Source organism: Burkholderia lata (assembly GCF_902499335.1).
Taxonomy (GTDB): Bacteria; Pseudomonadota; Gammaproteobacteria; order Burkholderiales; family Burkholderiaceae; genus Burkholderia; species Burkholderia lata_B.
The window spans coordinates 336173-393391 of sequence record NZ_CABVQK010000001.1 but is presented as its reverse complement, the minus strand read 5'-3'; the positions used below and the strand labels follow the sequence as shown (position 1 = coordinate 393391).

Genomic DNA, 57219 nt, shown 5'->3' with positions numbered 1-57219 from the left:
GGCTGAAACCGCGCGCGGATTCGGCGGCGGCCGGTTCATATGAAAGTGCCAATATTCTGGCGATTTTTTGACGAAATAGCTGAAATATTGGCTCTTTTGACCGAGCCTCACGTCTGTCGCTCCCGGATCGGCGTGCGTCGTTGCCTGCGTCCCGCTCACCCTCCCAGCTCACCTGCCAGAAAATCGACGAACGCCCGAATCCGCGTGGACATCTGGTGACGCTGCGCATACACCGCATAGATGTCGGCGCTCGGCGTTTCGTGGTCGGGCAGCACGACGACCAGGCGGCCGTCGGCGAGATAGTCGCGCAGATCCCATTCCGCGCGCATCAGGATCCCGTGCCCGTCGAGCGCCCACTTCACGGCGATCTCGCCGTCGTTCGTCGTCAGGTTGCCGTTGATCCGCACGGCTTCCGTGTGGCGTGCCGCGCCGCGCCCGCTCGTCAGGCGCCAGACGCCGTAACCCTCGTCCCCCTGCCGGATGCCGATGCAGTTGTGCCGCGTCAGGTCGTGCGGTGTGCCGGGCGTGCCGTGCCGCGCGAGATACGCAGGCGCCGCGCACAGCAGCCTGCGATTCGGCGCGAGCCGCCGCGCGACGACACGCGTATCGGGCGGCTCGCCGAAGCGGATGCACACGTCGAACGCATCGTCGGTGAGCGGAGGCGGCATCACCGACAACTGCAGTTGCACCGACACTTCCGGGTAGCGCGCGACGAAGCGCGAGATCGCGGGGCCGACTTGATTGCGCCCGAAACCGAGCGTCGCGTTCACGCGCAGCAGCCCTTTCGGGCGTTGCTTCGCGCTGCCGAGAAGTTCGCCGAGTTCGTCCATCTGGTCGAGGATCCGGCGTGCGTAGTCGAGATACACGTCACCTTCGGGCGTCAGCATCATCCGCCGCGTCGTGCGGTTCACGAGCGTCACGCCCGCACGCCGCTCCATCTGCGTGAGGCGCTTGCTGACGGCCGCCGCGGTCAGCCCGAGTTCGCGCGCGGCCGCGCTCAGGCTGCCGGACGCGGCCAGCGTCGAGAAGAAGCCGAGATCGGCAGGCTGGACGGTATCCGCCATGACGGGATTCGTGAATTGAAGTTAAAGATGCTTTGAGTCTAGCACCGGTTACCGCACTTCTGGTTCGGTAAAGTGCATCCACGCTGACGATCAATCGAGGATGTGCGCATGAAGACCTACCGTATCGCAACGATTCCCGGCGACGGGATCGGCAAGGAAGTGGTGCCGGCCGGCAAGCAGGTGCTGGAAGCGCTGGCCCGCGGCAGCGACCGCTTTGCGTTCGAGTTCGAGGATTTCGACTGGGGCGCCGACTACTACCGCCAGCACGGCGCGATGATGCCGGCCGACGGCCTCGACGCATTGCGCGGCAAGGACGCGATCCTGTTCGGCTCGGCGGGCGACCCCGACGTGCCCGATCACGTGACGTTGTGGGGCCTGCGCCTGAAGATCTGCCAGGGCTTCGACCAGTACGCGAACGTGCGGCCGACGCGCATCCTGCCCGGCATCGACGCGCCGCTGAAGCGCTGCGGGCCCGACGACCTGAACTGGGTGATCGTCCGCGAGAACTCCGAAGGCGAATATGCGGGCGTCGGCGGCCGCGTGCACCAGGGCCATCCGATCGAGGCCGCGACCGACGTGTCGATCCTCACGCGCGCCGGCGTCGAACGCATCATGCGCTTTGCGTTCCGGCTCGCGCAGTCGCGCCCGCGCAAGCTGCTGACCGTGATCACGAAGAGCAACGCGCAGCGGCATGCGATGGTGATGTGGGACGAGATCGCGAAGCAGGTCGCGCAGGAGTTTCCCGACGTGACGTGGGACAAGGAACTCGTCGACGCGGCGACCGCGCGCATGGTCAACCGGCCGGCGTCGCTCGACACGATCGTCGCGACCAACCTGCACGCGGACATCCTCAGCGATCTCGCGGCCGCGCTCGCCGGTAGCCTCGGCATCGCGCCGACCGGCAACATCGATCCCGAGCGCCGCTATCCGTCGATGTTCGAGCCGATCCACGGCTCCGCGTTCGACATCATGGGCAAGGGGCTCGCGAATCCGGTCGGCACGTTCTGGTCGGTCGTGATGCTGCTCGAGCACCTCGGCGAAACGGCCGCCGCCGCGCGCGTGATGCAGGCGATCGAGGCGGTGACGGCCGACCCGTCGCTGCATACGCGCGACCTCGGCGGCAGCGCGACGACCGCGCAGGTGACGGAGGCTGTTTGCGAGCGCGTCGCGAACGCGGCGGTCGCGGCCTGACGGCAACGGTGGCGATGCTCAGGCAGGCCGCGACGTAGCGGCTGGCGGCGGCGCGTGTGCGCGACCGGTAACCGGCTGTTGCCCGTTCATCGTCACACGGATTTTCTTGCCCGAGACTCGCGCATCCGACGCGAGCCGGGCGCCGGCCCGCCCGCTTCGCGGCGGTGCCGGCGAGCATTCATACACCGAGCACGACTCGACGGCTCGACCTCGAAGGAGGAGACACATGCAAGCGGATCTGGAAACCCGCGTCGCGCGGAAACTGATGTGGCGCATCATTCCGTTCGTGATGCTGCTTTACTTCGTCAGCTTTCTCGATCGCGTCAACGTCGGCTTTGCCGCGATGACGATGAACAAGGCGATCGGCCTGTCGCCGACCGCGTTCGGGTTCGGCGGCGGCCTGTTCTTCATCGGCTACTTCCTGTTCGAGGTGCCGTCCAACCTGATTCTCCACCGCGTCGGCGCACGCATCTGGATCGCGCGCGTGATGATCACGTGGGGGATCGTGTCGGCCGTGTCCGCCTTCGCGGCCGGGCCGACGAGCTTCTACGTGCTGCGCTTCCTGCTCGGCATGGCCGAAGCCGGATTCTTCCCCGGCATCATCCTGTACCTGAGCCTGTGGTTTCCCGCGAAGCAGCGCGCGGTGGCCGCCGCGTGGTTCATGGCGGCCGCGCCGATCTCGACCGCGATCGGTTCACCGCTGTCGGGCGCGATCATGCAGATGCCGCCGATGTTCGGGCTCGCCGACTGGCAGATGCTGTACGTCATCGAGGCGCTGCCGGCGGTCATGCTCGGCTTCGTCGTGCTCAGGTGCCTGACCGATTCGCCGTCGAAGGCCGCGTGGCTGCACGCGGACGAGCGCGACTGGCTGGTCGCGAAGCTGAAAGCCGAAGCCGATGCGCGCCACACGCATGCCGGGCATACGGCCGGTGCGTGGCAGGCACTGCGCGATCCGCGCGTGCTGGCGCTCGCGCTGATCTACTTCGGCACGTCGGCGGGGCTCTATACGCTCGGCCTGTGGGCGCCGCTGATGGTCAAGCAGTTCGGCTTCACCGCGCTGCAGACGGGCCTGCTCACCGGGATCCCGAGCATCGCCGCCGTCGTCGCGATGATCGCTTGGGCCCGGCATTCGGATCGCAGCGGCGAGCGCACGTGGCACGTCGTGATTCCGTGCGTGCTCGCATGCATCGGCTTCGTGTTCGCGGGGCAGGCGAGCACCGCGCTGCTGACCGTGCTCGCGCTGGTCGTCGTCAACATCGGGATCAGTGCCGCGAAGGCGCCGCTGTGGGCGATGCCGAGCGCGTTCCTGTCCGGTGCCGGCGCGGCGGCCGGCATCGCGATGATCAACTCGATCGGCAATCTCGGCGGGTTCGTCGGACCGTTCGCGATCGGCTGGCTGAAGCATGTGACGGGCGGGTATGCAGCAGGGCTCTATGTGGTGGCGGGCACGCTCGCGGTGTCGGCGGTCGTCACGCTGATGCTGAGCCGCAAGGGTGCAAAGGAAGCTGTCGTGCCGGGCGTGCGGCATCACTCGTAGGCGCGACGCTTGCATCGAACCGCCGGACGGTCGCGCATGACGTGCGCCCGTCCGGCTTCGTGCGTCATGCCGCTCGATCAACTGTGCGTGAGCGTCAGCGCATAGAACTTCACGACGGTGCCGGGCGTCGTCAGCGGCGTGCCGGATACGGCCGTCTGGTCGTAGTCGCCGGCCTTGAAGTAGAAGCTCTCGCCGTCGAAGCTCGAATCCATCGTGAAGGTCTTGGTGGTGCCGTTCGCCGTGACGGTGATCGTCGTCCCGCTCAGGCTCAGCGCGTAGCTGAACTGCTTGCCGACACCGACCGTGGTGATCGGCGTGGTCGTCGACTTGCCGCCCTGGTTGGTGCTTTCGAGCAGCAACTGCACGACGCCGCCCGACGTGAACTGCAGCTCGCACAGCGGTTTGCTCGGGCCGGTGCCCTGGAAGATCTGGCCGATCGTCGTGTGATCGGGCACCTGCGTGACGGCCACCGTCGCATTCAGCCGGTTCGTGCCGGAGGTCGGCCAGATCGCGTTCTCGCGCAGCTCCGTGCGCGGATGCAGCGAGCCGGATGTCGTCCAGCCCTGCGTCGGGTCCATCATCACCATCGATCCGTCGCTGCCGTCCGTGTAGAAATACGTCGGGTTCACGTAGCCGCCCGCGAGCGACGAGCCGCTCACCGTGTCGACCTTGCCGGACGAGCCGGTCGGCAACTGCAGCGTGAACGGCGCAAGGTTGAAGTTGGAGCCGGGCGGGTTCGACGGGCTGAGCGCCATCGCGGTGGCTTGCTGGCGGGCGGCGGCCGGGCTGGCCGGATCGTCGCCACCGCACGCGGACAGGCACGCAACGGACAGAACGGCGACGACGCACGGGATGATCCTGTTCTTCATGGTGTCTCTCTCTGATGGTCCGTGGCTGGGCGCCACGTTGTGGATAACGTTTTCCTAATTTGGCACACGATCATCGAATCGAGATCGGTTGCCCGTAGAAAGCACTCCAAAATACAGAAAGCAGGTGTGGCTCGACGGCGGATAAGGAGATACGGAAAAGCGGGGGAATACTGGAGCTTTCGATCGGCTTTCCAGGTGTCTGGGGCGGCCGGTCGGAAACGATGCTAGCAAGAAGCCTCAGAAGAGTAAACGTTTTCCTGTGTGGGGTGATGTGGCTGCGGGCCGCCGGGTCGTGGCAAGCGCGATGGGTGCGACGACGTGAGGTTTGCGAGCGGGCGTAGTCGCAGGCGTCACGACTCCGTCGCTACGACGTGCTGCGCGATACGCGCGGCACAAGCATCGGGCGTCGCATCGGACGTATCGAGCACCATCTGGCTGAATGGCCGCGACGCATAGCCTTCGCGATACATCTCGGCGATCCGGTTCCGCTCCCAGTCCGTCAGCGCGCGCGAGCCGCGATTCGACGAGGCGACCGCTTCCGGCGGCGCGAGCGTCACGACGAACAACCGCGCACCGCGCGCATCGCAGGCGGCGCGCAGCCGCTCGAATTCCGGTTCGCCGATTGGATAGGCAATGACCAGATGACGCTCACGCGCAGTCGTGATCTGCGTGACGAGACGTTCGAGCGCGATCGCCCACTGCACGTCGAACGGTGCATCTTCGGGCGCATCGTGATCGTCGCCGTCGATGAAGCGCGCGTCGGGCAGCACGCGTGCGAGCGCGAGACCGATCGTCGTCTTGCCGCTGTTGATCGGGCCGTTCAGGTGGATGACGGTGAGAGGTGGTAGGGCGATGAGGGGCATGGGGCGTTGCACGGGGGCTCGTGATTGTCGTAGAGGGGCGGGAAACGGCTTCGATCCGGCGAGATCGATCAAACTGCATTCGCAATATTTCGTTGGCGAATTCGAAATGAAAATTTATTAGGGATATACCGTAAAGAAAGCTGGCATGCGTGCCGTTAGTTTGCCTCGGTAACCCACAAAAGCATTACGGAAGCACTACGTCCGTACAACTACACGACCAGATTAACCGAGGGGCGCGCGGCCAGGGAAGCTGTGGGAGTGATTCGGGGCGCAGGGCGCCAATGCTGATCAAGCGTCAGGGATGATGAACGCTGCCGCTCCTTATGTCGGAGGGGGGCTCGGCGGTGCTGGGTGGGGGGGGCTGTTCGGTCCGGGAATCGCCGCTGGAGTTGTAGCAAATGCCGTCCTTTGTGCAAACGAACTGACTACCCTCGCGGCGGAGGTCTATGCCGGTCTGAACGGTATGCCTGTAGGGACGGGCGCCTCGGTCCTGACAGGTGTATCGTCGCCAGCCGTAAATGCACTGGGATCTGCTGTCAGTGTCGAGGCGCGAGCCGTAGGCGAGGCTCGGTTGCTCATCGCGGAGGGAAGCAAAAATCCTGCAGTCTCGGTAGGGTGACCTGCCGCACCTGGCATTCAAACTCCCCCGTTCAGCAACATTCTTGCGAAGGTGCTGATGTTTCCGGGAGTCAAGATGTCTGCAGATGGCGATACGTTTGTGATTGTCGATCAGGGTAGATTTGTGGATGCGGTTGCTCGCGCGTATGGCAATTCCGGCCGGAAGCTTAATGGCGAGACAGTTCGGCAGATCGAGGGCTATATTTCGAGTCGCGACTCGTTTCCGACCATAGCAGGGATACCTGGCTTGCACACGGAGGTTCAGTCTTTGAACTACATCTACAACGCAGTGCCGAATCAGGCTACGATGAACTTGGCCGATATTAGTATTGCGACCATAAAGCCGAGGCGGAGCAGTGAGGCCGGAACTCTCGCGGCATGTCGGAATCGTAGTGGGATCATTCCACCCAAGGTTAATGTCATTGACGAGAGGCAATAGAGTTGAACCGGGTAAATATCGAGTTGATGAGGCGGAAAGATGGGCGATATTTTCTTTCCGGAAAGGAGTTTTCTGGAATTGCCTTCGAAATTGGGCAAGATCAAAGGGTGCGCGCGATAGAACTGGTGGATGGTGTCGAAGTGGGGCGCTACCGCCCAATTTGCGCGAGCCCTGGTGATGGATTCAATCAGGTTGATCTAACCGGAATGTTGTCTGATTATGAGGTGCCGTTGTACCTGGGGCAGCCATTCACCGGAATCGGATATGAATTCGATGGCGACGCCTGCACGCGGGAAGTCTTTCTGCGGAACGGCATCGTGTATTCAGAGGCTCGCTGGACCGAGGCCGGAGGGATGGTTTATTTTGACGTTCCGAATGATGAATTTGGTGAGGTTTACGAGTGGAATTCGTCTGGCGGGTTGAAGAGTGCAGATATAACGACCAATACCGAGTTTTATGGAGGGATGCGTTTTTCTGAGGACGGGCGGCTCATAATCTTGAGTGCGTGCAACGGCTTTATTGAAGCCATTCCGCGAATAGTAAGGATGGCTCGATTTTTTCCAATTTCTACGGTTCGCGATATCGAGAAGCTCGAGATATCAGATGATCTGAATCTATTTGGGGGAGATGTTGGAGATGATTTCTTCCGATATTTGAGCGAATACGGGATCTTGAGGAATGTTGCAGTGCTTAAATTGACAAATGTTGGCGTGAAATTCTTGAGCTTGACGGATCTTCCGCATTTGGGTGAATTGCACGTCGACGGATTCGAGTTAACGGGAATCAAGCACGGAAGTGGCGAGTACCTTGATCTTGATTCATTTGTCAAGAGAGGCGGCTCCTCTGTTAAGGTTTTTGTGGGCGGGCGTGAGGTAACGTGATTTTAATCGTCGACGTGTCCTACTCCGATGACAGCGCGCTCGCCGCAGGAATAGTGATTGAATCTTGGAAAAGAAACGTAGTGGTCGAGAGACTGACGGCCAAAGTCGATGGTCTGGCGAGCTACATCCCCGGAAAATTCTATTTGCGAGAATTGCCGTGCATCATCGAGTTGCTGAAGCATGTCGAACATCCGCTTGAATGCATCGTCGTCGATGGCTATGTGACGCTTGGTGCTGACGAGTGTCCGGGCCTCGGTATGCGGTTGTGGCAACACCTTGATGGCAAGGTTCCGGTAGTTGGCGTTGCAAAGACAAAATTCCTGGGAACACCAAAAAGCACAGAAATTCTGCGCCGAGGCAGTTCGAGGCCGCTGTTTGTTACTGCTGCCGGGATCGAGTTGGCGTTGGCAAAGAGCAATATTGTGAAAATGGTCGGAGAATTCAGAATTCCGGACCTGATCAAAGCCACTGACAGACTCTCTCGAGATTCGGGCGACTCGTGATGGCGAGGCTTGACAGTGCCGACCTGTTGCACCAAGTGCCGGCATGCATGGCGTCCTCGATGGCGGGCGCGAGCGCGAAGGCAAGCTCGAGATAGGGCTTACCCCATCCTAGATAAATTTTCAAAAGAAAAGTAATGAGTAATTCCAAGCCATTCGACTTCGCATCGTTTGTCTCTGCTAATCAGCACACCAACGTTTCCGGGCTTGACTATGTTCACGTTGCCTACAAGGACCATGGTCTGATCTATGATTTTCTTTTCCACTTTGGAAAATTGTTTTTACCGGATTTCAAGGTCGTGGGCGGGGCGATATTTGTCTCTGAATTGTTCAGTGACGAAGAGTACAAAAGGCTGCTGAGTGACGGAAAGGCTTGTCACGAAATTCAATTCTGGATAAATCTGCTTGAAATAACGGGGATGTTTGATGACATTGATACCGACCAGGCTGCCGAGCTCGCAAAATTGATCGTCGATGGCTGGAATGCGAAACTGCAGAGGGAGTTTGGCGATGTGCCAGTGCCGGCGCGGGTCTTATGTGACGAGGAACTCGGAGAAGTATTTGTAACGATCGGATATCTGGGCCAAAGGGCAGGCAAGTGATTGCCTGCACGTACGGCGGCCGAGAAATTCAGCGACGAGTGTCTGCAAGAACTTGCAGGTTGAACGCCGGCGACCAACAGCGACGTTGCTCGACGACGTGAAGGAAGCCAGCTGGCACTTCACTGAGGAAGGGAGATGGTGCGACACAGCCGGGCGGCAGACCCACCGCCCGGCCTCAATCAACAGCGCGACTTACTTCTCGTCGCCCTTGATCTGCGGCAGCGCCGACGTCTCACCCGGCGTCAGCAGGCCGACTTGCGAATACACGCGCAGCTTGTCGCGCGTATCGGTGATGTCGAGGTTGCGCATCGTCAGCTGGCCGATCCGGTCGCGCGGCGAGAACGTCGATGCAACCTTCTCCATCGACAGGCGTTCCGGCTGGTACGTGAGGTTCGGCGACTTCGTGCTCAGGATCGAGTAGTCGTTGCCGCGGCGCAGTTCGATCTTCACTTCGCCGGTGATCGCGCGCGCGACCCAGCGTTGCGCGGTTTCGCGCAGCATGATCGCCTGCGGGTCGAACCAGCGGCCCTGGTACAGCAGGCGGCCGAGGCGGCGGCCGTTCTCGCGGTACTGCTCGATCGTGTCTTCGTTGTGGATGCCGGTGACGAGACGCTCGTACGCGATGTACAGCAGCGCGAGGCCCGGGGCTTCATAGATGCCGCGGCTCTTCGCCTCGATGATCCGGTTCTCGATCTGGTCGCTCATGCCGAGGCCGTGGCGGCCGCCGATGCGGTTCGCTTCCAGCAGCAGTTCGACCGGGTCGGTGAACTCGACGCCGTTCAGCGCGACCGGCTGGCCGGCTTCGAAGCGCACCGTCACTTCTTCCGCGGCGATCTTCACGTCGTCGCGCCAGAACGCGACGCCCATGATCGGGTTCACGATCTTGATGCCGCTTTCGAGGCTTTCGAGATCCTTCGCTTCGTGCGTCGCGCCGAGCAGGTTCGAATCGGTCGAGTAGGCCTTCTCGGCCGACATCTTGTACGCGAAACCGGCCTGGTTCATGAATTCGGACATTTCGGCACGGCCGCCGAGCTCGTCGATGAACGTCTGGTCGAGCCACGGCTTGTAGATCTTCAGATCCGGGTTCACGAGCAGGCCGTAGCGGTAGAAGCGCTCGATGTCGTTGCCCTTGTACGTGCTGCCGTCACCCCAGATGTTGACGCCGTCTTCCTTCATCGCTGCGACGAGCATCGTGCCCGTCACTGCGCGGCCGATCGGCGTGGTGTTGAAGTACGTGACGCCTGCGGTCGTGATGTGGAACGCGCCGCTTTGCAGCGCAGCGATGCCTTCGGCGACGAGCTGCGCGCGGCAGTCGATCAGGCGGGCGCCGGCTGCGCCGTATTCGATCGCGCGTTTCGGGATCGCGTCGTAATCGTCTTCGTCGGGCTGGCCGAGGTTCGCCGTGTATGCGTACGGGACGGCGCCCTTGAGTTTCATCCAGTGCAGTGCAGCGCTGGTGTCCAGGCCGCCGGAAAAGGCGATACCGACCTTCAGGCCGGTCGGGAGGCTTTCGAGAATCGTGCTCATAGGAATTACCGTGGATTGAAGCCGGTGGGATCGTATTTCGCGGAATATGCGAGTATCGGCTGTCCGGGAGGTTGGGGCAAGGGCTGATTTTCGTGCGGAACCGTCGTCCGGCCTGTCGCGGCGGGCCTGGCGGGCGGTTAACCGGGTGGAGAACGCCACGCAATCCGGTGCGAAATCGCAGTAAAAACAGGCACCGGCGAGCCCGGCCGCGGGCCCTGTTTCCGGGGCCGGATCGGCAGAATGGCGGGGCTTCCGCCATCAGGATGTCAGCGCGCCACTACGAAAGGTAATTGAAAGAAATCTGGGCGAAGCCCGGATGCCCGCGAACGTCAGATGTTCCACGACTGCGCGGTGTCGAGCAGCTTCTCGCGCAACTGGTCGACTTCCCCGGCCAGCTTGGCCGTGATCGACACATAGCCGGACAACTGCGGCGGCGGCGCATCGTGCGGCGGGTCGGCCGGCCGGCGGCGCGGCGAGAGCCGGCTCGGCGTGCCGAATTTGAGCGCGCGGCTCGCGCCGACCAGCGTATCGCGGATGCGCCGGTTCACGGCCTTCATGTCGACGCGCATGTATTCGCGGGCCGCGACGTCGTCGCGGGCCGGCACCGCGCTCGACAGGATCTCCAGATAGCCGATGCACAGGCGCAGGCTGCGCTGGATCGCCTCGAGCTGCGTCATCGACGTCTCGCATTCCTTCGACACCGACGGCATCAGCGAGCGCAACTGCACGAGCAGCGTGCTCAATGCGGCCATTTCCTTCAGGTGCGCGTCGTCGCTGATCTGGCGGTCGCCCGCGAGCCGCGCATGCACGGCCGCGCACGCGCGCAGCGCGTCGGCGAGCTTGTAGCGCCACGAGTAGGTCGCATAGAGCGGCAGCGCGAACGAGAACGCCAGCGCGATCGCGATGCCGGTCAGCACGTTCACCGCGCGCCACAGGCCGTCGACGATCTCGTTGTCGCCGTGCCCGGCGACGATCACCATCGTGATCGCCGACAGCAGCGCGATATAGCCGGCCTTGCCGATCGCGTGATACGCGCAGAAGCCGCACGCGAGCGCCATCAGCAGGTAGATCGCGAGCGGCGCGTGCACGAACGAATACAGCAGGATCAGCCCGAGCCCCGCGAGCGCGCCGATCGACGTGCCGAGCGCGCGCTCGGCCGCTTTCTTGCGGATATTGCCGTGGTGCTGCAGCCCGCCGACGACGATCAGCACGGTGATCGTCGACCACTCGCCGTGCGGCACGTTCAGGCCGGTGGACAGTGCGATCGACACGAGAATCGCGAGCGAGACGCGCGCCGCATGGATCAGCTTCGCGTGCCGGTAGCGGCGATACGGGTCGAGCAGCGGGCGGAGCGCGTTGCGCAGGAGCGGCGGCAGCCGGGTAGGGAGCGGGGTGGTCATGGCGGAGCTGGAGTGGCCGGAACGCGCACGGCGGCCTGCGCGGGCCGGCGCCGCGCCGCATGCGCAGCAGATGTAACGCTAGCCGAACACGGCAGGACTGTCCACGGCGCGGTCATCCGGCCTGGCCGGTTGCCGCGCGACTTGAGGTCACGTCATCGCGATGTCACGCGTCCGCGGTGCTCGACTGCGCCTCCAGCACGCGGTTGCGTCCGCCGGACTTCGCGCGATACAGCGCCTCGTCGGCACGCCGCAGCAGCGTCGCGGCGTTCAGGCGGCCGTCGGCAGCGGTCGCCGTGCCGATGCTCGCCGTGACACACCCGTACGGGCTTTTCACGTGCTCGATGCCGAGCGCCGCGATCGCGCGCCGGATGCCCTCGGCGACGGTCAACGCGCCTTGCGCATCGGTGTCGGGCAGCGTGACGACGAATTCCTCGCCGCCGTAGCGCGCGACGTGATCGCTGTCGCGCCGCAGGCAGCGCGACGCGGTTTGCGCGACGCGTCGCAGCACGTCGTCGCCGGCCGGGTGGCCGTAGTAGTCGTTGAACGCCTTGAAGTGATCGACGTCGACGAACAGCACCGACAGCGGGCGGCCGCTGCGCGATGCGCGCTGCGCCTCCTTCGCGAGTACGGTGTCGAACGTGCCGCGGTTGTCGAGGCCGGTCAGCGCATCGGTGTGTGCGAGCCGGTACAGCTTCGATTCGGCGACCTGCCGGCGCTTCAGTTCGCGCGACAGCGCCAGCGATCCCCACGCGATGAACCCGGTGAACAGGCACATCAGCACGACGGTCCAGATCGCGCGATGGTGCCACGACGCGTAGATGTCGATCTCGGCGGGCGCGACGTCGACGATCAGCGGCAAGTCGGCGAGATGCTTGTAAACATAGACGCGCCGGATGCCGTCGATCGCGCCGGTGCCGGTCAGCACGCCTTCGCGGCTGCGCAGCGCCTCGATGAACAGCGGCGAATCGTGCAGGTCGAGGCCGACCACGCGCGCGTCGTAAGGCAGGCGGCTCACGAGTATGCCGTTGAGCTCGGCGATCGCCGCGCTGCCGTGCTTGCCGACCGCGAGGCCGTCGAGCAGCGCGCGGAAGTAGTCGATGCTGAGCGTGCCGACGACGATGCCGGCGAACGTGCCGTCGGGCCGGTTGATCCGGCGGCTGAGCGCGATCGTCAGGGCGCCGCCGCGCAGCCGGGACGCATACGGCCGGCTGATGAAGAGGCCCTGCGCGAGCCCGTCGCGATGCACGACGAAATAGTCGCGGTCGGCGAAATTGCCTTGCCGGGCGGGCGACGCGCTCGAATCGATCACGATATTGCCGTGCGCGTCCATCACGAAGATCGACCCGAGAAATTCGCCGGTCGCCGCGCGGTCGAACAGCAGCCGGTGGCGCTGGCGAGGCGACAAGGTCATCAGATCCGGATCGGCAATGCCGTCGACGACGTTCTGCAGCGACAAATCGTAGAGTTCGATATTGCGCGCGATATCGCGTTCGATCAGCAACATCAGGTTGCGTGCATTTTCGACCGAGTGGTCATATGCATCGCGATGCGCCTCGATTAAAAGCGACGTGGAAAGCCCCCAGCTGAACATCAGCAGCACGATCCCCGCAACGAGTACGCCGCGGGGCGACAGAATGCGTGCCACGATCGACGCGGTTTGGCGGCGCAGCGTGGCGGGCAGCGTGAATGACTTCATCCTCGATGGGCGGCGGGCGGCGGATTTTCGCGTCGTTGGCGACTCCGTACGCTGTTTATTTTGAATCGGGGCGCATTATCTCGCGAATTCCCGACATTCGCGTGCACATGCAAAACATGCATGTGGATATGGCGATTCGAAACGATTACGCATCATTACCGCTATGTGCGCGGGTGATTTGATTTGAATCAATTGTCGATATCGGTTGTTTTGTCTGAATAATCCCCCGATTACCCGGCGATTATGTACGCCGGCGTTGGTATCTGGCGGATTGCGACAGGACGGCGGTGAAATGCCGGGCGGATCGGAAAGCCGGATAACCACCAGAGGCATGGGGTTTTTACGCCGGCCTGCGGTCACGGCCCGGTTCAACGTGGCCAACCCGTTGATTCTGCGAAATCTCCGCGGTGGCGGCGGGCGGCGGCACCTGAGCTGCCCCCGTGACGAATCAGGTAGAATCCGCGCTTCGCCGCAGGCGCCCGCCGCGCAACGCGTATCGGGGCCGCATCGAATGCATCGCAGGACGCTCACCGCGCTCCGATTCCGCATGCGCCGGCTACGGATGCCGGCCCGCTCAACGTTCGTCTCGTTTATGTCCGCAATTCCGAAATCCGACCCATCCGGTTCGCCAGCGAACCCACCCAAGCTTCATCGCGCGCTGAAGGCGCGCCACCTGACGATGATCGCCATCGGCGGCTCGATCGGCACGGGCCTGTTCGTCGCGTCCGGCGCGTCGATCTCGCAGGCCGGCCCCGGCGGCGCGATGGTCGCGTACATGGCGATCGGCCTGATGGTCTATTTCCTGATGACGAGCCTCGGCGAGATGGCCGCGTTCATGCCCGTGTCGGGCTCGTTCGCGACCTACGGCGCGAAATACGTGGACGAAGGCTTCGGCTTCGCGCTCGGCTGGAACTACTGGTACAACTGGGCCGTGACGATCGCGGTGGAGCTCGTCGCCGCGCAGCTCGTGATGCATTACTGGTTTCCGGACGTGCCGGGCGTGTGGTGGAGCGCGGCGTTCCTCGGCGTGATGTTCCTGCTCAACGCGCTGACCGTGCGCGGCTTTGGTGAAGCCGAATACTGGTTCGCGCTGATCAAGGTCGTCACCGTGGTCGCGTTCATCGGCGTCGGCCTGCTGATGATCTTCGGCATTCTGAAGGGCGCGCCGAGCAACGGCTGGGGCAACCTGACGATCGGCGACGCACCGTTCGCGGGCGGCCTGCCGGCGTTGATGGGCGTCGCGATGATCGCGGGCTTCTCGTTCCAGGGCACCGAGCTGATCGGCGTCGCGGCCGGCGAATCGGAAAACCCGCGCACGACGATCCCGCGCGCGGTGCGCCAGGTGTTCTGGCGGATCCTGCTGTTCTACGTGTTCGCGATCTTCGTGATCGGCGTGCTGATTCCCTATACCGACCCGAACCTGCTGAAGACGGACGTGACCGACATCGGCGTGAGCCCGTTCACGCTCGTGTTCCGCCACGCGGGCCTCGCGTTCGCGGCCGGCGTGATGAACGCGGTGATCCTGACGGCCGTGCTGTCGGCCGGCAACTCGGGCATGTATGCGTCCACGCGGATGCTCTACAACCTCGCGACCGAAGGCCGTGCACCGAAGATCTTCGCGAAGCTGTCGCGCGGCGGCGTGCCGCGCAACGCGCTTTACGCGACGACGGCCGTAGGCGCCTTGTGCTTCTTCACGTCGCTGTACGGCGACAAGACCGTGTACCTGTGGCTGCTGAACACGTCGGGGATGACGGGCTTCATCGCGTGGCTCGGCATCGCGGTCAGCCACTACCGCTTCCGCAAGGGCTACGTGAAGCAGGGCTACTCGCTCGACCAGTTGCCGTACCACTCGAAGTGGTTCCCGTTCGGCCCGCTGTTCGCGTTCGTGCTGTGTCTCGTGATCGCGCTCGGCCAGGACTATCAGGCGTTCCTCGCGAACCGGATCGACTGGGCGGGCGTCGCCGCGACCTATGTCGGCATTCCGCTGTTCCTCGTCGTGTGGCTTGGCTTCCGGTTCCTGAAGAAGAGCCGCTTCGTCCGCTACGAAGACATGGAAATCGCGCCGTGGATCGCCGCGAGCCGCGGCGCGCAGCGGCAGCCGGTGGCGAACCGCGAAACCGCGGGTTGACGCCGGCGCGGCACGTGGCCGCGTGACGTACGACGAAACGGGAAGCCTCGCGCTTCCCGTTTTTTTTGCCCGGCTTTTGCCTGCACGGGGTCAAAGCCGGTTATATTGCCCGACCCTACCGGGCCACGGCCCGGCCGGCGCGAGGCGCGCAGCGCGGATCGGCATCCGGCGCGCGCGACGTGCGGCGGCCGGCGAAATGCCCGGCGTTTTCATCGTTCCATCCGGGCCGATACGGCCCGCGGAGCGCGCAACCCAGAGGAATCCATGAGCGCATCACCCGCCGAGCGGAAGGCCGGACCCGTTTCCATCGTGCGACTCGAAGCCGCGATCAACGCGTGGCGCGAAGTGTACCCGCCGGCTCCGGACGGCGAGGATGGCTACGCGCTCGACGCCGGCAGCAATTGCCTCGCGGAGCTGTACGGCACGATGATCTGCTACAAACTGCCGGACGTGCCGCTCGACTCGCTGAGCGACGCGCAGCGCGACGCGCTCTACGCGACCGAGGTGTGACCGACGGCATTGCGCCGCCGTGCCGCGGCGTCGATGAAACAACGGGAAGCTCGCGGGCTTCCCGTTTTGCTTTGGGCGGCGCGGAGCCTTGCGTGGCGGTTTGCGCCGCCTGCGGTATCGTGATGACATCATCCGGCCAGGGTTGAACGCCGGATCGCTGTCCGGGAGGCATCGAACATGGAGTTGAGACACCTCCGCTACTTCGTCGCGGTAGCCGAAGAGCGGAATTTCACGCGGGCGGCCGAGCGGCTGCATATCGCGCAGCCGCCGCTGAGCCGGCAGATCCAGCAGCTCGAGGAAGCGCTCGGCGTGCCGCTGTTCGAGCGCAACGCGCGGCCGTTGAAGCTGACCGACGCGGGCCGCTTCTTCTACTCGCACGCGGTGCAGCTGCTCGCGCAGACGACCGAGCTCGAATCGATGACGAAGCGGGTCGGCAAGATCGAGCGCAGCATGTCGGTCGGCTTCGTCGGTTCGACGCTGTACGGGATGCTGCCGAAGATCATCCGGCGCTTTCGCAGCGAGTATCCGGCCGTCGAGCTGAGCCTGCACGAGATGTCGACGATGGACCAGATCAAGGCGCTGAAGGAAGGGCGCATCGACGTCGGGTTCGGGCGCATCCGCCACGAGGATCCGAGCGTGCGGCGCGTCGTGCTGCGCGAGGAGCGGATGATCGTCGCGCTGCCGGTCGGCCATGTGCTCGACAGCGCGAAGCCCGTGCTGTCGCTGCACGATCTCGTGAACGATACGCTGATCATCTTTCCGAAGGCGCCGCGCCCGAGCTATGCGGACCAGGTGCTCGCGGCCTTTCACGATCGCGCGTTGCAGCCGCGCAAGATCTACGAGACGCGCGAACTGCAGATCGCGCTCGGCCTCGTCGCGATGGGCGAGGGCGTGTCGGTCGTGCCGCACAGCGTGTACGGGCTGAAGCGCGACGACATCAGCTACAAGCCGCTCGACGATCCGAACCTCGTGTCGCCGATCATCATGAGCATGCGGATGCTCGACGAATCGGAGGACATCCGCGCGATGCAGGCGCTGATCTACCGGCTGTACGACGAGGCGCAGATGGAGTATCTGCCGCCGCAGCCCGAATGAACGCGCGGGCGGTGGGGGCTTGCTTGACGCCGTGTGCGGGCGCGGGCCAACATCGCAGGATCCGACACGGCCGCCGAGGGGCGGCCGCTTTCATGCAGACGACAGACACATGACCGATATCCTGATCGAGGAGACATCCGTCGAGACGCCGCAAGGGCGCCTCTTTGCGAAACGCTGGCGCGGTGGTCCGGCGCAACAGGCGGCGGGTGCGTCGAAACAGTACGCACCGATCGTCCTGCTGCACGATTCGCTAGGCTGCGTCGACCTGTGGCGCGACTTCCCCGCGCAACTCGCGAGCGCCACGCAGCGCGACGTGATCGCCTACGACCGCCTCGGTTTCGGCCGTTCCGATCGTCATCCGGGGGCACTCGGCACGACGTTCGTGCGCGACGAGGCCGATCACGCGTTCGCGGCACTGCTCGAACAACTGGGCGTTGATACGTTCGTCGCGTTCGGGCACAGCGTCGGCGGCGGGATGGCGGTCGGGTGTGCGGCCGCGTATCCGGCGCGTTGTCGCGCGCTCGTGACGATCGCCGCGCAGGCATTCGTCGAGGATCGCACGCTGGCCGGTATCCGCGAAGCGGGGCAGCAGTTCGACGAACCGGACCAGCTCGACCGGCTTGCGCGCTATCACGGCGACAAGGCCGAATGGGTGCTGCGCGCGTGGGTCGACACGTGGCTGTCGCCGGCATTTCGCGACTGGAATCTCGACGACGAATTGCCGCGCGTGCAATGCGCGACGCTCGCGATTCACGGCGAAGACGACGAATACGGGTCCGACGTGCATCCGAAGCGGATCGCCGCGCGCGTCGCGGGGCCGTCGTCGTATCTGTTGCTCGGCCAGTGCGGGCACATGCCGCACCGCGAGCGGACCGACGACGTGCTGGTCGCCGTGACGACGTTCCTGCGCGACGCGCTCGCCTGAGCGCTGCTGCCACCGGCGGGCGGGCGCCCGCCGGCCATCAGAACGCGAGCTGGATCACGAGATCGATCGCAAGCAATGCGATCGAGCAGCCGATCCCGAGGACTACGTTCGGCAGCCGGTGCTCGAAGTCGCGATGATCCTTGCGCATCGCGGCGCCGAGCAGGAAGATCGCCTCGACGACGATCTGCAGCCCGACGAACAGGAGCATCAGCAGATACTCGTAACCCATCTGCTTGAACGCGGCGAATTGCATCCCGTGATCGCGGATCCATTGGCCGACGCGCAGCAGTTCGTACACGAACAGCAGGGCGGGAAACAGGTAGCTGATGAAATAGGTCGGCGCGGTGGCGTGCCGTAGTTCGAGGTGGAAGTGCTGATGCGTGGTGGCCATCACGAATCCCTCCTTGCAACGCATGATTGCGGTCGCGACGGCGGCGCGACAACGTGCAAACGAAGGGATTACCCGAAGCGTCGTGCGCAGCCGTACGACATCAGCATACTGCTGCACGGGAAATTTGGCATGCGATGCGTGCGTTCGTCGTAAAAATGCATCTGCGCCGCGCGACGCATCTATCGCGCCGTATTCGCCGGATGCGTTGCACCGGCGGGTTGCGTGGTGCGCGATGCATTCGGCAGCCACCCCTCCGGATGCTGTTCCAGATCGTCGGCCAACGCGCGCAGCGCGCTTGACGCCCGCGCGAATTGCGTCAGCGTGCGGCGGATGTTCGATGTATCGGCACCTTGTTGCACGAGCATCGCCTGCGCGTCCGTGAATGATTGCCGTGCGGTGCCCAGCGCGATGCGTGCATGCGGTGCGAGTTCGGTATCGAGTTGCCTGAACAGCGCATCGGTGTTCACGAGTGCCGCATTCATATCCATGCCCATGCGATCGAGCGGCAACCGGGAAAGCGTGCCGGCGATATCGGTTATCTGCACGCGCAGCACGTCGAGCGTGCCGGGCACGGTCGGCAACACGATCGGCTCGCGATTCGTGTCGACCGATGCAGGCGGTGCATGCGGGAACATGTCGAGTGCGACATACGAGCGGTTCGCGATCGGGTTGCCGACGCGCAACTGGCCACGCAAGCCGCGCGCGACGAGCGTGCGCAGCAGCGCCTTGCCGGCTTCACTGGCGCCGTTGCCGAGCACGTCGCGATAGCGCTGCCCGAGGCGATCGGGATAGAGCGCCATCGTCACGCGCATCGTGACGTCGCCGCGTGCTGCATCGTATTCGGTACCGACGGCCGTCACGTTGCCGAGTTCGATGCCGCGAAATTCCACCGGCGCGCCGACCTCGAGGCCGCGCAGCGAACGATCGAAACGCATCACGACGGGCGCGGCCGGCGCGTTCGGCGTGCGCATCGCGTCGATTTCGTCATCGGCCACGCGAAAGCGCGCGCCGTCCGGCGCCGCGATGCCCGGTGCGTGCCCGGGCGGCGACGCGAATGCAAGCGCACCGCTGAACAATGCGGCGATCGACGGCGTGTCGAGCTTCATGCCGCCCGCACCGAGTCGCAGGCCGAGGCCGCCGACCTGCCACCAGCGCGCATCGGCGTCGACGGTTCGATCGAAGGGCGCGGCGACGAACACGTCGATCGAGACACCGTGCCCGTTGGGATCGAGCGCATAGCCGGTCACCTGGCCGACGCGTGCGCGCCGGTGATAAACGGGCGAACCGATCGCGACCGAGCCGAGCGATGTCGCGCGCAGCGTGTAGTGACGGCCGCCTTCTTCGGTGACCGGCGGCGCATCGAGTCCGGCGAACGTCGTGCGCGCTTCGCGCGAATGGCCAAGCGCGGCCGCGATGTACGAACCGGACAGCACCGTATCGAGACCGGAGAGGCCAGCGGGCCCGATGCGCGGCCGCACGATCCAGAAGCGTGTGTCCGCCACCGCCAGTGCGTGCGCGTCGGCGTCCAGCCGTACATCGATCATCACGCCCGGTTGCCCGCGCAACGCGCGAACGCGCGTGACGCGGCCGATTTCGACATTGCGCAGCCGCAGCGTCGATCGGCCGGCTGCCAGCCCGTCGGCGGTCGCGAAGGTGATCGTGATCGTCGGCCCGCGGCCGCCGAGCGACGCGATGCCCCATGCGATGCAGAGCACAGCGGCCGCGAGCGGCACGATCCAGACGAGCGCCGCCCGCGCACGGGCCGGCACGCCTCTGCGCAACACGGGCCAACGTGCGCCGGCGGGTTTCAGTCGAATTGCGCGACGAGTGCATCGGCGCCCTTGTCGATGCCTGTCTTTGCCGCGCTGAGCGCGCCGAAACTCGCACCGATGTTCATCGCGTTCGGATACTGCTTCGTCACGTACGCGTTGATCAGCTGGTTCGTCGATGCATCGCGGATCTCCACCGCGTATATGACCGAGCCCGTGAACGCGCCTTCGCGCCCACGGATCGCCTGCACGCCGTTGTACACGTTGCCCGCGAGATCGAAGTGCGCGAATGCGCCGGCAAATGTCGTCGTCGTCACGGCGCCCGTGAGCGTCAGCTTGACGCGCAGCGTGCCGGGGCCCGGCGCGCTCGTCAGTTCGAAGCGCTTGCCGAGCTTTTTCGCGAACGTGTCGCCCATGTACGTGGCGAGCGTCGACTTGTCCTGGTCGGTCAGGTTACCGAACTGATGGTCAGTGCCGCGATAGATGGCCACCGGATCGAGGATCAGCTTCCGGTAGGTGTGCCAGTCGGCCGGCAATGCGTAGCGGTAGGGCACGCGGCCGGACTTGTCCTGCGGATCGCTGCGCAGGTATGGCGACGATTCGATACCGCTGTAACGGCCGGGCTGGACGCCGGCGCATCCGGCGAGCGCGAAGCAGAGCGCGGCGTTGAGCAGGTGGCTGGACTTGAACAAAGGGTTCATCTGACGCTCCGGGTCGGGGTTCGCGCCGGTAGAGCCGGGCGAAGGGGGGTGAAACTGGGCGGCATCGCCGCTTCGGGTTAATGAAAAAAACCAACCAGACGGTTTGTTTTTGAGGCGCAGTAACTCCATGAATTTCGAATGCAACAAGCCATCGGGCAGGGCTTGCCGGCCGGACAGCCAGGCTGCAGGCGGCGGTCGCATTACGAAAAGCGGCGTGCGGTGCGCCCCCGCATCCGCCCAGGGCCGATGCGGGAGCCGATCGTAGCACCGCCATTTCTGGAAGTAAACCGACCAGGCGGTTTGTTTGTGATAGACTCCGCGCACTTCCTTCATACGATCGTGCCGGTCCGGCGCGGCCGCATTGCATGACTCCATAGCGGGGACAGTTCATGGACAACCCGACGCGTTCCGAACGAACGCGCACTGCCGCGATCCAGGCGGCGCTCGCGATTCTCGAGCGCGACGGCCCGGGCAAGCTCACGTTCGATGCGATTTCGCGCGAAAGCGGCATCAGCAAGGGCGGGCTGATGCATCAGTTCCGCACGAAAGGCGACGTGCTGAACGCGCTGATGGAACATCAGCAGGACTACTACCAGCGATTCCAGCGCGACTACCTGGCCGCACGCGATCCGGGCGAGGCCCAGCCGACGCTGTCCGCACAGATCGCGACGATGCGCGAAGTGATCGACCAGCAGCCGTCGGCGGCGCTCGCGATCATGGCGGCGCTAGTCGAGGATCCCGCGCCGCTGCAGCAGGTGCGGGATATCGACGCCGAGAACGCGAAGCGCATCGCGGCCGAATCCGGCGATCCCGATCTTGCGCTGCTGCGCTGGAAGGCGGCCTGGGGGCTCGCGCTGTCGGCGATGTTCGGGCTGTGCCCGCTGTCGGCCGACGAGCGCGCGCGGCTGTTCGACCGGCTGCTCGACGAGACGCAATGGCCGTCGGGAAGCAGCGATGCCGCGCCGGCCGCGAAATCGGCGCGGAAAAAATGAAACGCGCGTTTGTTGCATGCGGGGTGGCGGTCGTCCGCTTCGGGCGCTCGCTGCTCGCGGTCGTGCTCGGGCGCTTGTGATCCAATGAGCGCCTGACCGGCGACCGGCCACCACTCACCGGCGCCGCTCAGCTTTTCGCCTCCGCGCCTTCGACAAACAGCTTCGCGACCGCCTGGAACTCCCGTTTCAGCGACAGCCCCGGCACGGTCAGCCAGCGCAGCATCGCCGCGAGATACAGGTGATGGAACCACGTCGCGAGCTGGTCGGCGCGCAGCGCTTCGTTCAGTTCGCCGGATTGCTGCCCGGCTGCGATCAGTTGCTGCCACACGAGCGCGATATCGCTGCCGTTCTCTCCACCGCTTTCCGGTTCGACCGTGCCGATGCTCAGGAAGCGATGGCGCAAATACGCGAGCAGGTAGGCGGGATGCTGTTCGCACCACGCGGCCGACGCATCGAGCACGCAGCCGATGCGCGACGCGAAGGTCTTGCGTCGCGCGACGTCTCGCTGCAGATGCGCGAGATCGCGTGCGAGTTCACCTTCCAGCCAGTGCGCGAGCACGGCTTCCTTCGTTGCAAAGTGGTTGTACAGCGTGCGCTTCGCGACATCGGCCTGCGCGGCGATCTGTTCCATCGTGACGGCTTCATAGCCGTGCGCGTCGAACAGGCGTGCGCCGGTGGCGGCGAGATGCGCGAGCATCTGGATGCGCTTGCGTGCGCGGCGGCCCGGATCGTCGGTCGGAGTCGGCATGGAGAGAGGTTGACTGAAAGTGCACGAGTTGCATTAGTATACGACGTGCACTTTTTTGAATCCACCCATTGCCACCGTGCACGAGGAGTCACGCATGAAGCTCGTCATCGCCACCTACGGCACCGAAGGCGACACGCGCCCGCTCGCGGCGCTCGGCCGTGCGCTGATCGATGCCGGTCACGATGTCCGGCTGCTGGCCGATGCGGCGACGCTCGGCGCGGCCGCGGCGCTCGGCGTGCCGTCGGCGTCGTTGTCGGGTGATATCCGCCGGACGATTGCGCCGGATGGCGCGTTGGCGGATGCGGTGCGCGGGCGCGGCGGTTTCAACGACACGTCGAAGGCGCTCGCGGCGATCGCCAATGCGAACACGGCCGCATGGATGCGGGAGATCACGGATGCATCGGAAGGCTGCGACGCGATCCTCGTGTCGGGGCTCGCATCGTTCGTCGGCTTGTCGGTCGCCGAGTATCGCGGCGTGCCGGCGATCGGCACCGGCATGATCCCGATCACGCCCACCACGGAATTCGCGTCGCCGTTCCTGCCGCCCGGCAAACTGCCGCGCTGGCTGAACCGCGCGAGCCACCGGTTCGTGAACGCGCTGTTGTGGCAGGCGTTCAGGAAGGCGACGAATGCGGCGCGAGCGAGCGTGTGCGGGTTGCCGCCGCGCAAGCATGTGTGGACCGATCATCCGATGCTGTACGGCGTGTCGCCGGCGCTGCTGTCCGGCCCTGGCGACTGGCCGTCGAATGTGCAGGCATGCGGCCAGTGGCGGATCGATGCGCGGGCATGGGAACCGCCACCCGAACTCTCGGCTTGTCTCGAAGCGGGAGAGCCGCCCGTCTACATCGGTTTCGGCAGCATGGCCGGCTTCGATCGCGCCGCGATGGTCGATGCGCTCGTGCACGCGCTCGCCGGCCGGCGAGCGTTGTTCTATCCGGGCTGGAGCGGCATCGATGCGTCGATGCTGCCGGCGCACGTTCACGTGATCGGCGATACGCCGCACGACTGGCTGTTCCCGCGCGTATCGATGGCAATCCATCACGGCGGATCGGGCACCACGCATTCGGCTGCACGGGCCGGCATTCCGTCGGTCGTCGTGCCGTTCGCGGGCGATCAGTTCTTCTGGGCGAACCGGCTGCAAAGGCTCGGCGTGGCGGATGCGCCGGTGGCGGGGCGACGCGTTGACGCCGCTGCGCTTGCGCGGGCCATCGCGTTTGCCGAACGGGACGAAACGAAAGCGCGCGCGCTCGAACTCGGCGCGCGCATTGTGCAAGAGGAAGGTTTGAAGCGGGCCGTCAGTGCGATCGAGCGATGGGGGCAGCGGGGCGCGCGGTAAGCCCGCGCAGCAACCTCAGAAATGCCCGGTGAACCGATAGCGGCTGCCCGGGTGCCACAGATTGGCGACCGACGCGACCAACCCCTGCGACCACGTGCGCCGATGCAGCAGCAGGCACGGCTCGCGGTCGTCCATCGTCAGGTGGCGGCGCGTTTCGGCGTCGGGCATCGCGGCCTCGATCCGGTATTCGACGCGCTGCAGTGGTGCGACGCGCGTCAGGTACTGGTTCGGCGTCGTGGTCGTGAAATCCTGCAACGCGTACTCGGGCGCGCAGGCCGGATTGACCCAGCGTTCCTCGAGCTGCACGGGCGTGTCGTTCTCGAAGTGCAGCACGCGCGAATGGAAGATCGGGCTGCCCGTGTCGATCTGCAGCTCGTCGGCGAGCTTCGCATCGGCGACGGCCGCACCCACCTGCAGCACCTGCGCGCGATAGCCGTGGCCGCGCGCGGCGACTTCGTCCGAGATGCTGCGGATCGCGACGAGCGTCGATTCGTACTTCGGCGACGCGACGTACGTACCGGAGCCGCGCGTGCGCGTGAGCACCTGCTCGGCGGTCAGCTCGCGCAGCGCGCGGTTGACGGTCATCCGCGCGACGTTGAATTCGCGCGCGAGCTCGTTCTCCGACGGCACCTGGTCGCCTTCCGCCCATTCGCCGGCATGAATGCGCGCGAGGATGAAGTCCTTGATTTCCTGATAGATCGGTGTGGTCATGGGATCACGATTCGAGAGTCGGCAGCGGCCCGCCGCCGAATGCCGATCCGGCGCGCGCCCGGCGCCGAGTGTACCGGTTTCGCGGACGCGCAGGCCCGGATTCCCCGAATGATCCCTTTTTGGCCGACGCGCGTCCATGCGGGATTGCACAGAGCGGCCGGCCCTGGACAGCCGGCGTGCGGTCAGAACCGATGCCGGATGCCGACCGTCGCGACCACCTGCGTGTTGGTCGACGAAGCCGCGAGCCCCGTGACGTTCGCGAAGCCGAGCGTCGCGCCCGACGGCACGCCGAACTGGTGCTGGTAGACGGTTTCCGCGTACACGTCGGTGCGCTTGCTCAGCGCGTAATCGGCCATCAGCGTCACCTGGTGCCATTTCGGCCGGTGGCTGCCGGTTGCGTCGTCGTAGCGGCCGTTGGTGAACGTATAGGCGCCCGCGAACGAGACGGCCGGCGTCAGCGCATAGCGCGCGTTGACCTCGAAGTTGTCGAAGCGCAGCGCGTTCAGCGCGCCGGGCAGCGACGACGCGGCCGTTTCGTCGAACATCGAATGCGTCCACAGCGCGCCGACCGTCAGCCGGTCGAACGCATAGCTGCCGCCCGCGCCCATCACGCGCTGGCGCACGGCCGGAAAGTTCGGGCCGTCGTTGGTGGACAGCGCACCGCCGTCCGTCAGCCCGCCGCGGTTGAGCTGCAGGTACGCGGCGCCGAGGCTGACCGGCCCGTTCGCGTACGACACGCCCGCGCTGTACGCGCGGTTGTTCGCGAAGCCGCCGGCCGCGTTGCTGAACCCGTACAGGCCGCCGAACTGCCAGCCGGCGAGCGTCGGGCTCGTGTACTTCACCGCGTTGTCGATGTAGAACGAATCGTCGATGTTGTCGTTGTCGAACGGGTGCGATGCGAGGTTGTTGCCGTCGCCGTTGTTCGCCATCGCGAGCGGGCCGAGGTAGTCGACCACGGCGTCGTACTGCCGGCCGAGCGTCAGCGCGCCGTACTGGTCGCTCTGCAGGCCGACGTACGCGCGGCGGCCGAACATCGTGTTCTTGTAGGACTGCGTGCCGTTGTTCAGGTTGAAGCCGTTCTCGAGGCGGAACAGCGCATGCAGGCCGCCGCCGAGATCCTCGTTGCCGCTCAGGCCGAAGACCGTATTCGACAGCAGGCCGCTGCCTTGCTGCCACGCGCTCTTACCCGACTGGTTGTTCGTATAGGCGATACCGGCATCCAGCATCCCGTAGAGCGTGACGCTGCTTTGCGCATGCGCGGCGGCGCTGAGGAACGCGAGGGAGAGGGTACCGACGACTGCTTTTTTCATTGTTTGCTTCCTGGAAAGGCCCGTAGCGACGGGAACGACGATCCGTTGCGCGCACCGGCGGCGAACAGGCGCGGCTCGTGACGAACCGCGCGCGTTCGCACCGGAGACGCGCGTTCGAATCGATGAAAGGGGAGCGGGCGCGTGACGCGTGTCACGCGCGGCCGCAACGGGCGCCGGCTAGTGCTGCAGCAGGCGGATCGTGCCGAACTCGGCGGCCGGCAGCAGGCGGAGGATCGACAGGATCGCGGGCGACGCCTGCGATCGTGCGACTTCAAGCTCGATGCACGCGCGCCCGGTGCGGTTGTCGATCGCGGCCGTGTAGAAATTGAGCGCGGTGCCGACCGCCTGGTGCAGCAGGCGCCGCACGACGGCGAGGTTGTCCGATTCGACGCGGATCGACAGCAGCACGAGCTCGTCGGCAGGGCACCGGCGCCGCGAACGAACGGGCGGCAGATCGCGTGAAGCGGCGGTTTCGGTTCTGGTCGGTTTCATGCTGGCACCCCGGGTCGCATCGTGCTCCGCACCGCGGAGATTTCGTCTTGGACATGCCGCCCATTCTAGGAATCGCCGTGACGATACGGTGTATAGACTCGAACCGGCCCTGAAAAGAACGTATAAAAACGCTATCGCCACCGGCTTTCGTCTTTACAGCTTTTTTATTCCCTGTAAAGAAATTGAACACCGCTTTGATACGCGGATTTCTACACTGTCGCATCCCATTCGCCAGATGAGCATGGGGGCGTCACCGGGGCTTGCGCCGACACGGCAAGGCCCGATACGCCAACGATCGCGCAGCGTTGCCGCGCATACGAAAAAAGGGGAAAGCCATGTTGTGGATCACCGGCGCGTTGTCGCTCGCGCTCTTTATCTATCTGTTTCATGCTTTGATCAAACCCGAGCGGTATTGATCGGCGCGATTCAACAGGAATTCGAAAATATCGGTGGATGTCATGAGCGATCTGCTTTTCATTCTGTTCACGCTCGCGTTCTTTGCCTTGACGGCGGGTTTCATCACCGGCCTTGACCGGATCTGAGCGAGCGTCGACATGTTCAACAATCTTATTCAATTTGCGATCGTTCTCGCGATCATGCTGGCGCTGGTGCCCGTCGTCGGGAAATGGCTCGCGCACGCCTTTACGAGCCCGCGCCACGCGTGGGTCGAACGCCGCACCTATGCGCTGCTCGGCGTGAACCCCGACGAAGCGATGTCGTGGCAACGCTACGGGATGGTGCTGTTGCTCAGCAACGCCGGGATGATGCTGGTCGGTTACCTGCTGCTGCGCATCCAGGACGCACTCCCGTTCGATGCGCTCCAGCGCGCCGCGCAAAGCCCGGACCTCGCGTTCAACACCGCCGCGTCGTTCATCACCAACACGAACTGGCAGGCGTATGCGGGCGAGAGCAGCCTGTCGAACTTCTCGCAGATGGCTGTCATCACGTTCCTGATGGTGGTCAGCGCGGCGACCGGTGTTGCAGCCGCGGGCGGGTTCATCCGCGGGCTGAGCCGCAAGAGCGCGGCGGACCTCGGCAACTACTGGGTCGACTTCACGCGCGTGACCTATCGCGTGCTGCTGCCGCTCAGCTTCGTGATGGCGCTCGTGTACGTGTGGCAGGGCATGCCGCAGACGCTCGCGTCCGATGCGTGGGCAACCACGCTCGAAGGCGCGCGCCAGCAGATCGTGATGGGGCCCGTTGCCAGCCTCGAATCGATCAAGCATATCGGCACGAACGGCGGCGGCTTCTTCAGCATGAACGCCGCGCATCCGTTCGAGAACCCGACGCCGCTCACCAACACGCTGCACATGCTGTCGATGCTGCTGATTCCGTCCGCGCTGACTTATGCGCTCGGCACGATGATCGGCCGACGCCGCCAGGGCTGGGTGATCCTCGGTGCGTTCGTCGTGATGTTCGTCGGCTTCCTGGCCGTGATCTATTCGGCCGAGCAGCACGGCAATCCGCTCGTGGCCGGGCTTGGCGTCGACCAGCAGATGAGCGCCACGCAGCCGGGCGGCAACATGGAAGGCAAGGAGATGCGCTTCGGCATCGCGCAGACGAGCCTGTTCGCCACCGTCACGACGGCCGCGACCACCGGGTCGGTCGACGCGATGCATGACTCGCTGACACCGCTCGGCGGGCTCGTGCCGATCGCGCAGATGATGCTGAACAACGTGTTCGGCGGCGACGGCGTCGGGCTGATCAACCTGTTCACGTTCGCGATCCTCACGGTGTTCCTCGTCGGGATGATGATCGGGCGCACGCCGGAATTCCTCGGCAAGAAGATCGAGGCGCGCGAGATGAAGCTCGTGATGCTCGCGGTGCTCGCGCATCCGTTCAGCATCCTCGGCTTCACCGCCGTGGCGTCGATGCTGCACTCGACGATGGACAGCCTCGCGAACCTCGGCCCGCACGGCTTCAGCGAAGTGCTGTACGCGTACACGTCGGGCACGGCCAACAACGGCTCCGCGTTCGCGGGCCTGAACGCGAACACGCCGTTCTTCAACACGACGATCGGCTTCGCGATGTTGATCGGCCGCTACCTGACGCTGCTGCCGATGCTCGCGGTCGCGGGCAGCCTCGCCGCGAAGAAGAGCGTGCCGGAAAGCGCGGGCACGCTGTCGACGTCGACGGGCCTGTTCGCCGGCCTACTGGTCTTCGTGATCCTGGTCGTCGGCGGTCTCACGTTCCTGCCCGCGCTCGCGCTCGGCCCGGTCGTCGAGCACCTGATGATGTCGGGCGGCCAACTGTTCTGAGGAAAACACCATGATGCAAGGCAATCGCCAGGCAGCGGCCGCCGCCGCGCCGGCACCCGGTTCTTCGTTCGGCGCGGCGACGCGCGGCCTCGTGCGGCCCGTGATCGCTTCGTCGGTCCTGTTCATGCTCGTCACGGGGATCGCGTATCCGCTGGTCACCACGGGCGTCGCGAACGTGCTGTTCCCGTCGCAGTCGCGCGGCAGTCTCGTGCAGCGCAACGGCACGACGATCGGCTCGGCGGTGATCGGGCAGCAGTTCACGCGTGCCGGCTACTTCCACGGGCGGCCGAGCGCGACGGTCGGCACCGATCCGGCCGATCCGTCGAAGACGGTCGACCAGCCGTACAACGCGGCCGGCAGCGGCGCCAGCAACCAGGGCGCCACCAGCAAGAAGCTGCTCGCGGATATCGCGCAGCGTGTGCGCGTGTACCGGCAGGAGAACGCGCTCGCCGCCGGCACGCCGGTGCCGGCGGATGCGGTGACCGCATCGGCGTCGGGGCTCGATCCCGAGATCTCGGTCGCGAATGCACGGCTGCAGGCGGCACGCGTCGCGCAGGCACGCGGCGTCGATGCCGCGCAGGTCGCGGCGCTGGTCGACCGCATCGCATCGCCGCGCCAGCTCGGTGTGCTCGGCGAACCGCGCGTGCGCGTGCTCGCCTTGAACCTCGCGCTGGACCGCGCATTCGGCCAGGCGGCCGGCGCGAAGCAATAGCAGGAACCACGGAGTCACTCATGTCCCATATCGAAACCCCGATCAATCCAGCAGTGATGCCGGTCGGCGGCGTGCCGCCGATGCGCTGGACGGCCGTGCTGCGCGAGGCATTCCGCAAGCTTGCGCCGCGCGTGCAGTTGAAGAACCCCGTGATGTTCGTCGTGTATCTCGGCAGCATCGTCACGACCGTGCTGTGGCTGCAGGCGCTGACCGGCACCGGCGACGCACCGGCCGGCTTCATCTTCGCGGTCGCGTGCTGGCTGTGGTTCACCGTGCTGTTCGCGAATGCGGCCGAGGCGCTGGCCGAAGGGCGCGGCAAGGCGCAGGCCGATGCGCTGCGCGCGGCGCGCAAGCGCGTGTACGCGAAGGTGCTCGACGAGCCGAAGCAATACGACAGCACCAGCCATCGCGTGCCGAGCGACGAGCTCGCTGCCGGCAGCATCGTGCTCGTCGAGGCCGGCGACACGATTCCCGCCGACGGCGAAGTGATCGACGGCGTCGCATCGGTCGACGAATCGGCGATCACCGGCGAATCCGCGCCGGTGATCCGCGAGTCGGGCGGCGATTTCTCGTCGGTGACGGGCGGCACGCGCGTGCTGTCCGACTGGATCATCGTGAAGATCACCGCGCAACCGGGCGAGGCATTTCTCGACCGGATGATCGCGATGGTCGAAGGCGCGAAGCGCGGCAAGACGCCGAACGAAGTCGCGCTGACGATCCTGCTCGTCGCGCTGACGATCATCTTCCTGCTCGTGTGCGTGACGCTGCTGCCGTTCTCGCAGTTCAGCGTGCTGCTGAACGCGTCCGGCACGGCGGTGAGCCTGACCGTGCTGATCGCGCTGCTCGTCTGCCTGATCCCGACGACGATCGGTGCGCTGCTGTCGGCGATCGGCATCGCGGGGATGAGCCGCATGATGCGCGCGAACGTGCTCGCGACGTCGGGCCGCGCGATCGAGGCGGCCGGCGACGTCGACGTGCTGCTGCTCGACAAGACCGGCACGATCACGCTCGGCAACCGCGAGGCCGTGCAGTTCCGGCCGGCGCCGGGCGTGGACGAGCGCGCGCTGGCCGAGGCCGCTCAACTGTCGTCGCTCGCCGACGAAACGCCCGAGGGGCGCTCGATCGTCGCGCTCGCGAAGCAGCGCTTCTCGCTGAACGTGGCCGCGGCCGCCGGCAGCATCACCGTGCCGTTCAGCGCGCGCACGCGGATGAGCGGCCTCGATATCGGTGAACGCCAGGTGCGCAAGGGCGCGGCGTCGGCGATCCGCGCACACGTCGATGCGCTCGGCGGCGTGTTTCCTCAGGCGGTCGAGACGGCGGTCAACGATATCGCGCGACGCGGCGGCACGCCGCTCGTCGTGGCCGACGGCTCGCGCGTGCTCGGCGCGATCGAACTGAAGGACATCGTCAAGCACGGGATCGCCGCGCGCTTTGCCGAACTGCGCAAGGTCGGTGTGAAGACCGTGATGATCACCGGCGACAACCGGCTCACCGCGGCAGCCATCGCGGCGGAAGCCGGCGTCGACGACTACCTTGCCGAAGCGACGCCCGAGGACAAGCTGCGGCTGATCCGCGAGCACCAGGCGAAGGGCCATCTCGTCGCGATGACGGGCGACGGCACCAACGACGCGCCCGCGCTCGCGCAGGCCGACGTGGCCGTCGCGATGCACAGCGGCACGCAGGCGGCGAAGGAGGCGGCCAACATGGTCGACCTCGACAGCAACCCGACGAAGCTGATGCAGGTGGTCGAGGTCGGCAAGCAGATGATCATGACGCGCGGCGCGCTGACCACCTTCAGCGTCGCCAACGATCTCGCGAAGTATTTCGCGATCATCCCGGCCGCGTTCGTCGCGACGTATCCGGCGCTCGGTGCGCTGAACGTGATGGGGCTGCACAGCCCGACGTCGGCGATCCTGTCGGCGGTGATCTTCAATGCGCTGATCATCGTCGCGTTGATCCCGCTCGCGCTGAAGGGCGTGAAGTATCGCGCGGAGCCGGCCGAGAAGCTGCTGGGGCGCAACTTGCTGATCTATGGTGTAGGCGGGATCATCGCGCCATTCATCGGCATCAAGCTGATCGACATGTTGTTGACGCCGTTTATCTGACCGAACGCGCCGTCGCGGCCCCGCTCACGCCTTCGCGGCGTGCGCGGGGCCGTTCGGCGTTTCAATTGCCGGAAGCGATCATGGATGTGAATGTGAACGTGAGCGAAGCGAATCGACGGACAACGGGGCAGCGGGACACCGCCGCCCGCCGTAGCGAGGCCGGCGTGCGCCGCGACCGCTGGCGAACCGTGCTGCGCGTGTGCGCGGCGCTGGCCGACCGCATCGCGGGCGCGGGGCCCGACACGCGGCCGACGCTGGCCGTGCGTGAAGCGCGCCCGCGCACGCACGTGTGGGTGTCGCAGTACGCGGTGCCGCTGCTGCTCGCCACGCTCGTGTGTGCGCTGGCGACGCTCGCGGCGAGCGCGCTGCTGCGCGTGTTCGACCTGTCGAACGTCGTGATGCTGTTCCTGATGACCGTCGTGCTGATCGCGCTGCGGCTCGGCCGGCTGGCCGGCGCGTGGGCGGCGTTCGTGTGCGTCGGCTGCTTCGACTTCTTCTTCGTCGAGCCGAGGTTGTCGTTCGCGGTGTCCGATACGCAGTACGTGTTCACGTTCGCGCTGATGCTGGCCGTCGCGCTCGCGATCGGCCAGCTCGCGGCGCGCTTGCGCGCGGAGGCGCGCGCCGCGCGCGCGAACGAGAAACGCTCGGCCGCGCTTGCACGGGTCGCGCATGACTTGTCTGCCGCGATCGAGACCGAGCAGATCGCGTCGATCTGCACCGGCACGATCGCGCCGCTGCTCGGTGTGCGCGTCGCACTCGTGCTGCCGGATGCGGATGACCATCTGATGCCGGCGCAGCACGCCCGGTTCGTCGAAGCACCGATCGCCCGCTGGGTCTACGAGAATGCGCGCGGCGCCGGGTGCGGGCTGCCGCCGTTCGAGCGCGCGGCCGCGCAGTACCTGCCGCTGAAGGCGCCGATGCGCGTGCGCGGCGTGCTCGTGCTGTTCGGCGACGCGCAGCCCGTACCGACAGACCCCGACGATCGCCGCCTGATCGATGCGCTGTGCTCGTCGATCGCGATGGCGCTCGAACGCGTGCACTACGTCGGGGTCGCGCAGCACACGCTCGTCCGCATCGAAGGCGAGCGGCTGCGCAATGCGCTGCTCGCCGCGGTGTCGCACGACCTGAAGACGCCGCTGACCGCGATCCGCGGGCTCGCCGAGACGCTGGAGCGGCCCGAGCGGCTGGCCGACGGGCAGCCGGCCGCGCTCGCACACGGCATCCGCAACCAGGCCGAGGCGCTGCACGGGCTCGTCGTGAACCTGCTCGATCTCGCGCGCATGCAGAGCGAGGGCGTTCGACTGAATCGCGAGTGGCACATGCTCGACGAGATCGTCGGCAGCGCGCTCGCGCATTCGGCGGGCGTGCTGGCCGGCCGCGACGTGAGCGCCGACCTGCCGGCCGACCTGCCGCTGATCGACGTCGACGCGCTGCTGATCGAGCGCGTGCTGATGAACCTGCTTGACAACGCGTCGAAATACGCGGGCGCGGACGCGGCCGTGGCGGTGCGTGCACGGGTGTTCGGCGAAACGCTGTACGTGTTCGTCGAGGACGACGGGCCTGGCTTCGTCGCGCGCAACACCGAGCCGCTGTTCGAGCCGTTCGAGCGCGAACGCAAGGAATCGTCGATCAGCGGCGTGGGGCTCGGGCTCGCGCTGTGCCGCAGCATCGTCAACGCGCACGGCGGCTCGATCCGCGCGGTGCCGCTCGATCCGCACGGCGCGCGGTTCGAGATTCGCCTGCCACTGGGCGCGCCGCCCGATATCGAACACGAGAGCCGGACATGATCAGATCGCGCGTACTTATCGTCGAGGACGAAGCGGACATCCGCCGTTTCGTGCGGATGGCGCTGGAACAGGAGGGGCTCGACACCTGCGAGGCGTCGACGGCCCGCGAGGCCCGGATGTATGCGTCGAGCAGCAAGCCCGATCTCGTGATCGTCGATCTCGGGCTGCCGGACGACGACGGCAAGACCTTCATCCGCGAGCTGCGCGAGTGGTCGACGGTGCCGGTGATCGTGCTGTCGGCGCGGCAGCAGGAGGTGGAGAAGGTCGCGGCGCTCGATGCGGGCGCGGACGATTACCTGCCGAAGCCGTTCGGCGTGCCCGAACTGCTGGCGCGGGCACGCGCACAGTTGCGGCGCGCGGCATTCGTGTCGGCCGACGGGCAATCGTCGTCGATCGTGCGGTTCGGCGACGTGACGGTCGATCTCGGCAAGCACGAAGTCGCGCGTGGCGGTGAGCCCGTCCACCTGACGCGCCTCGAGTTCCGGCTGCTCGCCGCGCTGATTCGCGCGCGCGGCGGCGTGATTGCCGCGCGGCAATTGCTGGCGGAGGTCTGGGGCATCCACGACGCGGATCGCGCGCACTACGTGCGCGTGTACATGACGAACCTGCGGCAGAAGCTCGAACCGGTGCCGGCGCGCCCGCGGCACTTGCTGACGGAGCTGCAGTTCGGCTACCGGCTGGTCGGTCTGGAAACGGTCGGGATGGCGGACGGGCCGCGCGGTGCGGTGTAGTCAGGTCTAGACAAGTGAAAGCCGGCTCACGGCGGCGCGCGTACGTCTGGAGAAAGCTGTTGTTTAGCTTTTCGTAATTCATAATTAATTGAAATTAAAGGAAAAATGCCATTGTCGAAACAATCCGCCGACAACTAGTGATAAACACGGATTGCTGGCACACCTTCTGAAAAGGCAAAGTTGTATGTACAACTTGGGGTGTCGCCGGAGGGGCGATCCCCGGGTTGGAAGGGTTCACGGCGGCGTCGCCCGACGGGACCCCTGCCCAGTTCGCCTCTGACAGGAACGCCATGAAGAAACTCGCGCTCAGTATTGCCCTTGCCTGCATCGCGGTCGGTGCCCACGCCAAGGATTGGTCGACGATCCGGTTCGGCGTCGACGCCAGCTATCCGCCGTTCGAATCGAAGGACGCAAGCGGCAAGGTCGTCGGCTTCGACGTCGATCTCGGCAACGAGATCTGCGCCCGCCTGAAGGCGAAATGCGTGTGGATCGAGAACGACTTCGACGGGATGATTCCCGCGCTGAAGGCGAAGAAGTTCGACGGCGTGCTGTCGTCGATGTCGATGACGCCGGCGCGTGCCGAGCAGATCGCGTTCTCCGACAAGCTGTTCAACACGCCGACCCGCCTCGTCGCGAAGAAGGGCGCGAACCTGCAGCCGACGGCTGAATCGCTGAAGGGCAAGTCGGTCGGCGTCGAGCAGGGCACCATCCAGGAAACCTACGCGAAGGCGTACTGGGCGCCGAAGGGCGTGCAGGTCGTGCCTTACCAGAACCAGGACGGCGTGTACCAGGACCTGATGTCGGGCCGCCTCGATGCGGCGCTGCAGGACGCGGTGCAGGCCGACATCGGCTTCATGAAGACGCCGCGCGGTGCGAATTTCGAATTCGCCGGCAAGGACATCGACGATCCGAAGACGCTCGGCAACGGCGCCGGCATCGGGCTGCGCAAGGACGACGCCGACCTGAAGGCGAAGATCGACCACGCGATCGCCGACATCATCAAGGACGGCACGTACAAGAAGATCGAGAAGAAGTACTTCGCGTTCGACGTCTACGGCGGCTGACCCTGCATGCGGCGCGCATCGGCTGTGGCGCGCGCCGCGTTCGTTATGGGTGCAACCCGCTTCGCGTGATGCGTCCGACTTGATGAGCAGGTTGCATCAGGTAGTGCGCAGATATCGTTTGATGCGCGGCTAATGGCTATTGACAATCCAGCCACCTCGTTCTGGATCCCTCATATGATCTTCCAAGGATTTGGCCCGCTGCTGTGGGCCGGCACGGTCGAGACCGTGAAGCTCGCGGTGCTGTCGCTCGCCGCGTCGCTCGTGCTGGGCCTCATCGGCGCGAGCGCGAAACTGTCGACGAACCGCATGCTCAAGTCGGTCGGCACCTTCTACACGACGCTGATCCGCGCGGTGCCGGACCTCGTGCTGATGCTGCTGCTGTTCTACGGGATCCAGATCCTGCTGAACAACTTCACCGACATGCTCGGCTGGGACCAGATCGACATCGATCCGTTCGTGGCGGGCGTCATCACGCTCGGCTTCATCTACGGCGCGTATTTCACCGAGACGTTCCGCGGCGCGTTCCTCGCGGTGCCGCGCGGCCAGCTCGAAGCCGGCTTCGCGTACGGGATGAGCGGCTGGCGCGTGTTCCGCCGCATCCTGTTCCCGCAGATGATGCGCTTCGCGCTGCCCGGCATCGGCAACAACTGGCAGGTGCTCGTGAAGGCCACCGCGCTCGTGTCGATCATCGGCCTTGCCGATGTCGTGAAAGCGTCGCAGGACGCGGGCAAGAGCACGCTCGATTTCTTCTTCTTCACGCTGGCTGCAGGCGCGATCTACCTCGCGATCACGACGGTGTCCAACGTCGTGCTGCATCACCTCGAGAAGCGTTATTCCGTGGGCGTCCGGAGGCTCGCACTGTGATCGAACTCGTCAGCCAGTACTGGCAAAGCTATCTCTACACCGACGGCTACCGCTTCAGCGGCCTTGCGATCACGCTGTGGCTGCTGGTCGTGTCGATCGCGCTGGGCTTCGCGCTCGCCGTGCCGCTCGCGATCGCGCGCGCATCGTCGAACCGCTGGATCTCCGGCCCGGTGTGGCTCTATACGTACGTGTTCCGCGGCACGCCGCTCTACGTGCAGCTGCTGATGTGCTACACGGGCATCTACAGCCTGCAGGTCGTGCACAACCACGTGCTGCTCGACACGTTCTTCCGCAACGCGATGAACTGCACGCTGCTCGCGTTCGTGCTGAACGAATGCGCGTATGCCACGGAGATCTTCGCGGGCGCGATCAAGGCGACGTCGGCCGGCGAGATCGAGGCCGGCATGGCTTACGGGATGTCGCGCTTCAAGCTCTATACGCGGATCATCCTGCCTTCCGCGCTGCGCCGCTCGCTGCCGAGCTACAGCAACGAGGTGATCCTGATGCTGCACGCGACGACGCTCGCGTTCACGGCAACCGTGCCCGACATCCTGAAGGTCACGCGCGACGTCAATTCGGCGACGTACATGTCGTTCCAGGCCTACGGCATCGCGGCCGTGCTGTACGCCGTCGTCGTGTTCACGCTCATCTGGGCGTTCCGCAAGCTCGAGACGCGCTGGCTCGCGTACCTCTCGCCGCGCGGCCATTAACGCATTCGCAAGATTCGCAAGGAAGGACCCAGCATGTACAAGCTTACCGTTGACAACCTGCACAAGAAGTTCGGCGACAACGAGGTGTTGAAGGGCGTGTCGATGAAGGCGAAGGCCGGCGACGTGATCAGCATCATCGGCTCGAGCGGCTCGGGAAAGAGCACGTTCCTGCGCTGCATCAACTTCCTCGAGCAGCCGTGCTCGGGGCAGATCACGATCGGCAGCGAGCCGATCCAGACCACCCGCGACCGCAACGGCTCGCTGCGCGTGGCCGACCAGAAGCAGCTGCAGCGGATGCGCACCAAGCTGTCGATGGTGTTCCAGCACTTCAACCTGTGGGCACACATGACGGTGCTCGAGAACGTGATCGAAGCGCCGATGGCCGTGCTCGGCGTCAGCAAGGACGAAGCGATCGCGCGGGCGCGCAAGTACCTGGAGAAGGTCGGCCTCGCGCCGCGCGTCGAGGGCATGTATCCGGCGCACCTGTCGGGCGGCCAGCAGCAGCGCGTGGCGATTGCACGTGCGCTCGCGATGGAGCCGGAAGTGATGCTGTTCGACGAGCCGACGTCGGCGCTCGATCCGGAACTGGTGGGCGAAGTGCTGAAGGTGATGCAGAAGCTCGCCGAGGAAGGGCGTACGATGGTCGTCGTCACGCACGAGATGGGCTTCGCACGCAACGTGTCGAATCACGTGATCTTCCTGCACCAGGGGAAGATCGAGGAGGAAGGGAATCCGCAGGAGATTCTCGTGAATCCGAAGAGCGAACGGCTCGGGCAGTTCCTGTCGGGGCGGTTGAAGTAAGCCGGCAGGCGGCGTCGCGGACTGCCCGGGACGCCGCACACTGGAACGCTAAATGCTTGTCACGCGTGATCCTTTCGATGAAGGAGCACCGCGATGAGCACACCGGCCACCACCGCCTTTTCCCATGTGAAGCCGCAGGACACCGCCTATCACGGCGAAGGCCTGCGCGACTTCTTCCTGTACCGCGATCTCGGTATCGCGGCCGCGACGAACGGCAAGGTCGTCGCGCAACTCGTCCGGGCGAATCATGCACCGGAGGCGGGCACCGGCTGGCACCGTCACGAGGCCGAGTTCCATATCGTGATCATGCTGAAGGGCTGGGCGCGCTTCATGTACGGCGAACGCGAGACGCTGGTGAGCGCCGGCGACTGCGTGCATCAGGCGCCGGGAATCGTCCATTACCTGTTCGACTACTCGCCGGACATGGAGTATCTGGAGATCGTCGGGCCCGCCGATTTCAAGTCGATCGATGTCGAGGGGCCGTGTGCGGTGCCGCCGCCGACGCCGTGGGGAGAGGCGGGGGCGTAGCTGCCGCGCTTGATGAGCACGCTTGTGACAAACCGCCTTCGGGCGGTTTTTTCGTTATGGCGCGCCGAGCGCACCCGCGATCCGCTTTCCGCTTCGTTACATTCTTTCGAATCCTAAAGGTTGCGAGTCTGAAGATTCGGAAAGAAAAGAAAGACATTCGTCAGATTCAGCGCGTTGACAGCACTTCGATGTCAAAGATCGTCAATTGCGGGTGGATGCGGTGCACGGCCTGTCGACGACCGGCGTTAAGGAGGTACCAGCCGGATCACCGGTTGATTTACCCGGGAGAGTTTCATGAAGCGCATCGCGAAGATCCTGACGGCCACCGCAGTGGCATGTGCCGTTCTTGCTCCGGCACTGGCCGAAGCGCATTCGCACCGTGTGTGCCATTTCGATCACCACCACCATCGCGTGTGCCGCTGGGTGCGGTAACGCGACTTTCCCGGGGATACCCGGAACGCATTCGTTGTTCAGGCAAATCAGGAGAGGATCATGCAAAAGACGATGTTGATCGCCGCGCTGGTCGCCGGCATGGGTATGTCGATCGGTGCGTTCGCGCAGGTTCCGGCCAGCGCGCCGGCCGGCACGACCGGTCTGTGCAAGGACGGCTCGTTCTACTCGGGCGCGTCGAAGAAGGGCGCATGCGCAGGCCACAAGGGTGTGAAGACCTGGTACGGCGCATCGTCGGCGGCAGCCGCGAGCGCACCGGCCGCAGCGCCGGCAACGGCAGCCTCCGCAGCGCCCGCATCCGGCACCGCGCCGGCGAAGAGCGCGGCTGCAACGACCGCGGCGGCAGCGCCGGGCGGCGGCGCGGGCAAGGTATGGGCCAACGACAGCACGAAGGTCTATCACTGCTCGACCGACAAGTACTACGGCAAGACGAAGCACGGCAGCTACATGTCGGAAGCGGATGCGAAGGCGAAGGGCTACCACGCGTCGCACGGCAAGGCCTGCTCGTAACGCAGGCTGACGCGCGAGGCCGCTTCCTCGCGCGTCGTCCGCACGCTGCAGCACCTCACGCCCCGCCATCCCCGGCGGGGCGTTTCATTTTCAGCGACGTATGGCTTCAGTGGGCCTGATTCGATTGCGTGTCGGTCGCCGCATCGTGCGCGGCTGCGCGGGCATCGAGCAGCGTGCGCAGCGTCACGTAGTGCGTGCCGTTCGCGTCGCTTTCCGCACCCGCGGTGCGATCGTACGGCTCGTTGTCATGGATCGTCGCCCGTACGATCGGATAGATCTGCGTTTCCCATCGGCTGCCGTTGAACACACCGTAGTGGCCCGCGCCAGTCTGCACGTGGTGCGTCTTCAGATACGGCGGTAACCCCGAACACAGTTCCTGCGCGGCCACCGTCTGGCCCACTGCGCAGATATCGTCCTTCTCGCCTTCGATCGTCAACAGTGCGGTGCGATGAATCGCAGCCGGTTCGACGAGCCGATCCCCGACCGTCAACTCGCCGCGCGCGAGCGCATATTGCTGGAACACCTTCTCGACCGTTTCCAGATAGAACTCCGCAGTGAGATCGGCGGTGGCGAAGTATTCGTCGTAGAAGTGCCGCAGCGTGTCGGCCTTTGCCGGATCGCCTTTCGCGCGCTCGTAGTAAAGGTCGGCGAACGACGCCGCATGACGATCGGGATTCATGGACATGAACGCACCGACCTGCACGAAACCCGGATACACGCAGCGCTGCGCCCCGACGAAGCCCGCCGGCACGACGCTGATCAGGTTGCGCGCGAACCATTCGATCGGCTGGCTCGTTGCGAGCGCGTTGACCTTCGTCGGATTCACGCGACAATCGATCGGCCCCGCCATCAACGTCAGGCTCGCGGGCTGCGCCGGATCGCCGCCGGCGGCCATCAGCGCGACCGCCGCGAGTGCGGCGACGGTCGGCTGGCAGATCGCGAGCACGTGGGCATCCGGGCCGATCTGATGGATGAAGTCGATCACGTGCGCGACGTATTCGTCGAAACCGAAGCGCCCGGCCGACAGCGGGATGTCGCGCGGGTTGTGCCAGTCGGTGATGTACACGTCGTGGTCGGCCAGCATCGTATGCACGGTGCCGCGCAACAGCGTCGCGAAATGCCCGGACATCGGCGCGACGATCAACACGCGCGGCTGGCGTGCTACCGGCAACGCCTTGCGGAAATGCAGCAGCGTGCCGAACGGTGTGGCCGCGGCGGCTTCCTCGACGATCGGCACCGTTTCCCCGTCGACGACGATCGACGCGATGTCGAACGGCGGACGCCGATGCGAGAACGCGCAGCATTCGAGCAGTTCGCACAGTGCGTCGAGCATGCGGCCGGTCGGCGTCGAAGTAGCGGGCGGCCACAGCGACATCGTCGCACGGGCGGCAGCGGCCCATGCGCGCGCCGGGCGCGTGCATTCGGCAGACCATTGATAGAACGGATAGGCAAGCAGATTCATGACCTTCGCTCGTTGTGCCGCGTTGCCTTGAACGAGGCAAGCGATGTGCCAGCCTGCGGCTGGCACGCGCGTTGCACGCGGTTCGGGAACGCGGCAACGCAGGCGGCACGCGACACACGGCAGCCGCGCGCGATGCGTTGCCCGGCCGGCCTGGCGTGCGGCACGTGCCGCGACAGCGTGCGGTGCTGCGCCAGTTCGGCGAATGCGCCGCACAGGCATGGTGCGGGTGATGCCGCGTGGCGTCCGTTTCGGTGCAGGGGCACGAACGGCTTTGGACAGGGGAGCGACATGGAAGTCACCGGACAGACGACGCTGACCATCAGCAGCCGCAATTACTCGTCGTGGTCGATGCGCGGCTGGCTGCTCGCGAAGCTGAGCGGGCTCGTGTTCGAGACGGTCAGCGTGCCGATCGATGCCGCGTCGCGTGCGGAGTTGCTGCTGCTGTCGCCATCGATTCTCGTGCCGTGCCTGACACACGACGGCAATACGGTGTGGGACACGCTCGCGATCGCCGAATACCTGAACGAAATCCGGCCGCAGGCGCGGCTGCTGCCTGAAGACCGGAAAGCACGCGCGCATTGCCGCTCGATCTGCGGCGAGATGCATTCCGGTTTCAGCGCGTTGCGATCCGCATTGCCGATGAACCTGCGCGCGCATTTCCCCGGCTTCCGGATCTGGTCGCGCGCACAGCACGACATCCAGCGGATCGTGACGATCTGGCGCGATTGCCTGGCCGCGTACGGCGGCCCCTGGCTGTTCGGCGCGGAGATCGGCATCGCCGACGCGATGTATGCGCCGGTCGTCACGCGCTTCCTGACCTACGACGTGAAACTGGAACCCGATATCGCCGAGTACTGCATGCAGGTGCTCGCGCATCCGTTCGTGACGGAGTGGATCGATGCGGCGAAGGCTGAGCACGAAGACATCGACGAACTCGACATGGAATTCTGACGCGCCGGATCACGTGCGGCGCACGCGCTGTCACGCACGACGCATTCAAATGTCGGATGAATGGCGTCTGGCCAAAGCGCGCTTAAATCGGACGAATCGTTGCGCGGCTTGAAGCCCCGTGCGGCGGGCCTCGCGCGCTATCGGGGTAAACATCGCGGGCGCGCTGCCGATAACGCAGGTCCAGTGACCGCAAGAGAAACACGTGAAACCGTTCGTCATGCTTGTCTTTGCCGCTGCGCTCGTCATGTCAGCCGGCTGCGCCCAACTTCAATCCGGGCGCCAGGACGCGAATGCGCACAACGACGCCCCCGCCGCGTCGACGTCGCTCGTCGATTTCGTCATACCAGCCGATGCGCTTGGCGCACGCGATCCCCAGTTGACCGCGTTGCTGGCGAAAGTCGGCGCACTCGCATCGAAGCAGTCGCAACCGATGACGATTCGCGTGGCCGCGCTGCCGCAGGATTTCGGCTACCTGAACCAGTCCATCCGGCGCGGCATCGCGACGCCGCGTGTCGCGGCGGTTCGCGTCGAGAACGTCGCGGCCGGCAGTTGCCGGCCGTACAGCGTCCAGGTCGGACCGACCCAGTAACAGGAGATCCAGCGATGCTACGACTATCGATCTGTGCGGCCATGCTCGTGTGCGGCACCGCGTGTGCGGCGCCACCCGGCGACGGTGCGCCGTTTGCCCCTGCCGCATCCAATCAGGTGTTTCCGCCGCTGCCGCCGTTCGCGTCGCTGCCGCCGGGGGCGGGCGGTGACGATGAAGTGCAGGCACCCGCGCCGGCGGGCGGGCGTCATGCGAAGAAGCTGCGCCACGCACCGTCCGTGAAGAAGGCGCCGGAATTTCAGGTGCGTCTCGTCGTGACCGACGAGTCGCGCGCGGCGCTCGCCGCCGAGGACAAGAAGCTCGACGACGCGCTCGCGAAGAGCACGCACGAGCGGCGCACGACGGGGGCCGGCGCGGCTGCGCTGGCGATGACGCCATGAACCCGCGGAATCGAAGCGGTGGATACGTGACGGCTCGGGCCCGCAATGTCTCGATGCGGCCGGGCTGGATGCCGTGGCTATGGCTCGCGATGTTGCTGACTGCGCTCTTCGTCACGCCGGTGCGTGCGGACGACGCCGTGCCCGGCAGCGAATGCTTCGAGCGCGCAGCCGGCTATCAGGGCGTCAACCCGCAGATCCTGCGTGCGATCGCCTGGTACGAGTCGAAGGGCAATCCGGCTGCCGTGCATCGCAACGCGGACGGCAGCATCGACGTCGGCCAGACCCAGATCAACTCGGTGCACTTCGGCGAGCTGCGTCGCTATGGCGTGCCGCCGGGCGCGCTGAAGGACGCCTGCGTGAACATCTACGTCGCGGCGTGGATGCTGAAACGCAAGATGGTCCGCTACGGGAATACCTGGCAGGCGATCGGCGCCTATCACTCGGAAACGCCGCGCTTCCGGGACGAATACGCGCGAAACATCCACGCGGTGCTCGTGTCGTGGGGCGTGCACGAGTGAGCCGCTTTTTTGTGAGCGTTGAAGGCCGGAAGTAAGGAGCGCGGCGGGCCGGGCCGATCCAAGGAACGTGTTTCGACCTGTCGTTTTCCCTGATGCATCGCGCCTTATCCGCAGCGCAAACGATTTACATCAAATTCTGCTCACGGAACCCCTGCGACGAGGTTAAAGAACCCCACCGCTCGTGTCGTAAACGGGAACACGGGGAACGGCGGCGATGATCGCGCATGAAGCGCGACGCGCGGCCGTACAAGAAAGCAAGCGCAGCAGGGGAATCGACGTGAATCGTCAGCAATCGTGGACGCGTACAGCGGCGCCCGGGGAAATCATTTACTCCGAGGGCTTTGCGGGTGAGCCCGTCATCTTCTTGATCACCGACGGCAAGGTCGAGCTGTCCACGCGATGCGACGACAAGCGCGTCGTCGTCGCGACACTCGGCCGAGGCGAGTTCTTCGGTGAATCGGCGTTGCTCGCGGCCGAGCCCCGTGCTCATACCGCGAAGGCGCTTTCATTCTGTCAGCTCACGGTCGTGCCGGCCGGCATGCTCGATGAGGAAATCGAGCGCGTGTCGGCGCTGCTGCGTCACATCGTGCGGACGATGATCCGCCGCGTGAAGCGCAAGGACGACCAGCTCGCCACCTACACGCATGCCGACTTCATGCCGGGCGTGCTGTCGTATGCGCATGTGCTGGCGCTGATGGCGGGCGGCGATGCGCGCGATGGCGGCGACGCGTGGACGCGCCGGCCGATGCAGGCCCATGCGGCCGAAACCTCGGTGCCGCTCGCCGAAGTGATCCGCAAATGCCGCGCGATTGCCGGCCACTCGCGGCCGCACGTGCTTGCGATGCTGCGACGCATGGAGAAGCTCAATCTCGTCACGATCGAAGCGGCGCAGGCGGACCATGCGGGCGGGGCAGTCGACTATGCGTCGTCGTCCGACGCACGCCAGGTCGTCACGTTCGACGCCGCGCGCGTGATCGATCGCGCGCAGCAGGTGGCCGATCACGATCTCGACCTGTCGATCAACAGCGAACTCGAGCTCATCGAGCTGGCCGATCTCGAAGCGCTGATCGGTGTCGAGAAGACGATGCTGCTCAACAAGCTGTCGAATGGCGAGATTGCCGACGAAGTGTTCGCGTTCCGCAAATCGAAGGTGCTCAGTTACGTCGAGCAGAAGGGTGTCACGTACTTCTCGCGACGCAATGCGCGTCGTGGAGAGGTGCGCTCGCTGGAGGATCTCGTGTCGATCGACCAGCGCACGCTGTTTGAAGTCATCAGCGCGTTCGATACCTACGATCTCGCGAAGCTGATCGCGAATCTCGACGATCGCGCGGTGGCCGACAAGCTGTTTTCCGTGATGACCGAGGCGCGGCGCAACGAGGTGTCGTGGGTGATGCGCCGCGAGCTCAAGCTCGATCCGGTCGAAATCGAGGATATCGAGCAACGCGTGCTGGATGCCGTTCGCGCGGCGAAGGCGCCGGCGGCGGGCACAGCGCCTGTCGCATCGGCATCGGATGCATGACAAGGGGGCGCACATGGACCTGTTGACCCTGGCCGGTGTGGTGCTTGGTGGTGCGGCGATCGTGTTCGGTTTTGCGCTGGAAGGCGGGCATTTCTCGATGCTGTTCCAGTTCGAGGCGCTCGTGATCGTGCTCGGCGGCACGCTCGGCGCGGTGATGATCCAGAACACCTGGGCGCGCTTCTTCGACGCGGTGAAACAGCTGCGGCTCGCGTTCGTGCGGGCGCGCGAAGTCGATCGCAAGAACCTGTCCGACCTGCTCGAATGGGGCGACCGCGCGAAGCTCGACGGGCTGCTCGCGTTCGAATCGATGGACGTGAGCGGCATCCATCCGTTCGCGCGCCGCGGGCTCGAATTGCTGGCGAACGGCGTGTCGACTGCCGTGCTGGAGGACGCCTTGCAGCGCGAACTCGATGCCTACGAACGCAGCCGCCTCGCCGCCGCGCGCGTGTGGCAGCAGGCCGGCGGGTACGCGCCGACGTTCGGCATTCTCGGGTCGGTGCTCGGCCTCGTGCAGGTGACGAGCCATATTCTCGAACCGGCGCAGCTCGGGCCGGGCATCGCGGTTGCGTTCATCGCGACGCTGTACGGGTTGGCGTTCGCTAACCTCGTGTTCCTGCCGCTTTACGGCAAGCTGCGCGCGCAGATCGACAGCGAGCTGCGGTTTCGCAAGCTGTATCTCGACGGCTTGCTGGCGATATCGCGCAAGGAATCGCCGCATACGATCGAGACGCGCCTGACCGGCGACGTGCGCGGGCGCGCTGCCGAATCGCTCGCGTGATGCGCGTGTGTCGTACGACGAACCCGGATTTCCAACCGCATGACTGCTCGAACTGACGGTGCATCCGCTGCCGATCGCGACGACGACGAACTCGAAGGCGCGCAATCCGGCCGCTGGCTGATTTCGTACGCGGACCTCATCACGACGCTGATGGTGCTGTTTCTCGCGTTGTACGTGCTCCAGCTCGCGAAATACAACGCGCTCGACGCGCGGTACCAGACGCTCGCGCGGCATGCCGAAAGCGCGGCGAGTGCATCCGCTGCCCCTGCCGTGACACCTGAGCACGCACCGCCGTGGCTCGCATTGCTCGATTCGTTGAAGTCGAACGGCCGGATCTCGCTCGTGAAAGCGCCGCATGGCGTCGAGATCGGCATCGACGCGAAGATCCTGTTCAACGTCGGCGATGCGCGCTTGCTGCCCGATTCGTCGCCCGTGCTGAACCAGATCGCGCAGGCACTGAGCGATCACGCGACCGGCGACATTCTCGTCGAAGGGCATACCGACAGCGTGCCGATCGCGAACGCAAAATACGAATCGAACTGGGAGCTGTCGTCGGCGCGCGCGGGGAGCGTCGTGCGCTACCTGACCGAGCGCGGTGTCGCACCGCACCGGCTCGCGGCGATCGGGCGGGCCGATACGCAGCCGCTCGTCGCGGGTGACGATGCGGCCGCGCGGGCGCGGAATCGGCGTGTCACGATCTTCGTTGCATACTGATTCGCGCTGAATTTTCGTTGTTCGTGCATCTATAAGCGGCCGCATATGTCCGCCTGACAACGACATAACGAATCTCGCATGATGAGCATGTGAAATCAGCGATGCGCTTCTGCGCGTGCATGCCGATAACCCAATCTGGCTCAGGCCGAGCGGTTATCGAGGGTTCCCCATGCATTTCTGGCGCAAGCTTTCCATACAGAACAAGCTGATTCTCAGCATGACGAGTTGCCTGCTCGTGTTCGTCGCGATCTCGAGCGGACTCAGCATCCGTCTGATCGGCAACGCGGTGCGCGATCGCGTCGTCCGCGAAGAGCTGCCGACGGCCGTGAACGGCATCCGCGCCGACGTGCAGCGGCAGATGGCCGGGCCGATCGCCGCGTCGCGGATTCTCGCGCGCGACGCGTTCCTGCTGCAATGGGAAGCAGACGGCGAACCCGACGCCGGCACGCGCAACTGGATCCAGCTCGCGAAGAACGTGAAGGACGAGCAGAAGGCGGCGTCGGTGCAGTGGGTGTCCGTGAAGAGCGGCAACTACTACAACGAATCCGGCCTGCAGCGGAAGGTGACCGACAAGGATCAGTGGCTGACCGGCTTCCTGTCGTCCGGCAAGGCGTTCGACGTGAACATGGACCGCGAGGTGACGGTCGGCGGCTACATGATGTTCATCAACAGCCGCGTTGAACTCGATGGGGTGCCGATCGGTGCGGCCAGCATGAGTTTGTCCGTCGATGCGCTCGCGAAGGGGATTGCTGCTTACCGGATCGGTGAGACCGGGTTCGCGTATCTCGTGCGTCCGGACGGCGCGATCATGATGCATCGCGATACGGCGCTGATTGATGGCAAACATTTCATGAAGGATCAGCAGGGGTTGCCGGGGGATGCGTCGTCGACGCTGCTGGCTGGTCAGCCGTATGCGTACCTGAGCTATAACGGCGACGGCGGCGAGCGGTTCATCGCGACGTCGTTCATTCCGGAGTTGAATGCGTATGTCGTTGTCGAGGTGCCGCAGGCCGAACTGCTCGGACCGGTGACGCGTGCGATTCGTAGCGCAGCGCTGGTTGCGGCGGTGGTGGGGCTGGGTGTCGCGTTGCTGGTGATCTGGCTGGTGGGCCGTGCGATCGCCGCGCCGATTCGCCGGGCGGCGACGCTGCTGTCGGAGATCGCCAGCGGGCAGGGCGACCTCACGCGTCGCATGACGGTTGAGAGCCAGGACGAGATCGGACAGTTGTCGGATGCGTTCAACCGGTTCGTGTCGTCACTGTCGACGCTGGTGCACAGCATTCGCGCGGCTTCCTCGTCGATTGCGACCGGGTCGGCGCAGATTGCGACGGGGAATGCGGACCTCAGCGAACGCACCGAAGGGCAGTCGAGCAACCTGGAGCGCACGGCTTCGTCGATGGAAGAGATCACGGCCGTGGTGCGGAACAACACCGAAACGGCAACGACGGCCGCGAAGATGATCAACGGCGCTTCCGATACGGCGGCGCGCGGCGGGCAAGTGGTGGGTGAAGTCGTGACCACGATGCAGGAGATCAGCGACGCGTCGCAGCGGATCTCCGAGATCATCGTGATGATCGACAGCATCTCGTTCCAGACGAACATCCTCGCGCTGAATGCGGCTGTGGAAGCGGCGCGGGCAGGGGAGCAGGGGCGCGGGTTCGCGGTGGTGGCTTCGGAAGTGCGGAATCTGGCGCAGCGCAGCGCGCAGGCGGCGAAGGAGATCAAGGCGCTGATCGAGCATAGCGCGGGCACGGTGAATACCGGGTCGCGGCTTGTGAGTGAGGCCGGGAAGGTGATGCGTGACGTTGTATCGCAGGTTCAAGGCGTCAGCGCGATGATGAGCGAGATCGCTGAAGCTAGCTTGGAGCAGAGTGCCGGTATTGATCAGATCGGGGACGCGGTGCAGTCGCTCGATCAGATGACGCAGCAGAATGCGGCGCTGGTGGAAGAAAGCGCGGCGGCTGCCGCGAGCTTGAAGCAGCAGGCGGCGGAATTGACAAGGCTGGTGTCGGCTTTCAAGGTGGATGAGTAAAGTCTGATTCGCGATTTAGAATAAGGCGTTTCTGAGGGACGGCTGCCGTGGGGTCACGGCAGCCGTTTTTGTATGTTGGTGCGGGATTTGGTAACGCTTATAAAAATGAAACGCATTTCCAAGTGGAAGATCGGGGTGGGGGCGGCGGTGCTCGTCGCGGTAGCGGCTGCGGTGGCGGCGAAGGTGATTGCGCCGCCTACCGATTCTTATCTTGCCTATCGGAAGAAAGCCGTCGACGCGGTGACAGCAGCGCGGATGGAAGATCAGGCGGATCTGGACAAGAAATACACGGCTGAGGTGAATGCGCGGCTGGTTAAGCTTGTTGGAGCGGTTAAGGCGAAAGGTTTCTCCGCGAAGGCGGGGAGTACCGTGGAGACCCTCTACATCGACAACGGGATGACGCCCGGGCCGGATGGACTGCTTTTGAAGTCGAATGACGGGAAGGTGAATCTCGTTGTGACGACGGTTCCGCTTTTGAAGGCCTGGGTGGCGACGGCGGATGCGGGGATCAAGTCGGCGGATGATGTTGCCGTTATCTTCGATAACGAGACGTTTCACACCGACGTGCTCGGTGGCGACGCTGCGGAGTTTCGGTTTGCGGAATTGCCTGTAAAGCGGAAGCCGGCCGATGCGGTGGTGAAGGCGTTGCTGCTGGGTGATAGCCAGGACGGGATGCCGGATGGGCCGAATACGTTGATGGTGTCGATCAGGCAGGGTGCGCGGGTTTATATCCTGTGGCGGGATGCGGCGTTGCCGACGATTGTCGCTTGCAGTGCGGGGCACGTGGCCGAGGAGCAGCGGCCAGCCTGTTTTGCGCAGCAATTGCCCAAACAGAGGCGCTATTCACGGTTTGTGTCCGAAGCGCAGGCGATGGTCGATGCGGTTGTTCAATAGGATGCAATTGTCTTGATGGTCGTTGAGTTGAGCGATATCACGAGGTGATTGGATTTGCTCGGTTTTTTGAGAGGTTCGACAGTACCGGAGACATCGCCGACAATCAGCGACTGAAGACCGGATCGTCATCTATGTCGAGCACTGCTTCGTCGCCGGGTACTTCAATTTCTTTTTTTGCCCAGTTTCGTCTGCCATGACTATCGCTTTCGAGTCTCCCGACCAACCCGACGTGATCGCCCTCATCGCCGATCTGGATGCGTACCAGGGCACGCTGTACCCGCCTGAGAGCCGGCACGCTCTGGATATCGCGTCGCTGAAGCAATCCAATGTGCTGTTCGCCGTTGCGCGGGACAGCGAAGGCAGGGCAATCGGGTGCGGGGCGATTGTCCTCAACCCGGAATACGGCGAATTGAAACGGATGTATGTCAGTCCGCGCGGGCGCGGGAAGGGTGTCGCGAGGAAGCTTGTGACTATGCTTGAGTTACGAGCAGTCGACTCGGGTTGCGATGTGATCAGGCTTGAGACTGGCCCCTATCAACCTGAGGCGCTGGCTTTGTATGCGTCTGCGGGTTACCAGCATCGGGAACCGTTTGGTGATTACACGGACGATCCGTTGAGTGTTTTCATGCAGAAACACATCGCGTCCTGAGGGGCAGGCTCAAGTGTGTTGCATCGACGGGTTGAGTCCTCAGCCATGAGCCGACACTCGGCGTAATAGGGCGAGCGACGGCTTCAGGTTGAAAACGGCCGCCGGTGTCTAGGGCTAGGCTCGACTACCGCTTAGATCGCTTATCAGCGTGTGAGTCACACAACTAAGTTGTACAAGTCGAGACGCGATCTGACAGACACAGTCAGATCAGGTCGCGAGGGGCCTCACCATTTTCGAGGCAAAGGGCGCCGAGTGACCCACTTCGGTCAGACAACTTTCTCCAAACCGGTCAGTCAGCCAAATCCAGATTTTGCAAATTGGAGTGCCACTAAGCGGCCGTTGTCTGGGCCGGCGTAGGCCCCAGAAGGGCGGCCGCATCCACGTACACTACAGTAACCGGGCACTCGGGACTCCACCGAAAAGATAAGTGCCCGGCCAATCCTGCCTTGCTCGGATTCGCTCCTACTTGGAGAACAGTGCGACTACCCGTTCAAACTCGAGACAGGTACCCCCTTGTTCAAATAATTTGATGATCGGTCTGTATTGCTCAGCGACCTTGTATTGCTTTAGGGTCGCCTTTTTGGGGTCTTGATAATCGACTATGACCTTATTCTTTAGAAGCGTCGAGAGCAGTTGGCCTGTGAATAGTCTAGCGCGCACGTCGTCTTGCTTCTTGGGATAAAAATTGCCTTGCTTATAGAAAAGTTTGAAAAAATTTTGCAATTGGCTACGCATTTCGTCCATCGCCTCGGAAATCTCTTCGCTCCTTCTATTAATTAAATCGGTGATGTCCGATGTATCGCAACTTTTATCAAACGTATGCGAGAAAATCCGCGGCCGAACCCCCTTTCTAGGATCAAGACTCACGAATACACAATCCTGAAAACGTGTTTGATCATCGATTAAGCAATCCCAAAAGCACTCATATCCTTCAAAATGTGAATTTCTTACTGTTTCTCCGCGGAAATCAAAGACGGGCCTAGCGCGGTCAGACGCAGTTAATCCAACAATGAAAGCTCCATTGATGCAGTCATTAACGAGGAATAGTTGCTTTAGAAGATCCGTGCATGCAGCAATATCAAGCGATTGCGAGCGCTCGCGATACATTGAAAGTAATAACGTGAAAACACCTGAAACGGCAGATCGCAAACGCCCGGCCTCCACCGGATTCGCAGTCTCCAACCTGATTTTGAGGTTGTCAATGGTCTCAACCGCGAACAGCATCAAGTCATCGGTAAGCTCTATCCGTTTGCAGACAGAGCGGCTAAACTCATTGTCGAATCCGACGTATGTTCCAAGAATTTCCACGACATTCGAGTTCAATTTCATAACGTCGGCCTCAACGAGATACCGATATATGTAAAGAGCCTTGAAGTATTCGTAAAAAAAATCATACCGAAAACTTAAACGCTTCTCGGAATATGATAGCAATGGATGTGAAACTAATTTCTCGACGAAATTTTCAGAAACTTTGTATGATGTTGAATCTTCAAACAGGCGCTTTACATCATACAGGCTGACGTATCCATGAGGCGACGCAGAAAAATCAATAAGAAAATTGATTTGTTCGTCAACGCTGTAGTTGTCAAGTTTTTTGATTTCACGCTCGCAGACGCTTCCAATTAGGAAATCGCTAGAGATGGATGAGGGGCGCAGCATTGCAGTGGGATTCGTCAATGAAACTGACTCTTCCCCGAACTCAGTTTTATGCTTGATCAAATAAGCAATTAGGTCTAGCACGTATGGAATGTAAACGGCCTCACCTCCGTTTGTGCTCACTTTCTTCAATGCAAAGCGATCGGCCATTTCCATGGCGCGACCAACTTTCGCGTCATTTTCTTCAAAACTTTTCTTAAAGAATTCTTTTGCAAGTTCTGTGTTAAATGGTTTGAGTGTTATCTCGCGAATTGCATCGCTTTTGTTTATATCTAGCCAAAAATTATCGCGACAAGTTAGAATTACCTTCCCGCGTTCCAAATTGTTGCAATAGTGATTGACAATCGAGGCGATAAATCCGGAAATATCGAAATTTGAACCTAACTTCGCGATTACTTCATCTATGCCGTCAAGAACGATAAGCAGGCTGCCATTATCTACGGACAATTTTAGTAATTCTTTTGAGAAATTCTTGTTACTAATTTCAGCCGGGTCATTTTGAGCCAAATAGAAGTCGTACAGATCGTCGATCTTCTTCTTCGCGCGGGCAGATTTCAACAAACGATCGATGATATCGTTTGAGTCGATAAACAACAATCCAACATCTTTGTCGATATGGTGGACCGTATCGAGAAATTGCTTAACGAGGGTGGTCTTCCCTATGCCGCCGTAGCCTTTGATGACCATGACGGGTATCGCAATTGAGCGATACCAGTTGCTCAAAATGCTAAGCGCGGCATTGTCGCCGTCGATTTCTTCGGTCGTCCGGCTTTCAACGAAAATTTGCTGATTATAATTCTCGAAAGGCTGAATATAGTCGCCGTAGAGAAAATTTCGACCGAACTCCTCAATGAAGAAGACATGCTCGGTCTTGAATGCTGTGCGGAAATTTTCCTTTCGCCGTTCGCCGTCTATTTGAGCTGGCTTTTCAGTCAAAACGATAGGGGGATGGGCCGCATCGAGTAGCTTATTCGACTTTAGATAGCCATAGGTCTTTTGCTGTGCCGATTCTTTAGGTACGTAAAGGAAATAACGGACTGCGCCCAATGCTTCGCTAACGCGAAAAAGCTCAAAAGCGATGTTTTCGGACCGATCCCGATGGATTTTGGGGTAGCCGACGTCAATCGAGAAACTCGCATTTTGTTCTATATATAGCTGTACAGTGTTCGCGACGCTCCGCTCCTTTTCCGGAATACTGGAATCGGACGTCGTAATCCGCGTGGCGCTGTATCGGTCAAAACCCGCCTTCAAGTGGTCAATTTCCTGGGGACTGGCTAGACGGATAGAGTCACTTGATTGTCCTTTACGAACGAGTACCGCGCCCGCGTCTAAGGTCCGCGTTTTCGTCGACAGTTCAGCACGAAGTTCAGTGATGGCAGTTGGCGAAGGGATTCGGAATACGAGCAGTTGATTGCCGTCGCATTCGATCGTTGCGATCTCAAGCTTCAGTAGTGGCGGAAAAATCAATTGCTCAAGACGCGTCGTTACTCGTTTCTTAAACTCGCGTAGATCTTGCAGCGCTTTAATCGACGCGACGTCCACGTTAAAGGTTTTGCGTAATTCTTCACAATAACCCACGATCAAGTAACGATCTTCGCCAACAAATCCGTCGTATCCGTTGCAAAGCGCGATCAAGTCCTTTAGGAATTCACCCCACTTTGGGCCTAGGTCGGCATCAGATTCTGACCAATACCAATCTCGTTTGAATTCCAACACCGGCGACTCATCCCTCTCTAAGAGAGCACTCAATTCCTCGGTCGTCAACATCCCTCGATTCCTTTGTTCTTAACTAGATAGGTCGCGCGAGACCGTAGATTCGATATGGTACTATCGGCGCGTGCCGTGTTTCGCAGCAAAAAGTTACTTTGTGCACATTATATCGGCATCCGAGCCAATAACTTTAAAGTGCCTGTCGGTTCGGTCAACGTAGCTTGTCGCAAGGAATCGAACCGAGATGTTTATCGTGAGGGCGTCCCGACGGAAAGGCTGTGTAACCGGGACGTCGTAGATTTCTGCGGGTTTCGTCGTAGAAAACGCTAAGGATACCGGTCAAAAGAAATTGAAGTCCAAGATGGGATTCTTCGCCACGATGCTTGAATCCGACGTACTCGGCCTTCGTCAGTGGCATATTAGGGCGACGTTTAAAGATGCTCCACTCGTCCAAAGCACCTATGAAGCCGATCAACTTATCGAATGTGATGTTCGATGTCTGCGAATAGGCAGCGCTGAGCTGAGCAAATATCCAATCCAACGTGTCAGTCCGCGATTTCTCGATCTTCGATCCTACCGAGACCAGGGCGAGGTAAGGTCCGCGTGCCTTGTCGGTAAGATCGTTGGAGTTGAGCGTTTCGCACAGAGCGGCAGCATTAATTAACGCCTCGCACTCGTTCTTTATATCTTTGTCATTAAGATGTTTCTTGACAGAAATAACTCCCACTACCCCTTCCGGCGGTACAACTACACTTTTTCCAAATCGCTGAAATACTGGATAATTTGCCGAGTCGAAGACAATTATGTCGAGCTGTGTTGAATGACTGTCGGATTTGTCCTTGCGCTCTCTGCCGCTTTCGCCCGTTTTCACGGCGGGCCGCAGAATGAACCCAGTGAGAACTTCCAATCCCTTAGGTAGAAAACGACTTAGATATTCACTCACCAGGTCCTCAACAAATCGACCGTCTTCACCCTTATGCTCCGCGCCAGCAGTGTCGGGGGAAGGGATCAGCGTCTCAAATTGCCTATACGTCTTGACGAGGGCGTCGACTTCGCTGGACCAGTAGTCCTGAATTCGTTTTCCATCCATATAAAACGGGGCCTCAAAATTTTGTTATGGACTTGGTAGTCCCGATTTTGTCAGATTGGGTTTCAGTCGGCGCGCCCGTGAGCGTCTTTGAAACGTCGCGTACGCGTGGAGCAGACCAACGAATGGATATCTGACATCGGCTGTCCAATCAAGTCTAAATTTCTACAACTAAGTCGCAGATTCGATTGCCAAGAGCCAGAAGAAACTCAGCAATATCCGTCGTTTCTGCTCGTGTGATGGATTGCTTTTGGTTGCTCACCGGATCGAGATCGGCCTCGTGCACTATCGCGTTTCGACGTGTAGCGATCAGCTTCTGCTTGGTTTTGGCGTCGCCGTCGGACATTCCAAGGCCAAGAGCAATTTGCTGCCATTTTTGTTTCTCATTCCAAATGTAGCTCAGGCCATCGGCGATCTTCGTCGGATCCTGAAACGACAATGTACTAAGCTTTTCGCGGACGATTTGTTCGAAGCGGACAGCTGGTGGCGGAACTGCGCTGGTAGTGAGCGAAGACAGATGCTGGATAGCTATTGCCTCGCTCATGTACTTGCCCGTGGGTGGCCTTTGGTTCTCGAATATCTTCACCATGCCGATGCGGATCAAGTCATGCATCAGCTTGTCGAACGCGCTGACCGCGTTGACGATCTGCGAACGCAGAAGATCATCAAACTGTTCGGGAATGTTAACCACATTGCTTAAGTGGTCGTAGACAGCGCCGAGTTCGTTGACCTGCTGGATGTTTTTATGAAAGACCCTCTTCGCATTTAGCATGGCTTCAGCCCATGAGGCCCCGAAGCGTGACGGCAACACCATCGAACAGGCCCCGAATTTGCTCACGCTTCTCGATCGCGTTGGCTAGCACAGGGCCTGTGTAGCCGACAAAGTCCGCGTCTTGTAGCGCGAACACAGGCACGCCAGCTTCGTGGGAGCGCGGCAGTAGGGCGCCGAAGTCTGGAATCTCCTCCAAGCAAAAGCCCGCCTCAGACAGGGCGGCCGGATAGTTGTTTTCGGGTAGCGTGAGCCCAGCAGTTTGGAGTGCGGGGTACAGGTGGTCCTTGGTGATCGCCTTGATCTCGCCAATGTTGTCACGGTATGGAGCTGCCGCGCGGCCTTTGCGCACGTTGAAGCGCTGAATCACAGTGCCGGCAAATTTCGGTAAGCCCGGTCGCAGCGGATAGGCTGAGTCCTGGAACACTGCCTCGTTTGCCACTTTCCAGTTCGCCCAGCGCGGCAGGATGGATTCCAGTGTCTCCAACGCCATGATGGAAAACGGATCTGGATTGGTTGGAATTAGGAAGAAATCCGAGTTTAAGAACAGATTCTGATTGATTGCGCTCAGCCCAGGGTTGAGGTCGATGATGGTGTATTCGATCTTGTTGGCCTCCTCAACTTGGCGAATCAGTTCGTCGAACGCACCGGGTAGGTTTTGCAGAGTTGCTAGCGCATTGGAGTTCTGCGCGAAGGTCAACGACGCGTCGTATTCAGAAAGCGTAGCGTGGCCAGCCAGCAGGTGCACACGAGGCTGAGCGGCGGGCGACTCGCAGGTGACAGGCTGGATAGGACTGGGCTTGCCCTTGAAGGCCGCCGCGACACCGTCTTTGATGTTTTGAAGTCGCGTCGCATCTTCTAGGTAGTACGCGTCGAAGCCATCTCCAAGTATCAAGCTGGAGAGATTGCATTGCGGGTCAGCGTCGACCAGCAGGACTTTGTGTCCTTTCTCGGCGAGCATCCATCCTAGGTTGTAGACGGTCGTGGTTTTGCTGACGCGCCCTTTATGGTTGAACAAGACTAAGCGCTTTGCCATTCTGAACTCCTAGAAATATAAATCGTATTAGCTGTCAATTGCGATATGCCTGATACCTCTATCATGCCTCGGATACTGGGCTAGAAACTCTGAGGTAGTTGACAGGCTACCGCGACAACTCGAACGCCGATTTGCGGCTCGCTCGGTAAGGGCAGTACAGTCACCGTCGGTGACGGGACGAATAGCGACTTACTGTAACCGGCACATGAGCAGTCTGTCACTATAAACGAGTGACGGACCGCCACTTTGAGACGTTCGACGTTGTGGCTTAAATCGTTGACATCCTCAAAGCCAGGATAAGGTTCGGCCTCGATGGGCCGCCGAGGATGGCTCGTCGAGGTCAAGTTGACTGGATGTGCCGTCGGCTACTTTTTCAATAGGGTCGCGTAGTAGTCGGCGATGTTGTCCTCCGTCCCCTTTGTAATCCGATTGAATACTCGTCCCCATGGCCAAAAGCTAGAACCTGATGTGGTCCGTAGCCCCGGGAATCGGCGTCCGCCAAGTGTAATTACACCCCATTCGCCACCATGATTGCGGCGGTAGACTTCTCCAACGTAACTTCCATAGGCTTTCGCAAATGCCATGACTTGTTCGTCCGTTGGCCTGGGATTTGCGCTGACGTACGAGGAACTCATTTGCGCCAAGGCCTTCTCAACGTTTGCAACACTCGCGTCCGACCAGTCGAGTTTTATTCCAAACTGTTTCGCGGAGAGGTCGACGGCATCTAGCGAGTAGGCCTCCGCAACCTTCTGGATGTTTGGCTCAGAAGAAAAGGACCGGTCAGATGCGGTTTCTGCTAGCGCAATTCCACCGCGAACGCAAGCCATCAGAGTGGCCAGCACGAATAGGAAGCGCTTTGCGACTGTGTTCATTCACACTCCGAGGCAACACCCGAGTCGCTGCAGCGACTTGGATGTTGAATTTTCGCCTCGACCGAACTTATAGGTCGGAGCAGCCATTGCGCTGTATTAACGGCAGCTTTCAGTAAATCTGAAGGTCCCTTGTGGTGTCGAGATTCACTCTTCTTGGAACTTTGTTCGCTCAACGTTGACCTCTAAAGTTACTTCAAGGTTATGGTCGACGCCGGTCCGCCGGCTTCCGGGGTGCTCTGTGGCTCGATTCGGCCATGAACGGTCGCTGACGAACATGATAGTTCGGCCGGTCGGACGCCTCCTTTACCTATGAAAACGGACGTACGACTACGGCTCAACATGGCGACTGCCGGCAGGCCGGCGGTCGCGATCCAATATTTGCCTTCAGATTCGTTCCCAGGGCCTAACTCGTCGCAGGGTTCCGGTGCTGATCACCGAAATTGCGCTATGTCGCCAAAGGGTGGCGGTAAATGCCATCGCCCAGCAGATCATCGGAACCCCAGTGTGCAAAAGCGTCGAGCTGTTCTGCGAGCGGGTGAGCGGCAATTGCCTCCAATCGGTTGAGAGGGCGATATCGCTCAGCAACGTCCCGGCTTTTGAAAAGGTAATTCAAACTGTTCGCCAGCACGTCTACGGCCAGGACCAGTCCGTCACTATCCGGGACGGTCTCGATGCTCAAACTTTGCACGACGGGGGGCAACTTCAAGTCGTCGGGCCAATGAACAGATGTCGTTATCGAGCCATTCACAATTTTTTTTGCCACGGTGTCA

At 63.0% G+C, this 57219-nt stretch carries 55 protein-coding genes (1 of these 55 running past the window's edge); 34 read left to right on the top strand and 21 right to left on the bottom strand.

Going from position 1 to position 57219, the window contains the following annotated elements; translation table 11 throughout:
* Nucleotides 1–155: 155 nt before the first annotated feature.
* Complete coding sequence (locus BCO18175_RS01835; RefSeq protein WP_174916063.1) at nt 156–1064, bottom strand: LysR substrate-binding domain-containing protein; 909 nt, start codon at nt 1062–1064, stop codon at nt 156–158.
* Between the two features lie 108 nt (nt 1065–1172).
* On the opposite strand from BCO18175_RS01835, the gene BCO18175_RS01830 reads away from it, so the two are divergent.
* The gene (locus BCO18175_RS01830) at nt 1173–2255 is read left to right on the top strand and encodes a tartrate dehydrogenase (protein WP_174979093.1); all 1083 of its coding nucleotides are present in this window, start codon (nt 1173–1175) and stop codon (nt 2253–2255) included.
* A 226-nt stretch (nt 2256–2481) separates the two neighbouring features.
* Nucleotides 2482–3792 (top strand): MFS transporter, encoded by a 1311-nt coding sequence (locus BCO18175_RS01825; protein ID WP_174979092.1) that lies wholly within the window; start codon nt 2482–2484, stop codon nt 3790–3792.
* A 77-nt stretch (nt 3793–3869) separates the two neighbouring features.
* Here the strand turns inward: BCO18175_RS01825 and BCO18175_RS01820 are convergent, their stop codons facing one another.
* Nucleotides 3870–4661 carry a polysaccharide lyase family 7 protein gene (locus BCO18175_RS01820; protein WP_174979091.1) on the bottom strand — a complete coding sequence of 264 codons (792 nt, stop codon included), beginning with the start codon at nt 4659–4661 and terminating at the stop codon, nt 3870–3872.
* Nucleotides 4662–5011: 350 nt separating this feature from the next.
* On the bottom strand, nt 5012–5524 hold the full coding sequence (locus BCO18175_RS01815) for a shikimate kinase (protein ID WP_174979090.1): 513 nt from the start codon (nt 5522–5524) through the stop codon (nt 5012–5014).
* Nucleotides 5525–6200: 676 nt separating this feature from the next.
* On the opposite strand from BCO18175_RS01815, the gene BCO18175_RS40935 reads away from it, so the two are divergent.
* The 4 genes from BCO18175_RS40935 (at nt 6201) to BCO18175_RS01795 (ending at nt 8564) form a co-directional block, all read left to right on the top strand.
* The gene (locus BCO18175_RS40935) at nt 6201–6581 is read left to right on the top strand and encodes a hypothetical protein (RefSeq protein WP_368040706.1); all 381 of its coding nucleotides are present in this window, start codon (nt 6201–6203) and stop codon (nt 6579–6581) included.
* Nucleotides 6582–6583: 2 nt separating this feature from the next.
* A complete protein-coding gene (locus tag BCO18175_RS01805; RefSeq protein ID WP_174979088.1) occupies nt 6584–7462 on the top strand; it encodes a hypothetical protein in 879 nt (292 codons plus the stop codon).
* A complete protein-coding gene (locus BCO18175_RS01800; RefSeq protein WP_174979087.1) occupies nt 7459–7965 on the top strand; it encodes an endonuclease V in 507 nt (168 codons plus the stop codon). The genes BCO18175_RS01805 and BCO18175_RS01800 overlap by 4 nt, the downstream gene beginning before the upstream one ends.
* Nucleotides 7966–8099: 134 nt before the next feature.
* Nucleotides 8100–8564 (top strand): hypothetical protein, encoded by a 465-nt coding sequence (locus tag BCO18175_RS01795; RefSeq protein ID WP_174979086.1) that lies wholly within the window; start codon nt 8100–8102, stop codon nt 8562–8564.
* Nucleotides 8565–8756: 192 nt separating this feature from the next.
* Here BCO18175_RS01795 and argG read toward each other — a convergent pair whose 3' ends face one another.
* The 3 genes from argG to BCO18175_RS01780 all read right to left on the bottom strand — a co-directional run bounded on the left by argG (nt 8757) and on the right by BCO18175_RS01780 (nt 13187).
* Nucleotides 8757–10091 carry an argininosuccinate synthase gene (gene argG, locus BCO18175_RS01790; RefSeq protein WP_174916059.1) on the bottom strand — a complete coding sequence of 445 codons (1335 nt, stop codon included), beginning with the start codon at nt 10089–10091 and terminating at the stop codon, nt 8757–8759.
* Nucleotides 10092–10420: 329 nt separating this feature from the next.
* Nucleotides 10421–11491, bottom strand: coding sequence for an FUSC family protein (locus BCO18175_RS01785; protein ID WP_174979085.1), 1071 nt, complete (start codon nt 11489–11491; stop codon nt 10421–10423).
* Nucleotides 11492–11654: 163 nt separating this feature from the next.
* Complete coding sequence (locus tag BCO18175_RS01780; protein WP_174979084.1) at nt 11655–13187, bottom strand: GGDEF domain-containing protein; 1533 nt, start codon at nt 13185–13187, stop codon at nt 11655–11657.
* Nucleotides 13188–13779: 592 nt separating this feature from the next.
* On the opposite strand from BCO18175_RS01780, the gene BCO18175_RS01775 reads away from it, so the two are divergent.
* From BCO18175_RS01775 to BCO18175_RS01760, 4 genes are all read left to right on the top strand, one after another.
* The gene (locus BCO18175_RS01775) at nt 13780–15315 is read left to right on the top strand and encodes an amino acid permease (protein ID WP_174979083.1); all 1536 of its coding nucleotides are present in this window, start codon (nt 13780–13782) and stop codon (nt 15313–15315) included.
* Between the two features lie 264 nt (nt 15316–15579).
* Nucleotides 15580–15825, top strand: coding sequence for a DUF3717 domain-containing protein (locus BCO18175_RS01770; RefSeq protein WP_089497522.1), 246 nt, complete (start codon nt 15580–15582; stop codon nt 15823–15825).
* 177 nt (nt 15826–16002) lie between these two features.
* Nucleotides 16003–16920 carry a LysR family transcriptional regulator gene (locus BCO18175_RS01765; RefSeq protein ID WP_021157347.1) on the top strand — a complete coding sequence of 306 codons (918 nt, stop codon included), beginning with the start codon at nt 16003–16005 and terminating at the stop codon, nt 16918–16920.
* Between the two features lie 109 nt (nt 16921–17029).
* Nucleotides 17030–17845: an alpha/beta fold hydrolase gene (locus BCO18175_RS01760; RefSeq protein WP_174979082.1), complete on the top strand. Its 816-nt coding sequence runs from the start codon at nt 17030–17032 to the stop codon at nt 17843–17845.
* 37 nt (nt 17846–17882) lie between these two features.
* Here BCO18175_RS01760 and BCO18175_RS01755 read toward each other — a convergent pair whose 3' ends face one another.
* The 3 genes from BCO18175_RS01755 to BCO18175_RS01745 all read right to left on the bottom strand — a co-directional run bounded on the left by BCO18175_RS01755 (nt 17883) and on the right by BCO18175_RS01745 (nt 20706).
* On the bottom strand, nt 17883–18236 hold the full coding sequence (locus BCO18175_RS01755; protein ID WP_174916054.1) for a hypothetical protein: 354 nt from the start codon (nt 18234–18236) through the stop codon (nt 17883–17885).
* Nucleotides 18237–18415: 179 nt separating this feature from the next.
* Nucleotides 18416–20020 (bottom strand): intermembrane transport protein PqiB, encoded by a 1605-nt coding sequence (locus BCO18175_RS01750; protein ID WP_254607941.1) that lies wholly within the window; start codon nt 20018–20020, stop codon nt 18416–18418.
* Between the two features lie 23 nt (nt 20021–20043).
* Nucleotides 20044–20706, bottom strand: coding sequence for a DUF3313 domain-containing protein (locus tag BCO18175_RS01745; protein WP_174979081.1), 663 nt, complete (start codon nt 20704–20706; stop codon nt 20044–20046).
* Nucleotides 20707–21095: 389 nt separating this feature from the next.
* Between BCO18175_RS01745 and BCO18175_RS01740 the strand changes: the two genes are divergently transcribed.
* A complete protein-coding gene (locus tag BCO18175_RS01740; RefSeq protein ID WP_174968253.1) occupies nt 21096–21698 on the top strand; it encodes a TetR family transcriptional regulator in 603 nt (200 codons plus the stop codon).
* A 127-nt stretch (nt 21699–21825) separates the two neighbouring features.
* On the opposite strand, the gene BCO18175_RS01735 is transcribed toward BCO18175_RS01740, so the two are convergent.
* Complete coding sequence (locus tag BCO18175_RS01735) at nt 21826–22446, bottom strand: TetR/AcrR family transcriptional regulator (protein WP_174979080.1); 621 nt, start codon at nt 22444–22446, stop codon at nt 21826–21828.
* Between the two features lie 94 nt (nt 22447–22540).
* Here BCO18175_RS01735 and BCO18175_RS01730 point away from each other — a divergent pair, with 94 nt between their 5' ends.
* Nucleotides 22541–23782, top strand: a complete 1242-nt coding sequence (locus BCO18175_RS01730; protein WP_174979079.1) for a glycosyltransferase — start codon at nt 22541–22543, stop codon at nt 23780–23782.
* Between the two features lie 15 nt (nt 23783–23797).
* Here the strand turns inward: BCO18175_RS01730 and hutC are convergent, their stop codons facing one another.
* From hutC to BCO18175_RS41090, 4 genes are all read right to left on the bottom strand, one after another.
* Nucleotides 23798–24493, bottom strand: a complete 696-nt coding sequence (hutC, locus tag BCO18175_RS01725) for a histidine utilization repressor (protein ID WP_174916049.1) — start codon at nt 24491–24493, stop codon at nt 23798–23800.
* Between the two features lie 182 nt (nt 24494–24675).
* Complete coding sequence (locus BCO18175_RS01720) at nt 24676–25803, bottom strand: porin (RefSeq protein WP_174916048.1); 1128 nt, start codon at nt 25801–25803, stop codon at nt 24676–24678.
* 177 nt (nt 25804–25980) lie between these two features.
* Nucleotides 25981–26295, bottom strand: a complete 315-nt coding sequence (locus BCO18175_RS01715) for a hypothetical protein (protein WP_254603556.1) — start codon at nt 26293–26295, stop codon at nt 25981–25983.
* A 209-nt stretch (nt 26296–26504) separates the two neighbouring features.
* Nucleotides 26505–26870, bottom strand: coding sequence for a hypothetical protein (locus tag BCO18175_RS41090; RefSeq protein WP_254607940.1), 366 nt, complete (start codon nt 26868–26870; stop codon nt 26505–26507).
* Between BCO18175_RS41090 and kdpA the strand changes: the two genes are divergently transcribed.
* From kdpA to BCO18175_RS01650, 12 genes are all read left to right on the top strand, one after another.
* The gene (gene kdpA / locus BCO18175_RS01705; RefSeq protein ID WP_174979078.1) at nt 26850–28553 is read left to right on the top strand and encodes a potassium-transporting ATPase subunit KdpA; all 1704 of its coding nucleotides are present in this window, start codon (nt 26850–26852) and stop codon (nt 28551–28553) included. The two genes, BCO18175_RS41090 and kdpA, sit on opposite strands and share 21 nt — an antisense overlap.
* Before the next feature lie 10 nt (nt 28554–28563).
* A complete protein-coding gene (kdpC, locus tag BCO18175_RS01700) occupies nt 28564–29265 on the top strand; it encodes a potassium-transporting ATPase subunit KdpC (protein ID WP_174979077.1) in 702 nt (233 codons plus the stop codon).
* A gap of 56 nt (nt 29266–29321) precedes the next feature.
* A complete protein-coding gene (kdpB, locus tag BCO18175_RS01695) occupies nt 29322–31370 on the top strand; it encodes a potassium-transporting ATPase subunit KdpB (protein ID WP_241019610.1) in 2049 nt (682 codons plus the stop codon).
* An 80-nt stretch (nt 31371–31450) separates the two neighbouring features.
* Nucleotides 31451–33157 carry a DUF4118 domain-containing protein gene (locus BCO18175_RS01690; RefSeq protein WP_174979076.1) on the top strand — a complete coding sequence of 569 codons (1707 nt, stop codon included), beginning with the start codon at nt 31451–31453 and terminating at the stop codon, nt 33155–33157.
* Entirely contained in the window at nt 33154–33888 is a 735-nt protein-coding gene (locus BCO18175_RS01685; protein ID WP_174916044.1) for a response regulator, read from the top strand. The genes BCO18175_RS01690 and BCO18175_RS01685 overlap by 4 nt, the downstream gene beginning before the upstream one ends.
* Nucleotides 33889–34178: 290 nt before the next feature.
* Nucleotides 34179–34952: an ABC transporter substrate-binding protein gene (locus BCO18175_RS01680; protein WP_174916043.1), complete on the top strand. Its 774-nt coding sequence runs from the start codon at nt 34179–34181 to the stop codon at nt 34950–34952.
* Nucleotides 34953–35126: 174 nt separating this feature from the next.
* Nucleotides 35127–35816 carry an ABC transporter permease gene (locus BCO18175_RS01675; RefSeq protein ID WP_174968262.1) on the top strand — a complete coding sequence of 230 codons (690 nt, stop codon included), beginning with the start codon at nt 35127–35129 and terminating at the stop codon, nt 35814–35816.
* Nucleotides 35813–36526 (top strand): ABC transporter permease, encoded by a 714-nt coding sequence (locus tag BCO18175_RS01670; protein WP_011355969.1) that lies wholly within the window; start codon nt 35813–35815, stop codon nt 36524–36526. Before BCO18175_RS01675 ends, BCO18175_RS01670 begins: the two co-directional genes overlap by 4 nt.
* Before the next feature lie 33 nt (nt 36527–36559).
* Nucleotides 36560–37327, top strand: coding sequence for an ABC transporter ATP-binding protein (locus tag BCO18175_RS01665; protein ID WP_174968263.1), 768 nt, complete (start codon nt 36560–36562; stop codon nt 37325–37327).
* A gap of 93 nt (nt 37328–37420) precedes the next feature.
* Nucleotides 37421–37855 carry a cupin domain-containing protein gene (locus BCO18175_RS01660; protein ID WP_174979075.1) on the top strand — a complete coding sequence of 145 codons (435 nt, stop codon included), beginning with the start codon at nt 37421–37423 and terminating at the stop codon, nt 37853–37855.
* Nucleotides 37856–38149: 294 nt separating this feature from the next.
* Nucleotides 38150–38287 carry an HHHH-motif protein gene (locus BCO18175_RS01655; protein ID WP_167347852.1) on the top strand — a complete coding sequence of 46 codons (138 nt, stop codon included), beginning with the start codon at nt 38150–38152 and terminating at the stop codon, nt 38285–38287.
* A 60-nt stretch (nt 38288–38347) separates the two neighbouring features.
* The gene (locus BCO18175_RS01650; RefSeq protein WP_174979074.1) at nt 38348–38815 is read left to right on the top strand and encodes a hypothetical protein; all 468 of its coding nucleotides are present in this window, start codon (nt 38348–38350) and stop codon (nt 38813–38815) included.
* A gap of 106 nt (nt 38816–38921) precedes the next feature.
* Here BCO18175_RS01650 and BCO18175_RS01645 read toward each other — a convergent pair whose 3' ends face one another.
* Nucleotides 38922–40277 carry a polyhydroxyalkanoate depolymerase gene (locus tag BCO18175_RS01645; protein ID WP_174979073.1) on the bottom strand — a complete coding sequence of 452 codons (1356 nt, stop codon included), beginning with the start codon at nt 40275–40277 and terminating at the stop codon, nt 38922–38924.
* 288 nt (nt 40278–40565) lie between these two features.
* Between BCO18175_RS01645 and BCO18175_RS01640 the strand changes: the two genes are divergently transcribed.
* The 10 genes from BCO18175_RS01640 to BCO18175_RS01595 all read left to right on the top strand — a co-directional run bounded on the left by BCO18175_RS01640 (nt 40566) and on the right by BCO18175_RS01595 (nt 49319).
* Nucleotides 40566–41228, top strand: a complete 663-nt coding sequence (locus BCO18175_RS01640) for a glutathione S-transferase family protein (RefSeq protein ID WP_174979072.1) — start codon at nt 40566–40568, stop codon at nt 41226–41228.
* 202 nt (nt 41229–41430) lie between these two features.
* Nucleotides 41431–41817, top strand: coding sequence for a hypothetical protein (locus BCO18175_RS01635; RefSeq protein WP_254607939.1), 387 nt, complete (start codon nt 41431–41433; stop codon nt 41815–41817).
* A gap of 14 nt (nt 41818–41831) precedes the next feature.
* Complete coding sequence (locus BCO18175_RS01630) at nt 41832–42215, top strand: hypothetical protein (RefSeq protein WP_174979071.1); 384 nt, start codon at nt 41832–41834, stop codon at nt 42213–42215.
* An 89-nt stretch (nt 42216–42304) separates the two neighbouring features.
* Nucleotides 42305–42733 (top strand): lytic transglycosylase domain-containing protein, encoded by a 429-nt coding sequence (locus BCO18175_RS01625; RefSeq protein ID WP_241019612.1) that lies wholly within the window; start codon nt 42305–42307, stop codon nt 42731–42733.
* Nucleotides 42734–43010: 277 nt separating this feature from the next.
* Nucleotides 43011–44252 carry a cyclic nucleotide-binding domain-containing protein gene (locus BCO18175_RS01620; RefSeq protein WP_174979070.1) on the top strand — a complete coding sequence of 414 codons (1242 nt, stop codon included), beginning with the start codon at nt 43011–43013 and terminating at the stop codon, nt 44250–44252.
* Between the two features lie 13 nt (nt 44253–44265).
* Complete coding sequence (locus tag BCO18175_RS01615) at nt 44266–45030, top strand: flagellar motor protein (protein ID WP_089453483.1); 765 nt, start codon at nt 44266–44268, stop codon at nt 45028–45030.
* Between the two features lie 39 nt (nt 45031–45069).
* Nucleotides 45070–45744 (top strand): OmpA/MotB family protein, encoded by a 675-nt coding sequence (locus BCO18175_RS01610; protein WP_174979069.1) that lies wholly within the window; start codon nt 45070–45072, stop codon nt 45742–45744.
* A 169-nt stretch (nt 45745–45913) separates the two neighbouring features.
* A complete protein-coding gene (locus BCO18175_RS01605) occupies nt 45914–47776 on the top strand; it encodes a methyl-accepting chemotaxis protein (protein WP_174979068.1) in 1863 nt (620 codons plus the stop codon).
* Nucleotides 47777–47881: 105 nt separating this feature from the next.
* Complete coding sequence (locus BCO18175_RS01600; protein WP_174979067.1) at nt 47882–48670, top strand: hypothetical protein; 789 nt, start codon at nt 47882–47884, stop codon at nt 48668–48670.
* Nucleotides 48671–48863: 193 nt separating this feature from the next.
* Nucleotides 48864–49319 carry a GNAT family N-acetyltransferase gene (locus BCO18175_RS01595; protein ID WP_174979066.1) on the top strand — a complete coding sequence of 152 codons (456 nt, stop codon included), beginning with the start codon at nt 48864–48866 and terminating at the stop codon, nt 49317–49319.
* A 462-nt stretch (nt 49320–49781) separates the two neighbouring features.
* Here BCO18175_RS01595 and BCO18175_RS01590 read toward each other — a convergent pair whose 3' ends face one another.
* The 6 genes from BCO18175_RS01590 to BCO18175_RS01565 all read right to left on the bottom strand — a co-directional run.
* Nucleotides 49782–52742, bottom strand: a complete 2961-nt coding sequence (locus BCO18175_RS01590; protein WP_174979065.1) for an ATP-binding protein — start codon at nt 52740–52742, stop codon at nt 49782–49784.
* Nucleotides 52743–52896: 154 nt separating this feature from the next.
* Complete coding sequence (locus tag BCO18175_RS01585; protein WP_174979064.1) at nt 52897–53775, bottom strand: DUF6602 domain-containing protein; 879 nt, start codon at nt 53773–53775, stop codon at nt 52897–52899.
* Nucleotides 53776–53929: 154 nt separating this feature from the next.
* Nucleotides 53930–54610 (bottom strand): HEPN domain-containing protein, encoded by a 681-nt coding sequence (locus tag BCO18175_RS01580; protein ID WP_217483895.1) that lies wholly within the window; start codon nt 54608–54610, stop codon nt 53930–53932.
* Entirely contained in the window at nt 54549–55577 is a 1029-nt protein-coding gene (locus tag BCO18175_RS01575; RefSeq protein ID WP_174979063.1) for a ParA family protein, read from the bottom strand. Before BCO18175_RS01575 ends, BCO18175_RS01580 begins: the two co-directional genes overlap by 62 nt.
* A 365-nt stretch (nt 55578–55942) precedes the next feature.
* Nucleotides 55943–56449, bottom strand: coding sequence for a hypothetical protein (locus tag BCO18175_RS01570; protein ID WP_174979062.1), 507 nt, complete (start codon nt 56447–56449; stop codon nt 55943–55945).
* 445 nt (nt 56450–56894) lie between these two features.
* A protein-coding gene (locus BCO18175_RS01565) for a hypothetical protein (protein WP_174979061.1) crosses the window boundary here: on the bottom strand, nt 56895–57219 show its 3' portion. The gene runs 602 nt beyond the window's last position; 325 of the gene's 927 nt are visible here — the last part of the coding sequence; its start codon lies beyond the right edge, outside the window; it ends in the stop codon at nt 56895–56897.

Coding starts and splice junctions, on each gene's coding strand:
- BCO18175_RS01835 (WP_174916063.1), bottom strand. CDS start 1,064: ATGGCGGATACCGTCCAGCCTGCCGATCTCGGCTTCTTCTCGACGCTG.
- BCO18175_RS01830 (WP_174979093.1), top strand. CDS start 1,173: ATGAAGACCTACCGTATCGCAACGATTCCCGGCGACGGGATCGGCAAG.
- BCO18175_RS01825 (WP_174979092.1), top strand. CDS start 2,482: ATGCAAGCGGATCTGGAAACCCGCGTCGCGCGGAAACTGATGTGGCGC.
- BCO18175_RS01820 (WP_174979091.1), bottom strand. CDS start 4,661: ATGAAGAACAGGATCATCCCGTGCGTCGTCGCCGTTCTGTCCGTTGCG.
- BCO18175_RS01815 (WP_174979090.1), bottom strand. CDS start 5,524: ATGCCCCTCATCGCCCTACCACCTCTCACCGTCATCCACCTGAACGGC.
- BCO18175_RS40935 (WP_368040706.1), top strand. CDS start 6,201: ATGTTTCCGGGAGTCAAGATGTCTGCAGATGGCGATACGTTTGTGATT.
- BCO18175_RS01795 (WP_174979086.1), top strand. CDS start 8,100: ATGAGTAATTCCAAGCCATTCGACTTCGCATCGTTTGTCTCTGCTAAT.
- argG (WP_174916059.1), bottom strand. CDS start 10,091: ATGAGCACGATTCTCGAAAGCCTCCCGACCGGCCTGAAGGTCGGTATC.
- BCO18175_RS01785 (WP_174979085.1), bottom strand. CDS start 11,491: ATGACCACCCCGCTCCCTACCCGGCTGCCGCCGCTCCTGCGCAACGCG.
- BCO18175_RS01780 (WP_174979084.1), bottom strand. CDS start 13,187: ATGAAGTCATTCACGCTGCCCGCCACGCTGCGCCGCCAAACCGCGTCG.
- BCO18175_RS01775 (WP_174979083.1), top strand. CDS start 13,780: ATGTCCGCAATTCCGAAATCCGACCCATCCGGTTCGCCAGCGAACCCA.
- BCO18175_RS01770 (WP_089497522.1), top strand. CDS start 15,580: ATGAGCGCATCACCCGCCGAGCGGAAGGCCGGACCCGTTTCCATCGTG.
- BCO18175_RS01765 (WP_021157347.1), top strand. CDS start 16,003: ATGGAGTTGAGACACCTCCGCTACTTCGTCGCGGTAGCCGAAGAGCGG.
- BCO18175_RS01760 (WP_174979082.1), top strand. CDS start 17,030: ATGACCGATATCCTGATCGAGGAGACATCCGTCGAGACGCCGCAAGGG.
- BCO18175_RS01755 (WP_174916054.1), bottom strand. CDS start 18,236: ATGGCCACCACGCATCAGCACTTCCACCTCGAACTACGGCACGCCACC.
- BCO18175_RS01745 (WP_174979081.1), bottom strand. CDS start 20,706: ATGAACCCTTTGTTCAAGTCCAGCCACCTGCTCAACGCCGCGCTCTGC.
- BCO18175_RS01740 (WP_174968253.1), top strand. CDS start 21,096: ATGGACAACCCGACGCGTTCCGAACGAACGCGCACTGCCGCGATCCAG.
- BCO18175_RS01735 (WP_174979080.1), bottom strand. CDS start 22,446: ATGCCGACTCCGACCGACGATCCGGGCCGCCGCGCACGCAAGCGCATC.
- BCO18175_RS01730 (WP_174979079.1), top strand. CDS start 22,541: ATGAAGCTCGTCATCGCCACCTACGGCACCGAAGGCGACACGCGCCCG.
- hutC (WP_174916049.1), bottom strand. CDS start 24,493: ATGACCACACCGATCTATCAGGAAATCAAGGACTTCATCCTCGCGCGC.
- BCO18175_RS01720 (WP_174916048.1), bottom strand. CDS start 25,803: ATGAAAAAAGCAGTCGTCGGTACCCTCTCCCTCGCGTTCCTCAGCGCC.
- BCO18175_RS01715 (WP_254603556.1), bottom strand. CDS start 26,295: ATGAAACCGACCAGAACCGAAACCGCCGCTTCACGCGATCTGCCGCCC.
- kdpA (WP_174979078.1), top strand. CDS start 26,850: ATGTTCAACAATCTTATTCAATTTGCGATCGTTCTCGCGATCATGCTG.
- kdpC (WP_174979077.1), top strand. CDS start 28,564: ATGATGCAAGGCAATCGCCAGGCAGCGGCCGCCGCCGCGCCGGCACCC.
- kdpB (WP_241019610.1), top strand. CDS start 29,322: ATGCCGGTCGGCGGCGTGCCGCCGATGCGCTGGACGGCCGTGCTGCGC.
- BCO18175_RS01690 (WP_174979076.1), top strand. CDS start 31,451: ATGGATGTGAATGTGAACGTGAGCGAAGCGAATCGACGGACAACGGGG.
- BCO18175_RS01685 (WP_174916044.1), top strand. CDS start 33,154: ATGATCAGATCGCGCGTACTTATCGTCGAGGACGAAGCGGACATCCGC.
- BCO18175_RS01680 (WP_174916043.1), top strand. CDS start 34,179: ATGAAGAAACTCGCGCTCAGTATTGCCCTTGCCTGCATCGCGGTCGGT.
- BCO18175_RS01675 (WP_174968262.1), top strand. CDS start 35,127: ATGATCTTCCAAGGATTTGGCCCGCTGCTGTGGGCCGGCACGGTCGAG.
- BCO18175_RS01665 (WP_174968263.1), top strand. CDS start 36,560: ATGTACAAGCTTACCGTTGACAACCTGCACAAGAAGTTCGGCGACAAC.
- BCO18175_RS01660 (WP_174979075.1), top strand. CDS start 37,421: ATGAGCACACCGGCCACCACCGCCTTTTCCCATGTGAAGCCGCAGGAC.
- BCO18175_RS01655 (WP_167347852.1), top strand. CDS start 38,150: ATGAAGCGCATCGCGAAGATCCTGACGGCCACCGCAGTGGCATGTGCC.
- BCO18175_RS01650 (WP_174979074.1), top strand. CDS start 38,348: ATGCAAAAGACGATGTTGATCGCCGCGCTGGTCGCCGGCATGGGTATG.
- BCO18175_RS01645 (WP_174979073.1), bottom strand. CDS start 40,277: ATGAATCTGCTTGCCTATCCGTTCTATCAATGGTCTGCCGAATGCACG.
- BCO18175_RS01640 (WP_174979072.1), top strand. CDS start 40,566: ATGGAAGTCACCGGACAGACGACGCTGACCATCAGCAGCCGCAATTAC.
- BCO18175_RS01630 (WP_174979071.1), top strand. CDS start 41,832: ATGCTACGACTATCGATCTGTGCGGCCATGCTCGTGTGCGGCACCGCG.
- BCO18175_RS01625 (WP_241019612.1), top strand. CDS start 42,305: ATGTTGCTGACTGCGCTCTTCGTCACGCCGGTGCGTGCGGACGACGCC.
- BCO18175_RS01615 (WP_089453483.1), top strand. CDS start 44,266: ATGGACCTGTTGACCCTGGCCGGTGTGGTGCTTGGTGGTGCGGCGATC.
- BCO18175_RS01610 (WP_174979069.1), top strand. CDS start 45,070: ATGACTGCTCGAACTGACGGTGCATCCGCTGCCGATCGCGACGACGAC.
- BCO18175_RS01605 (WP_174979068.1), top strand. CDS start 45,914: ATGCATTTCTGGCGCAAGCTTTCCATACAGAACAAGCTGATTCTCAGC.
- BCO18175_RS01600 (WP_174979067.1), top strand. CDS start 47,882: ATGAAACGCATTTCCAAGTGGAAGATCGGGGTGGGGGCGGCGGTGCTC.
- BCO18175_RS01595 (WP_174979066.1), top strand. CDS start 48,864: ATGACTATCGCTTTCGAGTCTCCCGACCAACCCGACGTGATCGCCCTC.
- BCO18175_RS01590 (WP_174979065.1), bottom strand. CDS start 52,742: ATGTTGACGACCGAGGAATTGAGTGCTCTCTTAGAGAGGGATGAGTCG.
- BCO18175_RS01585 (WP_174979064.1), bottom strand. CDS start 53,775: ATGGATGGAAAACGAATTCAGGACTACTGGTCCAGCGAAGTCGACGCC.
- BCO18175_RS01575 (WP_174979063.1), bottom strand. CDS start 55,577: ATGGCAAAGCGCTTAGTCTTGTTCAACCATAAAGGGCGCGTCAGCAAA.
- BCO18175_RS01570 (WP_174979062.1), bottom strand. CDS start 56,449: ATGAACACAGTCGCAAAGCGCTTCCTATTCGTGCTGGCCACTCTGATG.